This is a genomic window from Moritella sp. (genome assembly GCF_013215705.1).
Taxonomy (GTDB): Bacteria; Pseudomonadota; Gammaproteobacteria; order Enterobacterales; family Moritellaceae; genus Moritella.
Genome location: NZ_JABSQR010000005.1, coordinates 230686 through 288356, shown reverse-complemented (window position 1 = coordinate 288356; position 57671 = coordinate 230686). Strand labels below are relative to the sequence as shown.

44 protein-coding genes, 1 tRNA gene and 2 pseudogenes (2 of these 47 only partly in view) are annotated in these 57671 nt (G+C 40.1%); 23 read left to right on the top strand and 24 right to left on the bottom strand.

What is annotated here, in order from left to right; all coding sequences use genetic code 11:
• From HRT96_RS03165 to gfa, 3 genes are all read left to right on the top strand, one after another.
• Positions 1-1198, top strand: partial view of a CHASE3 domain-containing protein gene (locus HRT96_RS03165; protein ID WP_293152068.1) — the 3' portion only. Its footprint begins 950 nt before the window's first position; only the last 1198 of its 2148 coding nucleotides appear in the window; the start codon falls outside the window, past its left edge; it ends in the stop codon at positions 1196-1198.
• A 298-nt stretch (positions 1199-1496) separates the two neighbouring features.
• Positions 1497-1892, top strand: a complete 396-nt coding sequence (locus HRT96_RS03160) for a hypothetical protein (RefSeq protein ID WP_293152065.1) — start codon at positions 1497-1499, stop codon at positions 1890-1892.
• 12 nt (positions 1893-1904) lie between these two features.
• Positions 1905-2510, top strand: coding sequence for an S-(hydroxymethyl)glutathione synthase (gene gfa, locus HRT96_RS03155; protein WP_293152062.1), 606 nt, complete (start codon positions 1905-1907; stop codon positions 2508-2510).
• Positions 2511-2643: 133 nt separating this feature from the next.
• Here gfa and HRT96_RS03150 read toward each other — a convergent pair.
• Together HRT96_RS03150 and HRT96_RS03145 are read right to left on the bottom strand one after the other, a co-directional pair.
• A pseudogene (locus HRT96_RS03150) lies at positions 2644-2844 on the bottom strand (aminopeptidase P family protein); the annotation flags it as partial.
• Positions 2845-2852: 8 nt separating this feature from the next.
• A pseudogene (locus tag HRT96_RS03145) lies at positions 2853-3805 on the bottom strand (LysR family transcriptional regulator).
• A gap of 112 nt (positions 3806-3917) precedes the next feature.
• Here HRT96_RS03145 and HRT96_RS03140 point away from each other — a divergent pair.
• Together HRT96_RS03140 and HRT96_RS03135 are read left to right on the top strand one after the other, a co-directional pair.
• Positions 3918-4211 carry a putative quinol monooxygenase gene (locus tag HRT96_RS03140; protein WP_293152059.1) on the top strand — a complete coding sequence of 98 codons (294 nt, stop codon included), beginning with the start codon at positions 3918-3920 and terminating at the stop codon, positions 4209-4211.
• A 29-nt stretch (positions 4212-4240) separates the two neighbouring features.
• Positions 4241-4897, top strand: a complete 657-nt coding sequence (locus HRT96_RS03135; RefSeq protein ID WP_293152056.1) for a nitroreductase family protein — start codon at positions 4241-4243, stop codon at positions 4895-4897.
• Between the two features lie 55 nt (positions 4898-4952).
• Here the strand turns inward: HRT96_RS03135 and HRT96_RS03130 are convergent.
• From HRT96_RS03130 to HRT96_RS03105, 6 genes are all read right to left on the bottom strand, one after another.
• Positions 4953-5029, bottom strand: a tRNA-Arg gene (locus HRT96_RS03130).
• A 440-nt stretch (positions 5030-5469) separates the two neighbouring features.
• Positions 5470-6597: an OmpA family protein gene (locus tag HRT96_RS03125; protein WP_293152053.1), complete on the bottom strand. Its 1128-nt coding sequence runs from the start codon at positions 6595-6597 to the stop codon at positions 5470-5472.
• A 305-nt stretch (positions 6598-6902) separates the two neighbouring features.
• Positions 6903-8372, bottom strand: coding sequence for a carbon starvation CstA family protein (locus tag HRT96_RS03120; protein WP_293152050.1), 1470 nt, complete (start codon positions 8370-8372; stop codon positions 6903-6905).
• 219 nt (positions 8373-8591) lie between these two features.
• Positions 8592-10529 (bottom strand): 1,4-alpha-glucan branching protein GlgB, encoded by a 1938-nt coding sequence (gene glgB, locus HRT96_RS03115; protein WP_293152048.1) that lies wholly within the window; start codon positions 10527-10529, stop codon positions 8592-8594.
• A 14-nt stretch (positions 10530-10543) separates the two neighbouring features.
• Positions 10544-12727: a 4-alpha-glucanotransferase gene (gene malQ / locus HRT96_RS03110; RefSeq protein WP_293152045.1), complete on the bottom strand. Its 2184-nt coding sequence runs from the start codon at positions 12725-12727 to the stop codon at positions 10544-10546.
• Positions 12728-12744: 17 nt separating this feature from the next.
• Positions 12745-15201 carry a glycogen/starch/alpha-glucan phosphorylase gene (locus HRT96_RS03105; RefSeq protein WP_293152042.1) on the bottom strand — a complete coding sequence of 819 codons (2457 nt, stop codon included), beginning with the start codon at positions 15199-15201 and terminating at the stop codon, positions 12745-12747.
• 387 nt (positions 15202-15588) lie between these two features.
• Between HRT96_RS03105 and malT the strand changes: the two genes are divergently transcribed.
• The gene (gene malT, locus HRT96_RS03100; protein ID WP_293152039.1) at positions 15589-18300 is read left to right on the top strand and encodes an HTH-type transcriptional regulator MalT; all 2712 of its coding nucleotides are present in this window, start codon (positions 15589-15591) and stop codon (positions 18298-18300) included.
• Positions 18301-18412: 112 nt separating this feature from the next.
• Here the strand turns inward: malT and HRT96_RS03095 are convergent, their stop codons facing one another.
• Positions 18413-19297 (bottom strand): LysR family transcriptional regulator, encoded by an 885-nt coding sequence (locus HRT96_RS03095; protein WP_293152036.1) that lies wholly within the window; start codon positions 19295-19297, stop codon positions 18413-18415.
• A 109-nt stretch (positions 19298-19406) separates the two neighbouring features.
• Here HRT96_RS03095 and HRT96_RS03090 point away from each other — a divergent pair, with 109 nt between their 5' ends.
• On the top strand, positions 19407-19622 hold the full coding sequence (locus tag HRT96_RS03090; protein ID WP_067040537.1) for a DUF2798 domain-containing protein: 216 nt from the start codon (positions 19407-19409) through the stop codon (positions 19620-19622).
• 141 nt (positions 19623-19763) lie between these two features.
• Here the strand turns inward: HRT96_RS03090 and HRT96_RS03085 are convergent, their stop codons facing one another.
• Complete coding sequence (locus HRT96_RS03085; RefSeq protein WP_293152033.1) at positions 19764-20279, bottom strand: ClbS/DfsB family four-helix bundle protein; 516 nt, start codon at positions 20277-20279, stop codon at positions 19764-19766.
• Between the two features lie 632 nt (positions 20280-20911).
• Between HRT96_RS03085 and HRT96_RS03080 the strand changes: the two genes are divergently transcribed.
• The 3 genes from HRT96_RS03080 (at position 20912) to HRT96_RS03070 (ending at position 23462) form a co-directional block, all read left to right on the top strand.
• Positions 20912-21058 carry a hypothetical protein gene (locus tag HRT96_RS03080; RefSeq protein ID WP_293152030.1) on the top strand — a complete coding sequence of 49 codons (147 nt, stop codon included), beginning with the start codon at positions 20912-20914 and terminating at the stop codon, positions 21056-21058.
• Positions 21059-21266: 208 nt separating this feature from the next.
• Positions 21267-22961 carry a hypothetical protein gene (locus HRT96_RS03075; RefSeq protein ID WP_293152028.1) on the top strand — a complete coding sequence of 565 codons (1695 nt, stop codon included), beginning with the start codon at positions 21267-21269 and terminating at the stop codon, positions 22959-22961.
• Positions 22962-23225: 264 nt separating this feature from the next.
• Entirely contained in the window at positions 23226-23462 is a 237-nt protein-coding gene (locus tag HRT96_RS03070; protein ID WP_293152025.1) for a hypothetical protein, read from the top strand.
• A 252-nt stretch (positions 23463-23714) separates the two neighbouring features.
• On the opposite strand, the gene HRT96_RS03065 is transcribed toward HRT96_RS03070, so the two are convergent.
• On the bottom strand, positions 23715-24158 hold the full coding sequence (locus HRT96_RS03065) for a GNAT family N-acetyltransferase (protein ID WP_366051009.1): 444 nt from the start codon (positions 24156-24158) through the stop codon (positions 23715-23717).
• A gap of 135 nt (positions 24159-24293) precedes the next feature.
• Entirely contained in the window at positions 24294-25160 is an 867-nt protein-coding gene (locus tag HRT96_RS03060) for a GyrI-like domain-containing protein (protein ID WP_293152021.1), read from the bottom strand.
• A 510-nt stretch (positions 25161-25670) separates the two neighbouring features.
• Between HRT96_RS03060 and HRT96_RS03055 the strand changes: the two genes are divergently transcribed.
• Positions 25671-26105, top strand: a complete 435-nt coding sequence (locus tag HRT96_RS03055; protein WP_293152018.1) for a tyrosine-type recombinase/integrase — start codon at positions 25671-25673, stop codon at positions 26103-26105.
• 73 nt (positions 26106-26178) lie between these two features.
• A complete protein-coding gene (locus tag HRT96_RS03050) occupies positions 26179-26781 on the top strand; it encodes a LysR substrate-binding domain-containing protein (protein WP_293152015.1) in 603 nt (200 codons plus the stop codon).
• 207 nt (positions 26782-26988) lie between these two features.
• Here the strand turns inward: HRT96_RS03050 and HRT96_RS03045 are convergent, their stop codons facing one another.
• Together HRT96_RS03045 and HRT96_RS03040 are read right to left on the bottom strand one after the other, a co-directional pair.
• Entirely contained in the window at positions 26989-28038 is a 1050-nt protein-coding gene (locus tag HRT96_RS03045) for an alpha/beta hydrolase (protein WP_293152012.1), read from the bottom strand.
• Positions 28039-28206: 168 nt separating this feature from the next.
• A complete protein-coding gene (locus HRT96_RS03040; RefSeq protein WP_293152009.1) occupies positions 28207-29109 on the bottom strand; it encodes a LysR family transcriptional regulator in 903 nt (300 codons plus the stop codon).
• A 138-nt stretch (positions 29110-29247) separates the two neighbouring features.
• Here HRT96_RS03040 and HRT96_RS03035 point away from each other — a divergent pair, with 138 nt between their 5' ends.
• Positions 29248-30618, top strand: a complete 1371-nt coding sequence (locus HRT96_RS03035) for an NAD-dependent succinate-semialdehyde dehydrogenase (RefSeq protein ID WP_293152006.1) — start codon at positions 29248-29250, stop codon at positions 30616-30618.
• Positions 30619-31089: 471 nt separating this feature from the next.
• Here HRT96_RS03035 and HRT96_RS03030 read toward each other — a convergent pair whose 3' ends face one another.
• Positions 31090-31554, bottom strand: a complete 465-nt coding sequence (locus tag HRT96_RS03030) for a hypothetical protein (RefSeq protein WP_293152003.1) — start codon at positions 31552-31554, stop codon at positions 31090-31092.
• A 328-nt stretch (positions 31555-31882) separates the two neighbouring features.
• Between HRT96_RS03030 and HRT96_RS03025 the strand changes: the two genes are divergently transcribed.
• The 4 genes from HRT96_RS03025 to HRT96_RS03010 all read left to right on the top strand — a co-directional run bounded on the left by HRT96_RS03025 (position 31883) and on the right by HRT96_RS03010 (position 34021).
• Positions 31883-32125, top strand: coding sequence for a hypothetical protein (locus tag HRT96_RS03025; protein WP_293152000.1), 243 nt, complete (start codon positions 31883-31885; stop codon positions 32123-32125).
• Entirely contained in the window at positions 32125-32457 is a 333-nt protein-coding gene (locus tag HRT96_RS03020) for a hypothetical protein (RefSeq protein ID WP_293151997.1), read from the top strand. Before HRT96_RS03025 ends, HRT96_RS03020 begins: the two co-directional genes overlap by 1 nt.
• 428 nt (positions 32458-32885) lie before the next feature.
• Positions 32886-33587, top strand: a complete 702-nt coding sequence (locus tag HRT96_RS03015) for a YafY family protein (RefSeq protein ID WP_293151994.1) — start codon at positions 32886-32888, stop codon at positions 33585-33587.
• A gap of 65 nt (positions 33588-33652) precedes the next feature.
• A complete protein-coding gene (locus HRT96_RS03010; protein WP_293151991.1) occupies positions 33653-34021 on the top strand; it encodes a VOC family protein in 369 nt (122 codons plus the stop codon).
• 42 nt (positions 34022-34063) lie between these two features.
• On the opposite strand, the gene mtgA is transcribed toward HRT96_RS03010, so the two are convergent.
• From mtgA to malE, 4 genes are all read right to left on the bottom strand, one after another.
• Positions 34064-34768: a monofunctional biosynthetic peptidoglycan transglycosylase gene (gene mtgA, locus HRT96_RS03005; RefSeq protein WP_293151988.1), complete on the bottom strand. Its 705-nt coding sequence runs from the start codon at positions 34766-34768 to the stop codon at positions 34064-34066.
• Between the two features lie 203 nt (positions 34769-34971).
• Complete coding sequence (gene malG / locus HRT96_RS03000; protein ID WP_293151985.1) at positions 34972-35862, bottom strand: maltose ABC transporter permease MalG; 891 nt, start codon at positions 35860-35862, stop codon at positions 34972-34974.
• A gap of 65 nt (positions 35863-35927) precedes the next feature.
• Positions 35928-37526: a maltose ABC transporter permease MalF gene (malF, locus tag HRT96_RS02995; protein WP_293151982.1), complete on the bottom strand. Its 1599-nt coding sequence runs from the start codon at positions 37524-37526 to the stop codon at positions 35928-35930.
• A gap of 99 nt (positions 37527-37625) precedes the next feature.
• Entirely contained in the window at positions 37626-38801 is a 1176-nt protein-coding gene (gene malE, locus HRT96_RS02990) for a maltose/maltodextrin ABC transporter substrate-binding protein MalE (protein ID WP_293152122.1), read from the bottom strand.
• A gap of 396 nt (positions 38802-39197) precedes the next feature.
• Here malE and malK point away from each other — a divergent pair, with 396 nt between their 5' ends.
• Positions 39198-40307, top strand: a complete 1110-nt coding sequence (gene malK, locus HRT96_RS02985; protein ID WP_293151979.1) for a maltose/maltodextrin ABC transporter ATP-binding protein MalK — start codon at positions 39198-39200, stop codon at positions 40305-40307.
• Between the two features lie 570 nt (positions 40308-40877).
• On the opposite strand, the gene HRT96_RS02980 is transcribed toward malK, so the two are convergent.
• On the bottom strand, positions 40878-43325 hold the full coding sequence (locus tag HRT96_RS02980) for a helicase-related protein (RefSeq protein ID WP_293151977.1): 2448 nt from the start codon (positions 43323-43325) through the stop codon (positions 40878-40880).
• Positions 43326-43657: 332 nt separating this feature from the next.
• Between HRT96_RS02980 and HRT96_RS02975 the strand changes: the two genes are divergently transcribed.
• Positions 43658-44467 carry an alpha/beta fold hydrolase gene (locus tag HRT96_RS02975; protein ID WP_293151974.1) on the top strand — a complete coding sequence of 270 codons (810 nt, stop codon included), beginning with the start codon at positions 43658-43660 and terminating at the stop codon, positions 44465-44467.
• On the top strand, positions 44467-44949 hold the full coding sequence (locus tag HRT96_RS02970) for a GNAT family N-acetyltransferase (RefSeq protein ID WP_293151971.1): 483 nt from the start codon (positions 44467-44469) through the stop codon (positions 44947-44949). The genes HRT96_RS02975 and HRT96_RS02970 overlap by 1 nt, the downstream gene beginning before the upstream one ends.
• Positions 44950-45307: 358 nt before the next feature.
• Here the strand turns inward: HRT96_RS02970 and HRT96_RS02965 are convergent, their stop codons facing one another.
• Positions 45308-49072, bottom strand: a complete 3765-nt coding sequence (locus HRT96_RS02965) for a hypothetical protein (protein ID WP_293151968.1) — start codon at positions 49070-49072, stop codon at positions 45308-45310.
• Positions 49073-49749: 677 nt separating this feature from the next.
• On the opposite strand from HRT96_RS02965, the gene HRT96_RS02960 reads away from it, so the two are divergent.
• Together HRT96_RS02960 and HRT96_RS02955 are read left to right on the top strand one after the other, a co-directional pair.
• A complete protein-coding gene (locus HRT96_RS02960; protein ID WP_293151965.1) occupies positions 49750-50484 on the top strand; it encodes a hypothetical protein in 735 nt (244 codons plus the stop codon).
• A gap of 112 nt (positions 50485-50596) precedes the next feature.
• Positions 50597-51163, top strand: a complete 567-nt coding sequence (locus HRT96_RS02955; RefSeq protein ID WP_293151962.1) for a hypothetical protein — start codon at positions 50597-50599, stop codon at positions 51161-51163.
• 761 nt (positions 51164-51924) lie between these two features.
• Here the strand turns inward: HRT96_RS02955 and HRT96_RS02950 are convergent.
• Together HRT96_RS02950 and HRT96_RS02945 are read right to left on the bottom strand one after the other, a co-directional pair.
• Positions 51925-53235 carry a hypothetical protein gene (locus tag HRT96_RS02950; protein WP_293151959.1) on the bottom strand — a complete coding sequence of 437 codons (1311 nt, stop codon included), beginning with the start codon at positions 53233-53235 and terminating at the stop codon, positions 51925-51927.
• 148 nt (positions 53236-53383) lie between these two features.
• Positions 53384-53596 carry a hypothetical protein gene (locus tag HRT96_RS02945; protein ID WP_293151956.1) on the bottom strand — a complete coding sequence of 71 codons (213 nt, stop codon included), beginning with the start codon at positions 53594-53596 and terminating at the stop codon, positions 53384-53386.
• A 658-nt stretch (positions 53597-54254) separates the two neighbouring features.
• Here HRT96_RS02945 and HRT96_RS02940 point away from each other — a divergent pair.
• Positions 54255-56348 (top strand): methyl-accepting chemotaxis protein, encoded by a 2094-nt coding sequence (locus tag HRT96_RS02940; protein WP_293151953.1) that lies wholly within the window; start codon positions 54255-54257, stop codon positions 56346-56348.
• A 264-nt stretch (positions 56349-56612) separates the two neighbouring features.
• Here the strand turns inward: HRT96_RS02940 and lamB are convergent, their stop codons facing one another.
• Positions 56613-57671, bottom strand: the 3' portion of a protein-coding gene (gene lamB / locus HRT96_RS02935) for a maltoporin LamB (RefSeq protein WP_293151950.1). 219 nt of this gene lie beyond the right edge of the window; the window shows 1059 of its 1278 coding nt (coding positions 220-1278); its start codon lies beyond the right edge, outside the window; the stop codon is at positions 56613-56615.

Genomic DNA, 57671 nt, shown 5'->3' with positions numbered 1-57671 from the left:
ACAAATACAAACCTTTAAGCAACGAGAAACAAGCTTAATGAATGCGAGAATGGTCGAGTTAGAAGAAACTGAATCTGCCGTTATTAACACCACTATTTTAGGCACAATACTCGCCATTATTTCTGGCATTGTCATTGCGGTCTGGCTCACCCGTCATATTATGAATTTACTTGGTGGTGAACCAGCATACATTGCTGAAATAGCCAAGACAGTCGCTAAAGGTGACTTAAGCATCGAATTAAAAAGTGATGGTAATGACCGTGGTATTTTCGCGGAAATGAAAAATATGATCGCTAACCTGAAAGAAAAAGCAGAACTCGCACAAACAATCGCAGCTGGCGAACTCAATAACAAAGTCATATTAGCCTCAGATAAAGATTCGGTAGGCTTAGCATTACAAGAAATGACCGCGAACTTAAATGAAGTATTAGGCCAAACCAAATTAACCAGTATTGAGATATCACAGGGCAGTTACAACGTCTCAGAAACGAGTGCTGCGTTATCTGAAGGAGCATCTGCTCAGGCAGTAAGTCTAGAGAACATCTCCGCATCATTAAACCAATTGAGTACTCAAATCGGCGAAAATGCACAAAGCGCAAATCAAGCACAAGAATTAGCGACGCTTGCCCAAAACTCGGCAGAACAGGGTATCCAAAAAATGGAAACAATGATTGCTGCAATGGCTGAAATATCGCAGGCCAGTGAAAGTATCGCTGACTTCATCAATACGATTGATGACATTGCCGATCAAACCAATTTGCTCGCCTTGAATGCCGCTATCGAAGCCGCTCGAGCTGGTGAACAAGGCCGAGGTTTCGCCGTGGTCGCAGATGAAGTCCGCCAATTAGCAGCCAGAAGTACAACGGCTGCTGAAGAAACCTCAAAACTGATCGCAAGTTCTGTCGAGAAAACCAAAAATGGTAGCTTGATTGCCACCGAAACAGCTGAAAGTTTAAAAAGCATTTTTGAAAGTGTCAGTCAAACTACCGTACTGGTTGAGAAAATCGCACTAGCAAGTAACGAACAAGCCATCGGAGCTGAAGAAATTAACCAAGGCGTTACCGAAGTTGACGGCGTTACCAAACAAAACAATAGCACAGCACAAGAAAGTGCAGCAGCTGCTGAACAATTATCCCAACAAGCTGAATTACTAAAATCCATGTTATCTCGCTTTAAACTCAATGAAACCTACGCATAATCCTTACAAAAAACGTTGAAATGATGGCTCTTGGTATAACCAAGTAGCCATCACAACCCCCTTTGAATTCAATAATAATAACCTTTAATCCAAACTAAAATAACCCATAATAAAACAACAATTAAAAATTAAACAATAATTTAAATGCAGATTATTACCTATAAGTAATAATCTTTTACCGTTTTAGCATATTGTTTTGTTCTCTTCCAAATGTAGAATGCTCGTCATCGCAAACATAAACCACATTAAAAAATTAAATGATTAACACAATGTGATTTGACTAAATAAAGGATATTAGATGTCGACATTAACAACTCAGCCCGGTATTTTTCTTTTAAAATCTGGCTCATTCAAATTAAATGATCTAAGTAAATTACTTGAAGTCGAAGGCCTAAAAAGCCAAATGGCCGAAGTTGCCGTAACCCACAATAGCAATGCATTAACCATTGGTCATTTTGCTATGCAACCGGGTGTTGAGTTCGAGTACGTTTACGACTCAGTTGAATACAAAGTGATTACGAAAGGTAAGATTGTCGTACGTGACAAGCAAGGTAATAAATACGTTGCAGAAGTTGGCGATGTGATCCTTTTTTCTCCCAATGTAACCGTTATTTTTGATGCCGAAAGTGATGGCGAAGCTATCTACACCGCACACAGAAACGCTGACGCATCATTTGCACCTGCATCAAATTAATTGGAATTGAACATGATAAACAAAATTGTAACGACTTATAAAAACGCATTTTGTCCAACAAACAAAATCAAGATCCATCCAGCAATGGATAAAGGGTTTTCCCCAACGGCTAACAGCTTTAATGGTGGTACATTACAGTGTCACTGTAGCCGTGATGCTGTGACAGTAAAGATCGACAGCCAAACTGCACATAACCATGCTTGTGGTTGTTCTAAATGCTGGAAGCCCAAAGGTGCGCTGTTCTCACAAGTAGCCGTTGTGTCAAAAGATAAGTTAAGCGTGACAAACAACCGTTCAAAACTAAAAGTTGTTGATGACACAGCAACCATTCAACGTTTCGCGTGTAATGTCTGTGGTGTACATATGTATGGTCGTATTGAAGATAAAACACATCCATTCTTTGGTCTAGATTTCGTTCACACCGAACTGTCTGCCGATAAAGGTTGGTCTGCACCTGAATTTGCCGCGTTTGTTTCATCGATTATTGAAACAGGTACCGATCCAAAAGACATGACCGCAATCAGATCACGTTTGAATGCGTTAGGTCTTGAATCTTATGATTGCTTATCGCCAACACTGATGGATGTAATTGCAACACACGTTGCTAGCAGCAAATAATTAATACCGTAGAAAACAAACAAGCTCGCGAAATTAGTCTCGCGGGCTTTCATCATTTTAACTTATAACGCTTAATTTATACCGCTTAACTTACAACTCTTACTTTTACAAACTAGACTTCATAACCAAATGGGTCATAATCAGGTCCAAAACCATCGGCCTCCAGTGAGACACGAGCGGCGGCATCAACATCCTGACAAGGCACGTTAATCTGTGCTGCATCAATCAATACCACATCATCTTGTTTCAACAATTGCGGATCTTTCACACCGTGCGGGAACGAACTCGCTTTGCCAAATAATACGATGCAGAAATAAGAACCTTTTGGCGCACCAAACTGAGCTAACTTAATTCAGCTTCACACTTACTGCGTAACAGATCGCGCAACATCAACATCGCTGGGGTTACTTGGGTACGGTTAGGACAAATTAACCATAAATTAACCATAAATTAATCGGAGGGGAATTAAAATCACTCAGTAGTTCAACAACATGACCCGAGCGTAAATCAGCCGCCATATCTAACCGCGACTTCATGGTAATGCCCTTGCCTGCGACGACCCAACGATGCACCACATCCGCATCGTTACTTAATCGATTACCGCTCACTTTCACCTTGTATTTTCCGCTACTTTTTCCAGCGCTTTTAACCGTATTTTTTCCAGTACTTATTCCCGTGCTATCAATAAATGGCCATGTATCATAAACACGCTCACCAAAACGATAGAACAAGCAGTTATGTTGTGATAAATCGTTAGGGTGATGAGGTTCACCATATTGCGCTAAATAGGCGGGTGATGCACAGACCACGCGATCTATTTTCGCAATCAGAAAGGCGACTAACGAGGAATCCTCGGGCTCGCCATAACGCAGTGCCATATCAATTTTGTCATGATAGAAATCCGCCAAATTATCGCCAACATTGAACTGAATAGATAACTCAGGATAAGCATCCATCACCTCATCGAGCCAAGGTAACACTATATTACGCCCTAAATCAGACGAAGCGGATAAACGTATTTCACCGGCAATTTTACCCTGAATTTCGTTTAAAGAAGCTTTGCCTTTCTCTAATGCCGCTAACGCTTCGGTGCAATGCACTAAATAGCGCTCCCCTTCGGCCGTGATACGCAACTTACGTGTCGAGCGAATAAAGAGTTGTACGCCGAGTTGTTTTTCTAGACGTTTTAACGCCGCGCTCGCAGCAGCTGGGCTCATTTCCAACTGCAATGCGGATGCGGTGATATTGCATGTTTGCGCTGTACGCACAAAAAGAGTAAGGTCTTTAATATTCATTATCAAATAGTTTTTGAAACTGTTAGTTGCATTACCATCTTTTTAGAGTAGCAACAATCAAGGATAATGTCCTCACTCACTCAGTGTTCGACCAATAAAAGGTAACGAGAATATGACAAGCACACTCACGATTGTTGCAAACATCGAAGCGAAAGCAGATAAAATTGAGTTCGTAAAAACAGCGCTATTAAAATTGATTGAGCCGACACGACTTGAAGAAGGTTGTATTCAGTACGACTTGCATCAAGACAATAATAACCCGGCATTATTTACTTTCGTTGAAAATTGGGTGAGTCATGAGTTATTACAACAACACCTCAATAGCCCGCATTTAAAAATGTATGTGCAAGCAACCGAAGGGGCTGTCGCGAGTTTCGTAGTAAACGAAATAACTAAAATTGCATAACAAATAAAATTTATCATTAAGGTTCGGCTATGACACATCAAATTATCCAAGATCTCAGCAATCGTTACACCACCAAAAAATTCGATGCTTCAAAAAGAATACCGCAAGACAAACTTGCTGTGATCATGGAAGCAATGCGTTTATCTGCATCATCAATTAACTCTCAACCGTGGAAGTTTATTGTTATCGAAAGTGATGCAGCAAAACAGCGGATGCACAACACCTTTGCCAATAAATTTCAGTTTAACCAGCCGCATATTATGAGTGCGTCACACATTATTATTTTTGCCCATAACCCAGCGTATACCCGTGCAGACTATGAAGCCGTGATTGATAAAGGTATTGCAGATAAACGCACCAAACCAGAAGATAAAGAAAGTGCCTTCGGTGCATTTGCGTTTGTTGAACTAAATACAGATGAAACTGGCGACACAGCAGCATGGACTAAAGCACAAACCTACCTTGCGTTAGGTAATACCATGCATACACTGGCACGTTTAAATATTGACTCTACGCCGATGGAAGGCATTGATAGTGAATTAGTAAGCAAAGAGTTTGCAGTAGAGCTAGATGGTTATGTCAGTGATGTCGCACTGGCAATTGGTTACCGTGATGCAGAAAATGATTACAATATCACGCCACCAAAATCACGCTTAGCAATGGAAGATGTGCTCGTTAAAATATAATCGTTAACGTAAATGACTAAGTGTTATATGTATAAATGCTATGCGGATAAAATGATGGTGTCCCAGAGAAGATTCGAACTTCCGACCTAGCGCTTAGGAGGCGCTTGCTCTATCCAGCTGAGCTACAAGGACATTTCGTAATATGCATTATATATAAAATAAACCAAAATAGAAGTCTGATAGCCTCTTCTAAAACATTAAAACGCTAAATATTATCAATTTACTCAAAGATCACACAACTTCTAATACCGTAATAAGTACAAATTGCACCCATAAAGAATTTAGCGATATTACGCAGACGACTTTGTCGTTATGGGAAAATAGAAAACGAGAACCCTCACTTCTTCGCCGTATCGTCATTGCTCGTATTTTTCGCTGTTGAATAATGGCTTTATTAGCGGCATTCTCTTGACGCTGTTGTTGTGCTTTTTCGTCAGTATTTTGCCCTCTTTTAAACCTTGTTGAATTTAATTTTTTGCACCATCCAACATCTTAATCTGGCTTAACATTAAAATACCGCTAACACTAATTAAAGCGTTAGCGGTATTTTATATCAAGGTAATATTACGGCTTTATTTATAATGAATCTCAGCCATCACTCGGCGGTTAGCTAAGCGTCCTTCTTTTGTACTATTACTAGCAATAGGGTTTTCTTGTCCATAGCCTACTGCAGATACCCGTGAAGCATCAATACTATATTCACGAATGAGAATATCACGTACCGCATCAGCGCGATGTTGCGACAAAACTTTATTATAAGATGCTTTGCCACGACTATCAGAATAACCTTCAATAACTACATTCGCATTCAAAAATTTCGCCATCAAATCGGCGACTTCTTTAATTTCGCTCTTTGCTGCACTCGGAATCTCGGCTGAATTATTCGCAAAATGCACTTCTAATTTAATAGACTTTGGTTGTTCCATTAAGATTTCACAACCATTTTTATCAAGATTCGTCATTGATGTACTATCAGGACATTGATCTAAATAATCTGGTATACCATCGCTATCACGATCTAGTGCACAACCTTTATCGTCAACATAAACACCACTCGGTGTATTTGGGCATTGATCATCCTGATCAAGGATTGCATCGCCATCGACATCCAGTAATACGACCGCTAGTGCTGGTGCTGGCGCTGGAGCAGGAGCAGGAGCAGGAGCAGGTTTACTTTTACCGCCAAATGCATAACTCACACCGGCAGTAATAAGTGAATCCCAGCGTTCATCATCTAAACTATTAATCATTTTAGCTTGTAATCGTGCAGACCATTTATCATTAAAATGATAGCGGCTACCCACACCGACATTAAGCTGTGTTTCCTTCGTATCATTAGCCCCTGAGTCAAACGTACCATGACCAACACCGGCATTGATAAATGGTTGCCAATTACCCACTGCCGGTGTGTAATAAAGTCCGTCAAGCGTATATTGTGAGTTATCGACATCAGCAGAGGAACCATCGATATCTGAATTACCGTAAAGATAACTTATTTCCGCACCAAATTTCGGGCTAATAACGTATTCTCCGCCAATAACCAGTGCAGCACTGTCTTCAATATCTAATTCAGAACCAAACATGTGATAACCGACAGCGGGATTTAAATACATTGTACCCGCTTCTTCAGCCAATGCTGGTTGCAAAAATGCAGCCATACCACACATAGTTAAACATAACTTTCTATTTAAATTTATCATTAACGATCTCCTAATGTTAACAAAATGCTAACCATTTGATATTTAAATTGTACCATTTTACAAAAAACATTTAAAATTAAGATAACAACAAATTAAGTGTTGAAGAATTGTAACGTCCATTAAGGAAATAAATACTACTTAACAATACGTGTTTTTACTCGAAAACATAGATATATGTATGCATCTTAGTCATATAACGCATTAAACAGCACCACATGGACATTGTAATTTGATATTTTCGTTAGTTTTTTGGGTGATTAAAGCTGCACAATGCAGCCTTTTATCGTGAACCTGTGAACGAATGCTTAGTTATTCATCGTAGGTTTACGTCTCGCGTGCATTAATATTAATCCAACGAGACCAAATACACCAACCGCAATACCCACAGGTTGACTCATCTCTTGTGGTAAACCAAGTCCAATACCAGCAGTCACGATATACGACACCGTGATACAGGTGCCTACAACAGCAGGTAGGCTAACAATCCAGTGGAACGCGCCGCGATCAAACAAATACTTGGTTGCTAGCCACAATACACTGGTAGAAAGTAGCATATTTGAGAATGCAAAATAACGCCAAATTAGTGAGAAATCAATTTTAGTCATGAAGTAAGCAATAACGAGGATTGGTACCGCAACTAATAACCGATTACGCATACTTTGTGGGATTTTAAATGCATCAATAATCGTTAAACGCAAAGAACGGAATGCCGTATCACCCGAGGTGATAGGGAAAATCGCCACTGCAATGATCGCCATAATGCCACCAGCAGCGCCAAGATATGTGGTCGCAACTTGATTAACAACCAAACCAGGACCACCAGCATCAAGGACGCTTTTTAGTTCCACATAACCACCAGGGAATGCCGCGATACCCGCTAATGCCCATACACAAGCAACAATACCTTCACACATCATCGCGCCATAATAAACTGGGCGAACATATTTCTCATTAGTTAAACAACGAGCCATAATCGGAGCTTGCGTGGAATGGAAACCACTGATTGCACCACAAGTAATAGTCACAAATAGTAATGGCCAAACAGGTAATCCATCAGGGTTCGGCTCTAACAAATCATTGTTGTAATGACTGTGATCGAAATACGCGAATATATCACCGATTTCAGGTAACTGTGGCGCATTAAATATTAATGCAATAGCCATCGATAATGTCATTACGATCATTAACAAACCAAAAATTGGATACAATTTAGTAATAATCTTATCAATTGGTAACATGGTTGCTAAGAAATAATAAACTAAGATCACTACTACCCAGAACACATTATTAGCTAAGAATGTATCTTCAAAATAAGATAAATTACTTAACAGACCTGCTGGGCTCATAATAAACACGACACCAACAAAGAATAACAGCATCGCAGTAAAAACGAGCATCACACCTTTAAAGTAGACATTAAAATAATGCCCTGCAATTTCCGGTAAACTTTTACCATCTTCTTTAATACTGAGTACACCAGAATAATAATCATGTACTGCACCACCAATAATATTGCCCAATACAATCCACACCAATGCAATAGGGCCATATAACGCGCCTAAAATAGGGCCAAAAATAGGACCGACACCGGCAATATTAAGAAATTGAATAAGGAAGGCTTTAACGGGGTGAACGGGAACATAATCCACGCCATCTGCAAAGCGAGCTTGGGGTGTTTTTGCTAGCGGGTCGATACCCGCTTGGCGTTCTACAAAGGGACTGTAAAACTTGTAAGCTAGCAGCAAGAGTGCAATACAAATAAAGAAAATCAGCATTTCAAAGGTCATCCATGTTGTGTAATTAATTTTTTTTCCGTTAATGTCATCAACTTACACCCACAACATAAGTAATCAACCCTTCATGGGTATTCCCGTGCACTATGTCGTATTTTTACGCTCAACTAAAAATACCATAAACAATAATTATGTTTACGGTATCCATAAAAAACCAGTACAAGACTGGTTTGATTAATTTATTATAGTTAAAACGAGCACTTATTTGGTTATGTTGTGCCAGCGATAAAACACCGTCGACAGCGGCGGCAGCGTTAAGCGCAGTGAATCAGCTAGTCCCTGACTCTGTACTTTCTCACTATCAGCACTACTCACTACCGGATAATGACTACCCGCATAATACTCAGCATCGGTATTTAATAACAGTTCATAACGACCTGCATTCGGAATACCAAGGCGGAAGTTATCCCTTGGTATCGGCGTAAAATTACTGACCACTAAAATACGTTCGCCACTCTCACTAATACGTTCATGGGCTAACACACTTTCGGTGTTGTTATCTTGTAAGCGCCACTCAAAACCCGCGGGATCACAATCAAGTTGGTACAAGGCTGTTTCACTTTGATACAACTGGTTTAAATCAGCGATGAGCTGTTGCACACCAGCATGTTTAGGATCCTGTAATAACGCCCAATCCAATTGGGCATCATGATCCCATTCGCGTGATTGCGCTATCTCAGCCCCCATAAAGTTGAGCTTCTTACCCGGCTGACCATACATATACCCCATGTAAGCCCGTAAATTAGCAAATTTCTGCCATGTATCACCGGGCATTTTACCCAATAATGAGCCTTTGCCATAAACCACTTCATCATGGGATAAGGCTAATACATAGTTTTCACTAAATGCATAAACTAACGGGAACGTGATGGTATCGTGATGGTATTTACGGTTAATCGGCTCTTCCTGCATGTAGTTTAAGCTATCGTGCATCCAGCCCATGTTCCATTTAAAACCAAAGCCTAAGCCGCCTAAGAAAGTCGGTTTCGATACCCCCGGGTAGGCTGTCGACTCTTCTGCAATCGTCATGGCATTAGGGAAGTGGTTATAAATCTCTTCATTCATCCACTTTAATACCTTGATGGTATCGTAGTTATGATTGCCGCCATCGCAGTTCGGGATCCACTCGCCATCATTACGCGAATAATCCAGATATAACATAGATGCAACAGCATCAACGCGGATACCATCGACATGAAACTGCTCGAACCAATACAAGCTATTCGACACTAAAAATCGCTGTACATGATCTTTACCACAATCATAAATATAACTGTGCCAGTCTTGATGCCAACCACGTTTTGGGTTGGGATCATTAAACAACGGCGTGCCATCGAAATTGGCTAAACCGTGATCATCCGCAGGAAAATGCGCAGGTACCCAATCGATGATGACACCAATACCCGCTTGGTGACACTGATCAACAAAAAACTTAAAGTCATCAGGGTGACCAAAGCGACTGGTCGGTGCAAACAGTCCAATCGGTTGATAACCCCAAGAACCATAGAACGGATGTTCTGAAATTGGCATCAATTCAACATGGGTATAATGCATTTTTTGTAGATACGGGATCAGCTTTGCTGCTAATTGGCGATAATTTAAAAATGCATCATTTTCATCACGCAGCCAAGACCCGACATGCAGTTCATAAAATGATAATGCTTGTTTGTGCTTTTCGGTAACAACACGTTGTTGCCAGCTATCATCTTGCCATTGATAGCTGTCTTGCTGATACACCAAAGAGGCAAATGAAGGGTACTGCTCGGCATGTGCCCCCCATGGATCGGCTTTATGTGGCAGGCTCTTACCATTACTATCCACAATGGCAAACTTATACCGCTCACCGACGTTTAAGTCAGCAATAAATACCCCCCACAAGCCAGCGTCAAATTGGCGCAAAGCATGGTCGTTAGTATTCCAGTCATTAAAGTCACCAATCACGCAGACTTTACTGGCATGCGGGGCAAAAATTAAAAAACGGACACCGACGATTTGTTTGCCTGCATGAGTGAAACTGACGCATTGCGCCCCCATCTCGGTATGCATTAATTTTGGCGTGTGTAATGTTTCCATACTTGGCATCAAGCCTGGATACGCTTCAAGGTTGTGGATCACAGCCACATTAGCAACCAACTTCATTGAAATTCCTTTATTCAATACTCACGGCTGGCTTTCGCGCGGGCCGCAGTCAACTCTGCAGTTAAATAGTTAACGTTCGGGCAGCTGAACATGTCATCCAATGTTACTGATAGTTTACGCCGCCAATTCGGGTATTCATCTACTGTTCCTGGTACGTTAACAGGCTTATCCATGGCTAGCCAGTCTTCGAGCTGTAAACTCAACAAGCTACTTGAGCCTGCCGCTAAATGTAATTGTAAACTGTTACTCAGTGCTTGGTCCATCGGCACATAGTCGGCATTACGACCCACCGATTCCGCCAGTTTACCGTGCCACGATACACTATTGAGGATTGCTTGTTTCGACTTGCAGCGATCATCAAACAAACCATTCAGCTGTGCTTGATCTGGATACAATCCAATCGTTTGACCTAATTTAAGATCTTCACAATGCCAGAAACCACGCAATGTCGGCATATCATGGGTACACAGTGTGGCCATTGATTGCGGTTGATAATGTGCCGGAGAGAAGTAGCCACCATCTTCTGCCGTTTCAAAAAAGAATACTTTGTAAGAATGAATACCTGCGTCACTTAACAAGCTCACGATCTCATCAGGCACGGTGCCAAGATCCTCTCCAATCACCGCGCACTGATGACGCTGACTTTCTAACGCCAAAATAGCTAACATATCCTGCACCGGATAATACATATAAGCGCCAGATGTGGCATTTCCACCTTTTGGTATCCACCACAGACGTAACAGTCCTAATACATGATCGATACGCAAAGCACCACAATGCTGCATGTTGGCACGTAATAGTTGAATAAAGGCATCATAACCCGTGGCTTTTAATTGCGCGGGATTAAGCGGCGGTAAGCCCCAATTCTGTCCTAAAGGCCCTAATACATCAGGTGGCGCGCCAATGCTAACATCTTGACATAAGGTGCCGTCATCAGCCCATACTTCAGCACCACTATCGGCAACGCCAACCGCAAGATCACGATAAATCCCCATATTCATGCCTTGTGCTAAAGCAAACTTTTGCACATCGGCAATCTGCTCATCTGCAATCCACTGCAAGTACATATAGCGCTGAATGGCAGGCTGGTTTTGTTTAATAAAGGTTTGTACTGCATCGCTGTTGATATCACGCAATTCAACAGGGAATACTTGCCAACCCCACACACTTTCATCTTTATCATGTAGCTGTTGATGCAGCGCATCGAAGCTTGCTTGATGCAATAAGCTATTGCCACCTTTCGCCACAAATGCAGCGAAATTTTGTGCTCGCGGGCTGTTTGTCGCTAAATGACGTTGTTGAAACTCGCTAAATAACAACGGTAACACGCTCATTTTTAAACGAGATACTTCACTGTAATCGACCCACTCAGTAGCACGAACAGCATGTAAAGATTGCTGGAACTCATGACTGCCCACACGCTCTTGCGCAGCTGAGCACAAGGCAAATTCAGGTACCGCAGACACATCTATGTATAACAGATTTAACCAGCGACGCGATGACGGGCTGTATGGGCTCGCACCTTCAGGATTAGCTGGAAATAAAGAATGAATTGGATTTAAGCCAACAAAATCACCACCACGTGTGGCAATATCGGCCACCAGCTGTTTCAGGTCGCCAAAATCACCGATACCCCAGTTATGCTCGGTTTTCAGAGTATACAACTGCACACTTGGACCCCAAGACTTGTTGCCTTGTTCAATCGACGGCTGTTTGTAACACGCTTTGGGTGCAACGATAAGTGTCATTTCGTAAGGCGATTTACGACGACGGCGTAATACCTGCAATTTGTGATAACCCAAAGCCAGATCATTGGGTAAAGAAAAAGTAAGCACCCCGCCGTCACCACGCGTATCGGTGACAATTTGCGATTGCAGATAACCCTCAACAACCTCACCTTGTTCCGTTTCTAGCTGCCAGCTAAAATCACTGACTCTGGCACTTAGCCCCAAATTCAGTTCAATATGAATGGGGTCACCTTTTTTAACCACTTTCACCGCGGCTAGAATTGGCGTTTTATGTTTTTTATCCGCCGACGCCAGCAGCGTTTGTTCAGATTCAGTGTCATAACCCAGCGCAGCTAATAGGCGCGTTAACGTATCATCGGAAACCACTTCATTGTTACCCCAAGCATTGGTATAGCTATCAGCGATACCCGCTTGTTTAGCAACTTGTTTCAGCACATTAATTTGTTCCATTTATCCTCCATGAATACTTAACGGCTAACCGCGTTTAGTTGCCAAATGTTGTTAGCATAATCACGAATACTACGATCAGAGCTGAACTTACCATTACGTGCGGTATTTAAAATTGCCATTTTTGCCCAGCCCTGTTGGTCACCATATTGCTTATCAATACGTGCTTGCGCTCGCACATAATCCGCAAAGTCAGCCAGTACCAAGTACGGATCACCGCCTTCTAACAAACTATGACGTGTCGTATTCAGTAACCCTGGTTGACCGGGCGTAAACTCATCACCCGCCAGCAGCTCCAGCGACGCACGCAGTAATCTGTCTGAGTTATAATAATCGTAAGGGTTATAACCTTGCGCCTGCAGTGCTTGCACTTCATCCACATTAAGACCAAAGATAAAGATGTTATCGTCACCGACTTCTTCACGGATCTCAACATTGGCACCATCCATCGTGCCAACAGTCAATGCACCATTCAGTGCCATCTTCATATTACCGGTTCCCGACGCTTCTTTACCCGCCGTTGAGATCTGTTCAGACACATCCGCAGCCGGGATAATTATCTCAGCGAGACTGACTCGATAGTCAGGCATAAATACCACTTTCAAGGTATCACCGATCCGCGGATCATTGTTAATCTTTTCTGCTACCTTGTTAATTGCAAAGATAATTTCTTTAGCTAGCTCATATCCTGGAGCGGCTTTTGAAGCAAAAATAAACACTCTTGGCTGCATGTTGAAATCAGCGTCATTAATTAAACGGTGATACAGCGACAAGATATGTAATAAATTAAGGTGTTGACGTTTATATTCATGCAGACGTTTAATCTGCACATCAAAAATAGCATCAGGATTAAGGGTTATATCCATATGCTCAGCAACCCAATCTGCTAGACGTTGTTTATTGGCTTTTTTAACGCGCATAAAATCTGTTTGAAATTGACGATCATCTGCAAATGCTTCTAACTGTTTTAGTTGGTCTAGATCTTTGATCCAACCACTACCAATTTTACTGCTAATTAAATCGGACAGTAGTGGGTTACAGAACTTCAGCCAGCGACGTGGCGTGACACCATTGGTGACGTTATGTAATCGCCCCGGGAACAACTCATTAAACTCTGGGAATAGATCACGCTTCACAAGGTCAGAATGCATCGCCGCAACACCGTTTACCGCATACGTACTGACAACACATAAATTGGCCATACGCACACGACGCTCGTCGCCTTCTTGGATAATTGACAACTTACGTAATTTCTCAATATCGTTTGGCCACTTGTCTGCTACCAGCCCCATTAGGCGTAAATTAATATCAAAGATGATCTCCATGTGGCGCGGTAATAACGTCTTCATCAACTGCTCACCCCATGTTTCTAATGCTTCAGGTAGTAAGGTATGGTTGGTATAAGCAAATGTTTTTGAGCTGATCGCCCAGGCGTCATCCCAACTTAAGTGATGCTCATCAAGTAAGATGCGTAATAACTCAGGAATGGCAATCGTTGGGTGGGTATCATTAAGTTGAATAGACTCTAACTTAGCTAAATCAGTGATTGCATGACCTGCGGCTTTATGACGACGTAAAATATCCGCAACAGAACAAGCACAGTGGAAGTACTGCTGCATCAAACGCAGTTCTTTGCCTTTGTCATGATTATCATTTGGGTATAATACTTTGGTCAGGTTACCCGCCTGGATATGACTGGCTTGTGCAGCAACATAATTACCTTCGTCAAAATGCTCTAGGCTAAACGGCGCTAGCGCACGACATTCCCATAAACGCAGCGGATACACAGAGTTATTATTATAACCAACAATCGGTAAATCCCACGCCATGCCTTCTACTTGTAAACCCGGCAACCAACGACGTTGATTTAGGCCGTCATTATCTGTGTACTCTTCTACCTTGCCGTAAAAACCAACTTTTTGCGCCAGCTCTGGACGAATCACTTCCCACGGGTAACCCGTTTCATCGCGCCATACATCGGGAGCTTCTTGCTGACGACCGCCATTAAAACTTTGTTTAAACAGGCCATATTCATAATGTAAGCCATAACCTACCGCAGGATATTCTTCCGCTGCCAGTGAATCCATAAAACAAGCGGCCAGACGACCTAAACCACCATTACCTAATGCCGGATCACGCTCTTCTTCTAATAAATCAGTGAGGTTTTGACCAAACTCAGCCATGGCTACTGTCACTTCTTCATACAAACCCATGCTAATGAGGTTATTACCAGTAAGACGACCAATCAGAAACTCTAATGATAAGTAGTTAACGCTGCGGGCATTTTTTATTTTCGGATCTTGCTCTGTCGCCAGTAAATTCATGGTTGTGGTTTCTGCTAGCGCATATTCCATCGCTAAGCGCCACGTGTGAGCATCAGCTTGCGCTGGTAAGGTGACTAATTTTGTTACTAAGTATTTATTAACTGCGGCCTGGAATGCAGTTTTATTAAAGCGTTTATTTACTGTCGATTTCATCTTACATCCTAATCTTTATGCTGTATTCGGTTTTGAGACTAAACCAAAAATTCAATGTGATAAATCTTGCCCTAATCCGTAAACGCCAACATCCTCCTACGCCGACAAATTAAAGGAGGAGTAGCGTAGGCGTAGACGTGTCGACTTCTAGGCTGGCGTGATAGAGTTCGCAGTTTATGGGGGAGGATGTGCGTATTTAAGTGATATGAAGCGTATTATTCGCTTACCTGAATGTAACAAAGTGAAACAAACAACGGGCTTATCACCGTTTTTCCAATCATATTTAGGTATCATTTAGTTTTCACTTAGTTATTGTTTAAATAATAACTAAGCAAAAAGCAGCAAGACGCGACCTCGCCTTTATACTCTGACAAATAAGAACAGCTTATGTGGATTACATCAAAATTAAATCGCCCGACTCGCTTACACAATTCAATTTCCCGCACGCGGATTTTAGGTCATCTCCAAGATGCGGCGTTTAATAAATTAGTGTTATTTCGGTCACCCGCAGGTTATGGCAAAACCACCATGGCAGCGCAATGGCTCAAAGACCACAGCCAGGTAGGTTGGTTTAATATCGATGAAACCGATAACGATACGTTTCGCTTTGTGAACTATTTTATTCAAGCGATTAACAAAGTCACCGAGCAAGCCTGTATCAATTCGCAAGCACTGGCCGAGCGTCGCCAATATAGCTCGTTACCCAATTTATTTAGTGAGTTGTTTGCCGAATTAGCTAACTATCAAAGTGAATTTTATCTGGTGTTAGATGACTATCACTGTATTAATAATGACGAGATCCATGAAGGGTTACGTTTCTTTCTTAAATACATGCCAGCGAACTGCACGTTAGTCGTCACCAGCCGTACTTTACCGCCACTCAATACCGCTAACTTACGTATTCGTGATCTACTTATTGAACTCGACAGTGAATTGTTAGCGTTTGATGACCAAGAAATAGCGCAATTTTTTGAACAGCGCATTGGCTGTAGTATGAGCGATGCCGAGATCCAAACATTACAACAAAAAATCGAAGGCTGGCCATCGGCATTACAATTAATCGCCTTGCAAGTAAAACAGAAAAAGCACAGTGTCGCAGAATCGACAGAGTGGATCTCACAGATCAAGCAATCTCATCTTTGGGATTATTTGGCCGAAGAAGTGTTTGATTTGTTAGATAAACCATTACAAGTATTTTTAATGCAATGCTCGGTGTTTACCATTTTCAATACCAGCTTGATCACCGAGTTTTTTGATAATGAAGCAGCCAATAATTTATTAGAATCATTAGATAAACACGGGTTATTCTTGCATTCACTCGAAGGTGAACAACACTGGTATCGATTCCACAATCTGTTTGCTGATTTTTTGAAACACCAACGCCATACCAAGCTTGCGCAGTCGAGTAAGCAATTACACAAAGATGCTGCGCGCGCTTGGTTAAAACATGATAATCCCCAACAAGCCTTGTTCCATGCCCAACGAGCCAAAGACAATACGTTAACCGCCGATATCTTATTAGCACATGGCTGGCGCATGTTTAATCAGGGTGAACTAGCCAATTTAGAAACCACTATTAGTCTGTTGCAACCTGATACCTTATACCAAAACCCTCACCTACCGTTATTACGCGCTTGGTTAGCCCAAAGCCAACACAGTTATGATCAAGTTGGTGATTTACTGGCGCAAGCATTAATCGAATTAAAACAGCGTAATATCGAGTTAACCTTAGCCGAGCAAGGTGAGTTTAATGCCCTGCGTGCGCAAGTAGCAATTAACCAAAACAATCCAGAACTGGCCTTACAACTGGCTGAAAATGCCTTAGAACAGTTAGATCCCGGTAATTATCGCAGTCGAATTGTCGCCACGTCGGTTATTGGTGAAGTGAACCATGTACTCGGTCATTTAGACCGTGCACTGGCCATGATGCAACAAGCTGAACGCATGGCGCGTCAATACCATGTTTACCCACAAGCACTTTGGGCCCTGCTACAACAAAGTGAGATATTGATTGCCCAAGGTCATATTCAATCGGCGTTCGAATTACTCGACAGTGCCGACCAACTGGCGGATAAACAGCACTTACAACAGCTGCCGTTATATGAGTTTTTACAACGGATCCGCAGCCAGATCTATTGGCGTTGGAATCACCTGGATCTTGCCGAGGAATTCGCCCATAAAGGCTTAAATGTACTGCCGGAATATTGCCAATCTAAATATTTACAATCGTATGCCATCTTAGCGCGGGTACATATTGCCCGTGGCGAACTGGATAAAGCCGGTCGTTATATAGATCTGTGTGGAGAGCTTATCGAGCAATCAGATTATCATGCCGACTGGGTAGCCAATGCTAACTTTTCGCAATTGTTATACTGGCAAGCGAAAGGCAACAATACGGCGATTGAACACTGGTTAGCACAAAGCCAACCGGTGGCAGATAATGCCTGTAATCACTTTACCCAGAGTCACGGGCGAAATCTGGCGCGGGCTTATATATTGACAGAAAACTATACGCAGGCACTGCAGATCTTAACCCATTTACAACAAGCAGCGACAAGCCATCAACTGGTCTTCGAACAGCAAAAAAATGCCACGCTGGAAGCCGTACTCTACGGCCAATCAGGTGAGCAAGCCCAAGCATTAGACAAGTTAAAAACCGCACTGACATTGGCCAATACCACCAGCTCAATTTGTGATTTTTTAATTGACGCCAAAGTGATTGCTGAATTGCTTAACAGCTTATTAAAACAAGGCGATATGGCGGAGTTAGAACGTTATCGTGCTGAAAAGCTACTTGCTGAAATGTCGATAAAACGTCACAACCGCGCGATTTATTTTGATAAAGACTTTGTGCATAAACTGTTGAACAACCAAGATATACCAGAGTTAATTCGTACCAGCCCCCTGACCCACCGAGAATGGCAAGTACTGGGCTTAATTTACTCGCGCTACAGCAATGAACAGATCTCGATAGAGTTAGATGTCGCATCAACAACCATCAAAACCCATATTCGTAATCTGTATCAAAAGTTGAATATTGCTAATCGTAGAGAGGCGATTGAAACCGCAGAGAACTTATTAAAGATGATTGGCTATTAATCACAACTCACTTATATGCTAGCGGTTAATACCGTTAGCATTCTATGGTAATCGGACTATTTTTATATTTTACAGGCTAACGACACCCAGTAACGCCGACCATAAGCCCATATTAGAAATCAACGTTCTGTTTCAAGTAATCAATTAACTTCGAGGCTCTGGAACTCAATAGCTGTCGTCTATACCAAACGGCATAAACATCTCTATTTGCACCTTGCCAATTTGGTAAAACCCGAACCAATTGCTGACTTTTAAGTTCATCTTTTATCTCAGTTGATGGTAGCAACGTGATGCCTAACCCACTCATTGAAAACTGCTTTGCAATCTGTAGATCGTTAACCACTATTCTTCTTTTTCTAGGTTTGAAGACTATTCGATTGTTCGTGTTAGCACATTCAAATAGCGCCCATGAAGCAGTCAAAGGGTTGCTAAAAATGATGTCTGCGTCTTCAAGATCTTGAAGCTGTTCTAGCATGCCTTGGGATTCTATATACAAAGGACTCGCAACAAGCATAGTTTCTATTTTACCCAACTTAATCGAGGTAAGATCTGAATCTTTTTGTTTACCTACTCGAATAGCAAAATCAGCATTGGAAGAATAGAATTCGGTAAGGGTATTACTTAATTCCAACTCCAAATCTATTGCAGGGTTTTGATGTAAATAACAAGACATATATCTTTGTAAGCAACTTGCAACCAAATTGGTTGGAGCAAGTACTTTTATGTGGCCTTTATCTCCTGATATATCGTTTTGAATTTCATTGATAATCGAATCAACCGAGTTTACATGGAAGTATGCGCTGTCAAAAAGTTTATGCCCTTCTCTGGTCATTTCAAAATTGTGACTACTTCTATTCAATAGCTTACAACCAAACTCAACTTCTAATGCTTTTATACGTCTACTCACGGTAGATGACGGGATTTTCAAACTTTCACTTGCTGATTTTAGGCTACCAGCTTCCACAACCGCTATAAATAACGAAATATCATCAAACATACTCAATTCCATATATGGGTTTCATGAACCCAAATTAAGGTCTAGATATCATTATCGCTACAAAATATAGTACTTGTCATCAATCATTAACATCTTCGAGGTATTTAGTATGAAACAACGTATTTTGTTTACTGTAATAATGTCATTTTTCCTTTCTTCATTAATGACATTGTGGGTCACCTATATCAATCTAGGGAATACACCAGAATTTTTAAACATGTGGGGAACTGCATTTTTGTTAGCGTGGCCTGCTGCAGGTGTTATTTCATTTATTGTTTCACCTTTAGCACAACGTATTACACATAGAGTTTTAGGATTGGGCTAGAAAGAATGTGGACAAAGTGAAGGTCTAACTTCTGCCATTTCACATTAGCACTGAGATCACAAATCCAAATCACTGTACCACTCAATTCAACACCCTAATAGGTGTCGGCTGCGCGACACCTATTCTTATTATGTGAACTGCTTAATTGATTCCATTAACCTTTTTAAAACGTCTTACTTTTGTTCTCATATTTTTCATCGGTGATGACGTATTAAATTGGATCATGCGCCCTAACGTCCACTGTTCATACCAAAACGTTTCATAAAGAGTATCATTATCAAGTGTATTAATTAGCACTAAGATTTCTTCAGTTGTTGATTTAAACTCAAGCTGTAAATCAACAAAATCCCAATATTTATAATAAGATTGAAAGCTTTGAGCTAACTCACCTAATTGATTCCATTTATAGCCGGTTTCAGGAAAGTTTACAGGCTTTCCCTCTGACTTTAGCCTATACCATTTAAGAACAAGTTTGCCCCACCCAATTAAATACGAAAGAGTATCGCAAACACTGACATCTGTGTTTTTAACGTTACCCTCAATCCCCAATTCCCGAGATAAGTCAGATGGAATTGATTGATAATCAATTGATAACTTAGATGAAATAGAACGAATAGCTTCAACTAACTCACCTTTATTTTGTGGGACTGAGGACATTTTAGGCTCCATTCACATAGACATAATGACTCCCACAAGGTGCTAGCCTCCAACTTCGTGGGTTAGTTTTTAAAACCAGAGCCATAATATATTCATCACAAATATAAAATGGAGACTAGCCTGAGTAAACATAACATAGTTTTTATTGAGGTCGCTTATATTGAAGATGTACGGGTCGTCAAACCAATTCACTTAGGTAACAATCCATAAACTACACAATCAGTTACAAAGTTGGTGCGTCGGTTCGAATCAAAATACCCACATGCAACGCTACACTTCGTTTATAAAGCCAGCCAATTCTGAACATAATGGGTTAATGACTTAAACCGAACTGAGACTAATCACCCTAAACCATACCTAGCACCAAATTCAGTGTAATGCACCGTTATTTGTTTAATATCAACATATTAAACGAATAAAATCTGAGCGCACACCAGTCCCCCAACCAACCTAACAGGTCACAAAAAAACAAAAATGTAACATGTGAGTTTTTATACTGCATCATTATGTGACATGAGTCTAAAAAAACATTCAATAAGTGCGATAACATTCAAATTAAATAACATTAGGTTAACATTATTAATTGTCAATACCAGTTACTTTGTCACAACATATAATGCTTGGAGGATCAGGTGCACACTATATTTACGCTACTAATATCTGCATTTAGTTTTAACAGTTTTGCCCTCGATAGCACTTATTTACAAAGTTATGGTGTGAAAGACAGTTTCGAATCAAGTTATGCCGACAGAACAAAACAAGGGGCTGACCCTTTCTGATTTTCTGACAACCCAATATTCAAGCAATTAATGGTCGATAAAAACAGCGTAACTTCAACGATGTTCATATCTTTGGGTTCGGATGTGGAATTTGTGCAAGAAAAACGTCATTACTCATATTGTGCTGCGCAATACCAAATTAATACTCAAGTTAGGGTCAAATCTGAACCCCTATAAATTTAATAAATGAACACGAAGGATTTACTATATGTTTAATAAAGGCTTTACAGTTTTAGCTTTAACTATTTTATTTTCAACTGTCGCTGTTGCAGCTAGTTACATACCGACAATTGCAACTAGTCATATACCGCCTGCTGTCGATATAGTCACAAGCACAACTCATCACTTTAATTTTAGCGATAAAAAAGAAGTATCTGCGGTTTTTTCGGTAAAACCTAAGGGATTAACATTATTATCCGCTGTTGTTCAGAGTGAGTCAGTGGACGACCCTGGTCAAGTTAAAGAGTACAGACTTGATAATATGACATTTTCTATCGCTGATGATGAATATGTCTTTAAGAATACAACACCACAAAAAGTGAGTCAGATCACGGTAAATTATAATGATGGTATAACGAATGATAACGTTGCGTTATTAAGATTTGATACCGTTGTTGAACCCTTTAGCTCGGTTGTATTTGAACTACCAGGGTTAGCACTCAGCAATATTAGTCATAATGACCAGATGAAGCTATTTTTACCTCAAGTCATCTTTCCACCCAAGGATAAGTCTTGTGATAGGGTGCCAAGATATTGTTACCTACCACCTAATCCAAAACAAAAAACAATATATAATACACACATAGTGATGTTGCACAATGCATTGAATACCGTCGCATTTCCCCCATTTATAACAAGAATAATAAATACTTATTGCCCGTTTTTTAAGGAGTGTAAAAAGTATGGTACTCAACCCTTGTCATATGCATCACGTAATATGCTTGCATTAGGCGCTGAGGGTCATACGTTTAACATACGGGTATTGGCGGGCGATTATTTTTCAGCTGGCAGAGGTGGTGGTGATAGACCTTGGATTAATAATAAAAAAGCAGCGAACACCTCAGGTAAAGCGGCTGTTTATAAAGGTTATATTACAGAAGGTTCATGGAATTATAGACCCTATCATCAAAGAACCTATAATACGTTCTTTCATGAAACAAATCATGCTTTTGGTTTTTCCCATGATTCAGCAATGACTTATGGATTCGGTGTTCCGTATAGCCAAGTCTTTATTACTGAAAATTTTTCAGAAATAGACCGAACAACGATCGGTGAAGTAAACGTACCGTCTGTATTTGTGACAACTGAGCTTAACGCAAAAAATGAAATGACATTGGCATTTTATTATTTACCTGATGAAAAGGAATATGAACAAGTTTCACTTACGATGTTGGGACAATCACTTAATAGCGGTAGTGTTGTTTATAAACTCGATCGTAATAACAAGCCTGTTGATAATACCTTAGTGTTGCATTTTGATACATTACCCACTGCAACGACATATATTCGTACCCATAATACCGATACAAAATATTTATCGACCATCAAACTCTCTCCAAGTGAGTTAGTGCCTGTTGTTACCTATAATATAGAAGGCAATGACTATGGTATTCTCGACGATAAAGAGTTACTTAATAAAGATTATAATGGTAGACAGATCCGAAATCTTTGTACAAATATGGATGGGTTACTTGCAACGAAAGATGAATATCAACGTCTTTGGAACGATTTAAAAGAGAATGATAAATTGAATCTATTACAGGAACGCGTATTTTTATCGAGAGATGAACCATCGAATAATACAATATGGAAATTAGAGTTTAATGACGATGCAATGTTAGCAAGTCAGCATGCTATAAATGATAAACTAGGCACTGATAAGTCGCTGGTTTGTGTTAAATAATAATTGACCTATTGCGTATTTTAATAACGATGTTACGTGAAATCTAAATAAGACTGTAGTTCGCTACGTAAACCTAGCGAACTAATTAATTCAATATCCATTCAACTATTCTACGCTATACGCTATATTGTCATAAAGAGTAACAATGGGAATGGCGGTAAAGATAGATTAGTTCCGCTGCCAAAACGTACGCTACATGCTCTGCGTTGCCACTGGCAAACCCACCATCACGCGCGACTTATTTCCCCTGGACTCGGTAATGGCATGAATTCGCCGATGGATAAAGGCGGCATTCAAAAAGCCATCAAACAAGTATTGCGTGATTATGGATGTTCACACGGTAATGCCAAGCGGTTACGTGTGCGTATCCAAGCAATATTGCCGCATCTGTTCAATTGGAAAATACCATTACTCGCCGCAACAACATCAAGCAAAGCAATCCGCATTTGTCCTTGCTGTCAGCATGAAATGAAGTGCGTTGGTATCACGCGAACGACCTAGCCGAAAGGCTAAACATAATAAGGATAATGGTGTTAACACTTAAGATTGGAGATGCGATAGTTATGGTGAAAATAGGTTAATTCATTGATAAATAACAGCCCTGTTATTTATCTCAATTTCGCTCGTCTTGGATTTAGCCCCAAGGCAACGTACCCACCAAGATCAAACTCGTAATTTACTATATAAAGAAGGGCTTGGGCTTGTCCAACACTCGAATAAGGTGCCGGCTGCGCGACACCTTATTCTTATATGTTAGAGCGACTTATCAAAGTACAGTACATTACGTTTATTTTCTTTTTCAGTAGTAAATAATTGATAACCTAATTTTTTATAAACATGAATTGCTCTGTAATTATTATCATAAACATCTAGCCAAATACGTTTAATACCCATGATAGAAATACAATATTCTTCTAGTTTGGCTAGGGCACGCTGTCCAATACCTAAGCTCTCTTTACTAATTAGTATGCGCTTAAGTTGTATTGATTTTTTTTGTGCGCTTTTTACTAGAATGAAATAACCTAAAATAATATTCGATGAATTGATAATACATAGATAGGTAGTATTTATCTCTGTAAATTCACTTTCATAATCAGCCATAGACTTTACATTAAGGAACGGCTTTGAATGATCTTGGCTCCCGAATTCGGATATTATTGCTAGGTCCTCTATTTCGGTCTCTCTAAGCTCGATCAATTTAACACCTCATTTCGCATGGCGCTCTAACGCCCCTATAAGCTGTGAGCAATGCTGGCGCAATTTGTTGCGCCTTTTATTTTGCAACCAATGTGACAGCGTTGCGAATCTGATTTTATGGGCTTGTTATGTGCGTTACTTAATTGGCAAATAAATATCTGTAATTACTTCATTTTCTGAAGATTCAGGAAAGAAGCAAACCCTTTCTAAGAATATTGGAAAGTCTCTCAATTCATAATGCGACTCTTCAAGCCATTTAGAATAAAGAAAATTTATCAGCACACTAAGGTAATCATCACTACCAATATGACGAATAACAGCACACCTTCCTTTAGGAATAACTTTGTTAACAATACCTCCAGGACTCTCTTCTACTTCGCTCTCAATAGAACAGCAAAGATCTAACCTATATTCATCTGGAGCGGTAATATTTGGATCATCATATAATAAATTGAATGTTTTACTCTTGCTAGGTGGAAAACGATTTTCTTTTCTCCATTCAATAAACTTCTTTATAGTATTACCAAGTAAATCTGGCGCCCCTCTGTGCTCCATTGTAGCGACCAGTGTTTCAGGAAATACTACGATTTCTACGTTTATATTAACTTTATCAGTCATGATCTTTGTCCTCAGTTTCAGAATTGGTTCATATTTAGAATGCCAAGGAGTCCAATCAGGAGCCAGACTAAAGCCAGATGGACTTTGATTGAATATTTTTTTGAAAGCCCTACAAAACCCTTCATGACTTTCATAACCGCATGCCAGTGCAACATCAACAACCTTTGTTTCACTTCGATAAGCTAGTTGATATGCAGCCCTTTTAAGCCGAAGTAATTTAACAAGTGACATCACCGACATACCAAAGAAGGCTGAGCACTGTCTGTGAAAGTGATACTTTGACAGATATGCTAATTGGCAAAGTTTTTCAATATCAAGATCTGTATCAAGGTTAGCTTCCACATAACTAAATACTTCCATAAATCTGTTTTGATATTTTATCATTTCAATACTCCCCTTCTCCTCAGCCACTAGATAATAATACCTATCAATTTAATTATCTTGACCAAAGTTGCTGAATACTGAAAGCATATAACACCCTAATAATGGGCAAATTGCAGTTGGTTAAAATAAGCGACGAAGGAGCAAAAACCAACTGTAATTTGTCCTGTTAATTAGCTTGTTGAACGAAGCCGCTGCGCGGCGGAGTAATTAACCCACCAGTCATACTTAGCAATAGCATCACCATTAGGGTGGTGACATTGGAAAATTCAGTATGAACATCTCACACCAGCAACGATTTAATTATCTTTATGAACAACACCTTATCAATTTAAGGCTACAAGGTAAACGCACTCATGGAGTACCGTTAAAATAGACCGTAATGGCTTGCAATTTGTCTACTGCTATACGCTATATTGTCATAAAGAGTAACAATGGGAATGGCTCAGTATCGTCAAACCTCCACAAGTTAAACGTCTGCCCGATATCTTGACCCCAGCGCAAATAAGTAAAATGATAAGTGCGACGAAGAAACAGCGCTATCAAGTGTTCTTTCTCACCCTATACAGCATGGGGCTGCGATTAAGCGAAGGCTTAAACCTAACTATTCACGATATTGATAGCCAAACCATGCAGGTTCATATCCGTGAAGCGAAAGGCGGTAAAGATAGATTAGTACCGCTGCCAAAACGTACGCTACATGCTCTGCGTTGCCACTGGCAAACCCACCATCACGCGCGATTTATTTTCCCTGGACTCGGTAATGGCATGAATTCGCCGATGGATAAAGGCGGATTGGATTTACGCTCACTGCAAGTGTTACTCGGTCATGCCAGCCTCAATACTACCGCTAGATATACTCAACTCACGCAATTGAAACAACGTGATGCGGCTGTTGCCATTAATCAGCTTGCTGACAAGTTAGCGTTAGATTGGAGTTTGAAATGAGTGCCGTCATTGCCAACATGATGACAGCTTGCCACTTTCCTGCGGCCATCGACATTCTGGCTCATCTTGCAACATGTGCTTCCCAAAGGATTACACCCAATTCAGTTTATTACCCAAGTTTATAAGTCATATTAGCAAGGTAGCGCCCAACATTCGGATCACAGTGACACCGTCTGAAGATAAAGTTCCGACGGCAAAGCTGCTCAGTGGCGAACTCGATTTTGTGCTGGGTTTTAGTCATGAAATTGAGAAATCATCCACCATAGAACGCCAAACGTGGCTACAGGACAGTTATTGCACCATAGCGAGAAAGAATCATCCGCAACTAACAGATGGCTTAACATTAGATAAGTTTTTGAGTCTATCGCACGTTAGAGTATCCCCTTGGGGTGAAAAACAGGGTATTGTTGATAGGCAGTTAGCAAAGCAAGGGCTTAACCGTCATGTTGCTTTGCAATTACCCAGTGTTATGGCAGCACCCTATACCATAGAAAACTCAGATTACCTGCTAACGTTTCCACGTCTAATTGCAGAACATGTCGCCAAAATGATCGACATTGACATCTACACTCCACCGATTCCCATACCTGACTATCAACTTAATGTATATTGGCACAAGCTAAACAATTGCAAAGCAAGCCACCAATGGTTAAGCCAACTTATTAGTCAGCTATAGCATGAGTTGCATAGGATTTTGTATTCACCGAAATGCCGCATGTTGTGGTACTTTTTCATAAACAAATCGATGACAAAACGATAAGTTCACAGCGACTGAGTTATTGTACTAACCGAGATAAACCGCTTAGCTTGTGGCCAAAAAAGCCATCGGCCAACTGTTATTTAAACGTAGTCAGTCACGATGGCGTTGTCGTTCAGGTACTAATTAGCGTAGTGTTTTTGAGAAAAACTCATCAAGCTTAGTAACCGCTTGGTTTACGTATTTTTCTTGGTCATAAAGGTCGAAGTGTTGCGCACCGTCAATTTTAAATAGTTGTGCATCTTTACCAGCTTCAACACCGCGCTTTACAGCAACTTCACTAAAGTAAGCTGAAAGAGCTTCTGTACCAACAATAGCTAGAAATGGCGTGTCACCAATTAATTTCATATTTTCTGATGGGTTATAGGCATAACGAGTATCTAATGACATCGCAGCGCGAAGTGGCGTGTAGTTCACCGCTGCCGCACCACGCTCAGGGTTACGGTAATAGTCAGCTGCTCGAACCCAAAACTCGTTCATTGTTTTCGCCTTTTCAGCTGACGGAATACCATCAACTAAAACAACTTCACCTGTTTCATAGTATTTTTGACGTGCATCGCTCGCCATTTTAATTTGCTGACGGTATTGCTCAATTGGGTCACCAGTCAGTTGATCCATGTACTGCGTTGCACCACCCATGCCGTAATCAGTAAAGTCAACAAAACCACTTACTATTGCCACTGAATCTAAACGAGTGTCTTGTGTTGCCACTTGTATACTGTAACCCGCGCCAGAACAAATACCGAGTTCACCCACTCGCTCTGGATTTACACCCGGGAAGTTACTTAAGAAAGTGATGGCATTCTTGATGTCTTCAACTTTCATTGGCGCATTTTCCATACCGCGAGGGTAACCACCACTTTCACCATATGTGCGGTGGTCGAATGCTAAGGTAATGTAACCTTCCTTCGCCATTTTCTCGGCATAGATACCAGCAGTCTGCTCTTTAACACCGCTTGCAGGTGTAATAACAACAATCGCAGGATAGCTCTTATTTGCATCGTAATGAGGAGGTAAGAATACGTTACCTGCTACACGTACATTTTCACTTAAAAAAGATACTTTGTTTTGACCTTGTTGATATTCAGCACCTAGGAAAGTATCTGCCATTACAGGGGTTGCGCTAAGCATCGCTGCTGCCACTAAAGATAGGCTAATTGATTTTAACTTTTTCATTTTATTCTCCATTAAATTTAGACCGTTTTGAAAACAAGACTAATTATATGGAGAAGTTCATTGTTGATATATGGGTAGTAATGCAAATCTGTGTTGACTATAGCTCAACAATAAATTTAAGTGTGAGTATTCAATGTGTGCTACTTAGGACAAACCTTATGAAGTTGATCAATATAAGTCGGCTTCAAAGCGCTGCTTGATAAAGTCGATAAATGTTCTAAGACGCTTAGGTTGATACTTATCTCTATGATATACGGCTGAGAATAAAACGGAGGGTATATGCCATTGAGGTAGTATCTCGACTAGTTTTTCATCACGTATCGCATCACTACAATACATGCGAGGTACTCGGATGATACCGTTCCCTATTAGCGCATTGATAATAAGTGCATGGCCGTTCTTTGTCACTAAATGCCCTTCGACGGTAACATCGAGCTTTTCATTTTGATCTTCAACAGATTGGAAGCTCCAACGTTTAACAGAACCAGTAAGACATCGATGCTCACTCAGCTCTTTAGGATGCTCAGGGCTGCCGTATTGCTTAATATAGTTTGGGCTTGCCAGAGTGATGATCTTTATATCCATTAATTTCTTGGCAATAAAACCAGAGTCTTCCAACGGCCCCATGCGAAAAGCAATATCAAAATCGTCTTGGATCAAATCTATCCTGTTGCTACTAAAGTCTAGGTGAATTTGGATTTGTGGGTACTCGAGCATAAAGTCAGCAACGTACTGAGATATGATGCTTTCACCAATGTAGCCGCCCACACAGTTAATCCTGATTAATCCACGCACCTCTTCGGTATCATCTACCGCTGTTATCAACGCTTGATCTATCCGATTAATGGCTTGTTCGCACTCTTGATAAAAACGCTCACCAGCTTGGGTTAACTTCAAACTACGGGTGGTGCGTGTAAGCAGTGTCACTCCCATTTGTTTCTCAAGTGAACTGGTTTGCCGGGACACATGAGATCGAGAAACTGACAGGGCTTCAGCGGCTTTAGTGAAATTACCTAATTTAGCAATAAGAACAAAGGAGCGAATATCCGCTAGATTGACGTTGTTTATCATTGATGATCCTCTAGTTTCATTTGTCGTCATACTGCAACAGTAAATCAACTATAACGCTATATATCAACAAAAGAGCTTGTTTTATTATAATCGCATTGAAATACATCGTGAATATCAAACACATTTGGAGAATATAACATGGCAATTCAAACGCTAAATCCTTACACCAACGAACTTGAAAAATCTTTTGATACTATCTCTGACGTAGAGATTAAACTTGCGATCAATGGCTCTCATTCTGCGTTTCTAGATTGGCGAAATACCGCTGTCGAGCAACGGGCTCAATTGTTACTAAACGTTGCTGATTTACTGGAAAAAAATGCAAGTCACTATGCAGCACTAATGACCAAAGAAATGGGTAAACTGTTTCGTGAAGGCATTGAGTGGGAAATCCCTAACTGTGTAGATATGTGCCGCTACTATGCCCAACATGCTGCTGAGTTCTTAAAACCTCAAGCAATCGAGCATGTACAAGCTGGCCAAGCACATATTGAGAGCTTACCTATGGGGGTTATTTTCGGGATCATGCCGTGGAACTTCCCATTCTATCAAGTAATTCGCTTTGCGGTTCCAAACCTGATGGCCGGTAATACAGTGCTATTTAAACACGCATCTAATGTCCCACAGTGTGCCATTGCACTTGCTGAACTCTTTGAAGAAGCAGGTTTTCCAAAAGGTGTGATCACCAACCTATTAATGTCAGCATCTCAGTCTGAGCTGGTTATTAGCGATAAACGTGTTCAAGGTGTATCACTGACAGGCAGTGAACGCGCAGGCTCTGCGGTAGCGGCACTAGCAGGTAAATACCTTAAGAAAGTCGTGATGGAATTAGGTGGTAACGACCCATTTATTGTTCTGGCTGATGCCGATGTTGAGAAAGCGGCAGACATCGCTTTAATTGCTAAAATGTTCAATTCTGGCGAGGTATGTACCGGGGCTAAGCGATTTATCATTGCTGAAGAAGTTTACGATGAATTTATGTCATTATTTACTCAGAAAATGGCGTCGATGACAGCCGGCGATCCAATGGATATGACCACAGAGTACGCACCGCTTGTTAGTGAAAAAGAGTGCCAATCATTACTCGAACAGGTTCAAAATGCGATAACAGAAGGTGCAACGTTAGTGCTTGGTGGAGAGCGTGAGCCATTAGTGGGCGCATGGCTGAAACCGACAATACTGACTGACGTTACTGAAGAGATGAGCATCTTTGATCGTGAGCTGTTTGGGCCGATTGCTGTTGTCTACAAAGTTGCCTCTGAAGAAGAAGCTATCGCGCTAGCAAACAACAGCTCTTACGGGCTGAGCTCTGCAATCATCTCTCGTGATGAAGACAAAGCCCGCGCTATCGCTTCACAACTCGAAAGCGGCGTGTCATTTATCAATAGCCACACTATTTCAGAGCCTTGCTTACCGTTTGGTGGCGTGAAGAATTCTGGGTTTGGGCGAGAGCTAGGTCGAGCGGGAATGGATGAGTTTGTAAATAAAAAACTTGTCCGTACCCTTTAATTCTACATTGAAGACGCCTTATTGGTCATGCCGATAATTGAAGGCAATATGATCGGTTGACAGATCCTTTTGAGATGTCAAATCCAAGTGTATTTACCGCACTTGGATTTTTTATGGATGTTTCTCAAGCTCTAAACGTGATTAATGATTGGAAGCCTAGCAACCTAGAGACGTTAGCGGATTGACTCCCGATTCATCTGATTGATGAGGCTTATTCTTAAGTTAACTGTAGTGGTTCATTGAAATTGCCCCCTAGTCGAAGGCTTTTTAGATCTTGGGATAAAATCGTCCATGAACAGCCTATCGAACATAAAGATGATAACGCGAAAACGGGGAATAGACCCAAGTGTTAACCCACCCTATACCTAGTGCACCACGTTATTTCATATTTAACATTAACCCCAGAAGCGATACTTCTATTGGTGCGAACACTGAATTTACAGCCCTCAGTTTCGTACTAAGAACATGAAATTAATCATCCTTTTGTTGTTCATCATAAACGAAATCAATCACCTCTAACAACCAATCAGGTGTAAGTTCACCAAACTTGAAAGTTCTCCAATGCTTACCTTTAATCAAAAATGATACAGCAGGGAAAACATCACCTATTGGATACTTTTTAGTTCTTAGATACTCAGATTCTTCATTGTTATAAACGATATAAATACTTAACAGCCCAGACCTTGCATCAACTAACTCTTGAATAGTTTCTGTCTCTAGCCAATCACAGAGGTTACAGTCAGTATTTTTGTCTGTAGGTGATACTTTATTTGTAAAAATAAGCAGTGTTACTTTATCAGTGTTTTTTTGTGCGGAACGAAAAACTTCATAATCATTGTTATCATTCAGCTCAGTGAACTGATCCGAAACATCTGCAAAACTTATACTTGGCAGTAATGTTAAGAGTGAAACGAATAGAATGGTAATAAATTTCATTTATATTTCCTTATTTAATATTTTAGTTAGAATATTAATTAAATCATATAAGGTACAAATTTACTGTCACACTAAAAGATAGCTTTTGAAAAGTTGATGCTGGTTAAAATTAAAATCAAATAAATGCCGGCAATACCTCACATTGAGTACTAAATGTGAGGGCTCAATGTAAAAATCGTAGATATATAACCTATTAAAGGGGCCGAGGGTACGACAGAACCTTTTTACTTTTAAATAAAATCGTCCATACACGGGCTGTTTAATATAAAGATGATAATGCGCAGCACTAAACCAGGGCTGTAAACGGCGGGCTAACTAAGAGGTAGTTATGACTATTTTATTTGAAGAAATTAGAAACAAATCAAAATTAGAATTATCTAATGAAAATATAGAACATCGAAAAGAACAATTGAGCAAGGTTACATTCCGTAATTTTGCTGACCAAATTGAGGCTCTTGAACTGGCTAACGAATTAACGAACCAGCAAAATATCTTAGATCCCACCTTAACTTATTTGGCGAATCAGTCTTATCAAAGTCCGTTTTTCGTTGCTTATGTTTTTGGATCATGATGAATAAAAGTAAGATTATAATTTTCATCCTGGTAATAATTTCTGTTTATTATTATTCAAAAAGCAATGACTCGGACTTACTTGAACGTAATGCTCTATATTCAATGATGCTAGTTGCAAATGCTGAAAACATAGTTGATCAATCAATCATTTTTAGTATGCCTGGTAACGGTATGACTATGACTGTAAATGATATAGTTACAGAAGACGGTGAAAGTATTGCTTACGGAAAAATAGAATATCCAAAGAATAAAATATGTAAAAATTTATCATGGAAATTTTCCGGCTACGGTGAGAGTTATCAGCTCATTAATGCTAGCAACTGTTATTGATTAATTAAATTTAGCCTTCTAATCGAGGGCTTTTTAGATCTAGGGGTTTAACAGTCAAATGTAGGTCAAAAGAGTGTTATGTCCCTGCTGTAGGTCCCTGTTAGGTCACGATGATCGGGTCATTTCACCACTTAGACAAAATTTCCTCTCTAATGCTTGTTTCTAATGCTTTTGTAATATGGGATGCAAGTCGCTACAAGGACAAAAGCGCGTTGCAGTTGTTATATAGCAAATCGATATGCGCAGGTTATGACAGAGTAAGGACTCGAGGGCAGTTTCGGCTTAGGGCGATCATCCTAAGCCATTGATGGACATAAGTGGCTTAGAGCTTCAAAGAATAGGGTTGCATTACTTAAAATGTATCTTAAGCTGTAGACCGCTACCCATACAGTAACCTCCCTATTTATTTTAATGGATGGATTCATTTCATGTCTAGAAGCCAACGACTCTTTGACTTACTCCAATTATTACGCAGTCATAAATACCCGGTCTCAGCAGCACACTTAGCTCAAGAATTGAGTGTAAGTGTTCGTACTCTCTATCGTGATATAGCAACACTACAAGCACAAGGTGCAGAGATTGAAGGCGAAGCAGGACTTGGTTACATATTGAAACCGACGTTTACGCTACCTCCACTAATGTTTTCAACAGAAGAGTTAGAGGCTCTCCTGTTAGGTGCAGATTGGATTAGCAAACAGGCTAATGGTGAGTTTAGTAATGCCGCAAAAAACGCTATCGCTAAAATTTCATCAGTATTACCAGAAAATCACAGTGTGAAGCGAAGCGAGGATATCATGCGAGTGGCTTCTATCATTGAAGTACCAGAATTAACGACAGAACTATCTTATATTAGAGATGCCATCAAACATCAGTATAAAGCTGAGATTGACTATCAAGATTCTCAAGGGAATCCTAGCTCGCGGATAATATGGCCTATTCTGATAGGGTTATTCCAGTACCATTATGTTCTAGTGGCTTGGTGTGAGACAAGAGATACATTTCGTAATTTTAGGCTCGATAGAATAGAGCAGTGGCAGTCCCTTGACCAAAAGTACCAGCCTGATCGTCGTAATTTACTGAAAAAATGGCAACAAATAGAAGGGATTAGTGAGAAAAAAATTCGCTACTGACAAAAACTGTCACTCACATCCGTTACATTGCTAATTCAATCAGTTGTACTTTTTTAGGAACTTATATGTTTAAAATTGATTCGTTTGTTCTTTATGTCGAAAATATTGAAATCAGCAAAAACTTTTACTCCAATATTTTTGGATGTGACGGTGAGGTTTTATCACCAACATTTATCTCTTTCCCATTAGGCGATGGGGTTAGCATTGAGTTAAAAAAACTCGCTCAAGTTTCCCCGAAAGCTCATATTACTGGTGGCGGTACAGAACTATCCTTAATGGTAGATAATTCAAAAGTATTACATCATCTTTACGAACAATGGGAAAACAAAGGGGTTAAATTCGTTCAAACTCCGGTAGAGCTGATTTTTGGCATTACATTTGTTGCGATTGATCCTGATGGACACCGCATTCGAGTCTTTACTCAGAATAAATAAAGAACGATACAGCCTGTTCACAATTCAGGATATTGGCTTTTGTTATAAATTTTTTAGGTAAGCTACTCCGCCTAATGATCGCACCGCGTTTTGTATTTGTGCCGCGCGGTTTAACACATAAGAAGAAGGGGCGGTAGCAGACATTCGCTTTGGGTTGGGTAATACAGCAGCTAACAAAGCGGCTTGATAAGCACCTATGTGGGCGGGTGACCGGGAGAATAATTCTCGACTCGCCGCTCCTACCCCATATACTCCAGGTGCAAATTCAACCACGTTAAGATAAATCTCTAAAATTCTGCGTTTCGGCAGAAACACCTCTATCAAGATCGTGAAGTATGCTTCTAACCCTTTTCTGAGTAAGCTTCGTCCGGGCCACAAATAAAGGTTTTTAACCAATTGTTGGCTAATAGTGCTCGCTCCTCGCGTTTGTTTACGGTTTTCTGTTAATGCTTTATAAAGAGAGTCAAAATCAAAACCAAAATGGTCTGGAAATTTCTGATCTTCCGATGCAATGATCGCCATTGGCAGCGTTTTAGCCATGTTTTCGTAGGGCTCCCAATCTAAAAGGATTATTTTTTTATCGGCAAAGCTCTCTTGAATAATAAAGGTGGTAGTAAAAGGATCCAACCAACGCAAAGGTAGGGTCAGCATGATACTCGCCATAAACAAGCTGGAGAAAGTAATCACTGCATAACCTAATATGCGCTTTGTTAAACTCTTCTGATGAGCCGTTTTGTTTTTTTTCATTGTTAATAATCTAAGACAAAATTAGTTTATTATAGCAACATTATTTATGTTGAATGATTAAATCAGTGAGGTTGAAGGGGAACTGAAAAATATAGCGCAAAAAAACCAGCGGACAGTACTTCTATATCGAATACAGAGTTCATCATCCACTGGCTTTAGTTATCACTGTCATTATATCAGTATCATAACAAGGTTGGCTAACCCTACCCTTTCACACCACCTGACGTTAAACCGCCGACTAACCAGCGTTGTGCAAGTAAGAATACCGCCGTGATTGGTAATGCCGACAACACAGCTGCTGCGGCAAAGTCACCCCACAGATAATTTTGTGGATACAAATACTGTTGCATGCCTACTGCTAAGGTATAGTTATTCACGTCAGACAATAATAGCGAGGCTACTGGTACTTCTGTTACCGCTGCAATAAATGCCAAGATAAAGACCACAGCTAAAATAGGCACTGACAAGGGTAACAATACCAAACGAAATGCTTGCCAAGGCGTCGCGCCATCCAATGCAGCCGCTTCTTCTAATGAACCATCTATCGATTCAAAGTAACCTTTAATCGTCCATACATGCAGAGCAATACCGCCCAGATAAGCAAAGATCAAACCGCCGTGGGTATTCAGCCCTAAGAACGGCACATACTGGCCTAACTTATCAAACAAGGCATACAAAGCCACCAGCGCTAATACTGCAGGGAACATCTGGAAGATCATCATCGCTTTTAAAATGGTGTCTTTACCACCAAAACGTAAACGTGCAAATGCATACGCAGACGTGGTCGACAACGCTACTATCATTACCGACGATATTGCCGCTACTTTCACCGAGTTCCACAACCACAACAACACCGGGAATGGCGGCGGGGTAATACTGCCATCCGCATTCGTTACCGAGAAACCTAACGCTAAACGCCAGTGATCTAATGTCGGTGATGTCGGAATAATGCCACCCGTCGCAAAGTTACCTTCACGTAACGAAATGGCCACGACCATAACCAATGGGAAAATAATCACCACCAGCAGCGCACACAGTGCCAAGTGAGCAGCCCACACCCGATATTTTAATGATTTTCCTTGTACCATAGCCATACTGTTACTCCTCGATTTACTTTAGCTAATTGTTGTAGGTTATTGCTGTCAGTTACGGTTGTCGCTTATTTTTCTGACAACTTGGTGAAACGTAAGTTAAAGAGCGCTAAACCACCCACTAACAAGAAGATAAGCGTAGTAATTGCACTGGCTAAACCAAAGTCTTGGCCACCGGCACCTTCAAAAGCAATACGATAGGTATAGTTGACTAACAAGTCGGTATAACCCGCCGGTTCACTGGTGCCAATCATGTTTGGTCCGCCCTGCGTTAACAGCTGGATCAATACAAAGTTGTTAAAGTTAAACGAGAAGCTGGCAATCATTAACGGCATTAATGGTTTCATCATCATCGGGAACGTAATGTTCTTAAAGTTTTGTAACGGCCCAGCGCCATCCAGTGCCGATGCTTCGTATAAATCATCCGGTATTGATTTCAACATGCCCATGCTTAAGATCATCATGTACGGAAAACCGAGCCAAATATTAACCATTAATACCATGGCTTTCGCTGAAATAGGATCCGAGAACCAACTTGGCGACAGACCGAACATGGCTTCTAACACCATATTAATTTCACCGAAGCTTTGGTTGAATAAGCCTTTGAAGATCAAGATAGAAATAAATGACGGCACGGCGTAAGGTAAAATTAACAGCATGCGGTAAATAGCGCGGCCGCGTAACGCTTCCCACTGCACGATACTCGCCAGTACCAACCCGATGATCACAGTCGCAACCACAGATAAGCCAGAGAAAATTATCGTCCAAAAGAAAATACTAATGAAGGGTTCTTTAATACCATCATCTTGCCAAATACGCTCAAAGTTTGCGGTACCAATCACCACCGTAAAACCAGGCGATATCGGATCGCCAATATAGTTACCTTCGGCATCAATGGTTTGGTAAAAACCGGTTTCCATGTTGGGAATAAGTACCGTTTTATCTTGGTTATTAATTAACGTAGTACCGTCTTTTTCAACAGTGTAAAGCGGCTGTACGGCGGCAAATTTACGTAACCCGCTCATGCGAATTTCATGACCATCAGGTAATACCAAGTCCACGGTATTTAACGTCGCACGGTTTTTAATAATTTCTTTTATTTTCGCTTTGCTGCCAATAACGTCATCCGCCGCGGTTAGCACTAAACGTCGGTGTTCTGGCTGAGTTAAATTAATTTCATCGGTGACGAATAATTGCGTACCGTCTTTAATCGCAAGGCGGTAACCATTTTCACTGCGATACAAATCGAATTTATAACTGTCACCACTTTGATAGGTACTATCTAGCAACACCGATTGGGCGCGTTCAAACGACAACTGGTTTTTGGCACTGTAATTGGTAAACGCGATACCCACCGTATACACCAGCGGGAAAATAATGAATAAGATCATACCCGCGACACCCGGATAAATATAACGGTGCGCGTAGGTCTTTTTACTACCAAAAATATACAAAGCTAACGAGGTTAAAATCAACGTTAATACCGCAAATGACGTCTCACCCCGTGAGTACATCAATACCGACGCATAACCATTCATTAACCCAATCAGTGTGAGGGTGCACCATTTAATAAAAGACGGAGAAATAAATCTAGAATTGACTTGGTCGGGAATCTGTTGAGAGTCTGGTGTATCACCCAGAATTTCAGCTACTTTAACAGTCTGCATGGAAGAACCTACCTCATAAACAACAAGAGGAGAGATAACCTCCCCTCATATCTTATTACTAACTATTAATAAAACAGAAAGTACTAAAACGGATAAACGTTATTTCGTCATCTGTTTTTCTGCATCACTTAATGCCGCATCAATCGATTGACGACCATCAACAATATTAATGATGGCATTTTTAGTCGCGCCCCAGAATGCATTCATTTGTGGGATGTTCGGCATGATCTCACCATTCATCGCATTATCCATCGTCGCTGCAATACGGCTATCACTCGCCAGTTGTTGTTGGAATGATGTCAGCGCAACAGCGCCCAATGGTTTGTCGTTATTTACTTTAGCCAAACCTGCATTGGTCAATAAATAGTTTTCGATAAATTCAACAGCTAAATCTTTATTGGGTGACGCAGTACTGATACCCGCGGTTAATATCCCGACAAACGGTTTCGAATGCTGGCCATTAAATTTCGGTAACTCAACGACGCCATAATTAATCTCAGACTTGTCTATATTGCCCCATGCCCACGGACCATTGATCGTCATCGCCACATTACCTTTGATAAACTCAGATTCTGATACCGAGTAATCCATATCCGGTGAAATGACGTTATCGGCCAATAGCTTTTTCATTAACTGCATACTGCTTTTAACGCCCGCATTATTTACACCCGCATCTTTCACATCATACCCGTTAGCATTGGCTTTAAAGGCATAACCACCGTCAGCCGCCATTAACGGCCACGTGAAGTACGGTTCTTTTAAGTTCCACATAATCGCAGACTTACCTTGGGTTTTAAGCTGCTTGTCTAATGCTGCAATATCTTCCCAGTTCTTTGGTGGCGTTTTAATTAAGTCTTTATTATAGATAAGTGAGAGTGATTCAACCGCAACTGGATAGCCGATGTATTTGCCTTTGTATTTAACCGCATCCCACGTAAAATCAATCATGCTGTTTTTTAACTCTTTAGATGGTTTAATCTCGGCTAATAAACCAGCTTGAGCATAACCACCAAAACGGTCATGCGCCCAAAATATGATATCTGGACCATCACCTGTAGCAGCGACTTGTGGGAACTTGTCTTGTAAGCTATCTGGATGTGCAACAGTTACCTTAATGCCGGTATCAGCTTCAAACAGCTTACCGACTTCAGCAAGACCGTTATAACCTTTATCACCGTTAATCCAAATCGTTAACTGGCCTTCTTCAATAGCAGCAAAGGCAGAAAAAGAGTTCATTGCAGTTAGTAGTGCTACCGCCGTTAAGGTTTTTCTCATCACTTATATCCTTATTAAATTAGCGTTCAAACTTACCAGACAAGTTGTCTGCGTTGGAGGCTATGGTCATACAAAAAACCATTGCCTACATCATCCTTTATCCTACGCCTAGCGCCCGCAAAGCCAAAAGCGTGAACTTGAACAATATATTTTACTTAGTTGATTAATAAAGGCGATAAAAATGCGATGGCTCGCACACTAATCAGTGATTAAATACCTATTTAGAGCGATAATAAAGCAACAATAAATAAAATGTGATCTATGCACTCCTCCCATCTTCTCCACCCTAATATTTTTTGCCAAGGATGATGCAGAGCAAGGGCATATAAAACACACTATCAACATCGAAGAATGCTGTGTAAGATATTCTAATTAGTCATAAAAAGGACTCGCGAGATGGCAAGTGTCACGTTAAACAATGTATGTAAAGCCTATGATGATGTACTTATTTCTAACAACATAAATCTCGAAATAAATGATGGTGAATTTGTAGTTTTCGTTGGTCCATCAGGTTGCGGTAAGTCGACCTTGCTACGTTGTATTGCCGGGCTTGAAGATATCACCTCGGGAGATTTATTTATTGGCGGTAAACGCATGAACGATGTCGAGCCATCAAAACGAGGGGTCGGTATGGTATTCCAATCTTATGCCCTTTACCCTCACTTAGATTTAACCGATAACATGTCATTTGGCTTAAAATTAGCAAAAGCAGATAAGCAGCTAATCAAAGATCGCGTTAAACATGCCGCTGACATTCTGCAACTAACACCATTATTAGATCGTAAACCGAAGTCTTTATCCGGTGGCCAACGTCAACGCGTCGCGATTGGCCGAACCCTGGTATCACAACCAAAAGTATTTTTATTAGATGAACCGCTGTCAAATTTAGATGCAGCACTGCGGGTAAAAATGCGCATTGAATTAGCCAAACTACACAAACAATTGGGCTGTACGATGATCTACGTGACCCATGATCAAGTTGAAGCGATGACGATGGCGGATAAGATCGTGGTACTCGACGGTGGTGATGTAGCCCAATTCGGCGCACCGTTAGATATTTATCACTACCCTAAAAATATTTTTGTGGCCGGTTTTATTGGGTCACCAAAAATGAACTTCATTAACGTGCATATCCAAGCGGTAGAAGCCGAACGTGTTGAAGTGCTGTTACCCAATTGCCAGAGTGTTTGGATCCCTGTTGACGGAAAAACGGTGAATGCCGGTGATGAAATGACGTTAGGTATTCGCCCAGAACATTTAGTACCAACTGAACACGCCGATATCGTCATTGCGGGTGAAACCATTGTGGTAGAAAAACTGGGGAATGAAACACAAGTCTATTTGCACATTGAAGGCTGTGACGAAGATGTGATTTATCGCGTCGCTGATACCCTGTCGATAGATGCAGGTGAAAAGCTAGATATTGGTATTCCAGCGCACCGCTGCCACTTGTTCCATAAAGATGGTTTAGCTTGCCAGCGTTTTCATAAAGAAACGACGCGCTAATTAGAACATGGACAGTCCATATCCATTGGGCTACGTAGTGTAGTGGCTAAATAATATTGGCCACTGATTTGTAATGTTGTAAGACGCTTTGTGCTAGACGTGCTTCAGTATCATCAGTCCAAAACGGCACCAATCACTATCTGCTTTACAATCACTTCAACTCGATTCTGCCCCAAAGTGGCTTAGAGTACTGCTCACCCACAATATATTCATACCGGTTTACCATACTTTTATCATGTAAAACTTACCAACTGAGTTGATCATATGTATGCATCAAGAAAACTGTTCGATAGGGTTATTTTATACAGTGTTATTGGTATTTCGGTGAACGCAGTCTCAATTTGTCAAAAGGCAGTCAAAAAACCAACCACAAGAGTCAGCATGAAACTTAGTATTATTTGTAAACGCGGATTAACCGTATTCAGATCTATCATTAAACATCCCTGCTTATTGACCTAATTATCTAAGTAAAGCAGGGATATAAAGAAGTGAGTCAAATATTAAAGGGATAGCTAATTTAGCCGTATTTTAATACTTCATATTGAGGTGCTAATGGCCTCAGCAGCAATGCTATCTCACATCGACAACTTTACTTGCTCGTTGATAACGTATTTTCCAGCCATTGAACTTCGGCAGCTCCCAGCGTTTGGGTTCTGTTTTTCGTTGTCCTCTGAGGTAGTGTAATTTTATTTGTTTGCTGTTAACAAGGTATTCGACCTGTAATTCTATATCCGCCAATTTAATGGCTTGTGGATGACGTTGATCAAAATCGGCTCTTTCCCATTCTGGTATACCTTCAAAGCTGATGTCTTGAGCTTCAATTAACGTCAAATCAGCCAGCGTTTCAACCCCTAAATCAACCAGTGAATCATGGATAAAATCGGCAGGCGTAGGGAGCGCATCAATAACTTTTTTGTTCTGTGGTGAGCTATTCAACATGAGATAGAGCTGATAGGCCTTTATATCCATTTCAAGTCGGTCATGCAGGCCTTTTAATAAACGATTATCTCCAATCAACGTGGTTAAAATCGGGATAATTTGATCTGTAGGTGGACTTGCAAGCTGTGACTCTATGGTTCGTCCGGCGTAGATACGCTTGTTCTCGACGAGGATCTTGTTGTTTTTAATACGTGGTTGCGTGCACTCAATGTTGCCGAATCCCAGTTTGGTGAGTGTCGCAAGTGGCATAGGCATGATGCAAGTAGCTAGCGTCTTGGTTTCTTTAGTACCGCGCCCAGGAATGGCGTGGGTATTTAAAATCAGCGCCGCTTGGTTACTATTATTGTCTGGTGCATCGCCCAGTCGAGAATTTTTGGCAGGGATGACCTCGATATAACCGTTGGCTAACACACCCCGTTTCTTTTCTCGCTTTACAAAACACAGATCATGCTGTGCGTTGGCGATTGCAGCGCACAACTCCAGCCGATTATAAGCAACCAGTCCTGAGTTCGCTGTTTTCAAACCAACAACAGTCTTCAAGTCAAATGCCTGTTTGATTTGCGCTGCGTTTTGTCTGGCTTCGGCAATGGCGCTGTTGTTGAGTATGACGAGCTCCCGTTCGATTAGCTGTTCACAAGACTTGGGTCTAACACAGGCAATCAATAACTCCGCATCGCATAAACTCGGTAACAAGGTATTTAATTCTTCAATTTGTTGGGCGTTGTTACTGAGTTGATAGAGTGATTGATTAACACATAATGCCGCAGCTAAGTCGATCATCGCCAGCTGTAATGCTGGTGTTGGCATCGATAAGATCAGGTGCGCAAGGTGACTATCCAAAGGCAGCGGATAGATACGCTTGCCATGTGCTGTAGCTAGGTTTTTTGGGTCTATCGCATTAATGCGCTGCAGATTGGTCAATGCCAGTTGTAATGAGGAATTAGGCAAGGGATTGATAAAATCCAATTGGGTAATATCTTCCTGCGCGCAGGCACTCGATAGCACCATTTCGGTTAAATCTTCACGTAGTATCTGGGCCGGTGTTTCTGCTTTGAGTGGGGCAAACTCACCAAAGAGTTGAATACACAGGCCATCCATGACACGACCAGCACGCCCCTGGCGTTGTATCGCACTCGATCTGGCTATGGGTTCAAGGCTTAATACCGTTCTACCACCGCGCAGGTGAGTACGCCTTTCTAATCCTGAGTCGATGACACAACTAATATTGGGAATGGTGAGACTCGTTTCTGCCACGTTAGTCGCGAGAATGATGCGCCGTTGCGGTTGACGGTTTAACGCTTGTCGTTGCACCGTTTGATCGCTACCAGCGTGTAAAGGCAATATGAGCGTGCTGTTGCAGGCTTCATCTCGCGCTAAGCTTTGGGCTATTTGTTGGATTTCTTTTTTGCCGGGTAAAAAAACCAGAATATCACCCTGATTGTATTGCGCTAAGCTCAAGGCTAAATGCAGCGCTTGTTTAACGCGTAGATCTAATTTGTCGCTGTGCGGCATTAATCGCATATCCGTGGCCACATAGCGAGATTCAATTGGAAAACAGCGCCCCTGAGCCGTGATTTCTTGTGCGCCAGTATAACTGGCTAAACTTGCACTGTTTAAGGTTGCCGATGTTAATATAAGGCGATGGCTTTTTCGCTTATTGAGTATCGCGAGCAATAAATCGGTATCCCAGCGACGCTCGTGAAACTCATCGAGCATCACCACATCAAAGTGCGCCAACTGATCTTCAAATAACCAGCGCAGCGCTACACCCGGCGTAACGAATACCACGTTAGTTTGTGGCGTGTATTGGTTATCAAACCGAATGGCATACCCTATTTTTTTACCCACGGGGCTAGCTGATTGTGATGCAAGGTATTGTGCAAGGGCAAGGCAAGCAATACGTCTTGGTTCGATGACCAATACACGCCCTAATGACTGTGCCCAAAGTGGCAGGTGCGTTGATTTACCACTACCGGTATCCGCGCTGATGATGATGTCACTGTGTTGTAATGTGTCGATGACCTGAGTTTTTATCGCATTTATCGGAAGTTGTCGCTGCATATCTGAAGATGTGGTCATAGGTATTTTATTTAGCACATAAGAATATGCTGCGAATTATAATATTAATGACAATAAATAGATAACTTTAACTTCACTGCTCTTTTTTCACAGTTCACTCCATCAGGAGTCAAAAAGAGTTTTATTTATGTTCCAAAATTTGATATTCATTTTGTTATGAATGTGGACTGGTTGACACTCCGCACACCTTAGATATATATCATTTAAATAAAAGATTTATGTATGTTCATCGTAATAAAAAGGGTGTTACGTTAGGCATAGGCTAACCGGACAGGATGTTAATAGTTATGATTACAAAACACAGTGTAATATGTTCAGACAAGACCCCTATTGTGACGACTTTATATGATTCAGTCACCCCAAAAGGCACCATAATTATCGCTAGCGCTATTGGGGTAAAACAAGACTATTACGCCCGTTTGGCGGTGTTCTTATCCGAAAATAGTTTTAATGTTATCACTTTTGATTATCGCGCAACGGGTGAAAGCCAAAGTGAAAAAAATGGCGTTGCTTTATGTTCGCAATTATCCGATTGGGGAGAAAAGGATATAGAAGCCGTCATTGAATTTTCAGAAGGTAGAGGTTTACCTGTATACTTTATCGGTCACAGTATCGGCGGGCAAATATTAGGGTTATCTAAGTCTGCAGTCAATCTTAAGAAAATCATTTTTATTGCGTCATCAGCACCTTACTGGCGTCGTTGGGCTTTTCCTGACAATATCAAAATACTGCTTACTGTAAATGTTGTGTTTCCCTTCATATCGTATATAAGATCCGATTTCCCGACCAAATCACTGGGACTCGGAAACCAAAATATTCCATCAACATTCATACGCCAATGGGCAAAGTGGATGTCAGCGTCAGATTACCTTTTCAGTGAAAAATTCAACCTCAATCTTTCTGGCTACCAAGAAATTACGCAAGATGTACTCTCTATTGGTTTTACTGATGACAACCTTGCCCCAGAAAACAATATACGAGAGCTACTCAGTTTTTTTCCAAACTCGAATTCAGATGTGAAATTAATTGATCCAAAAGAAGTCAACGCATCAAAAATTGGCCATGTCGGTTTTTTCAACGACAAATTTAAACATAATTTGTGGGAAGATATTCTACTGTGGTTAAAACAGGAGAATAACTAGTGTGTTATAAAATTCAAGAAATCAAACCATTAGACGACACAGCAATTGGCAACATCATTAAAAAAGTGGGTGAAGAGTACGGCGCCATTGGTGATGGTTTTGGTCCTTCTGATGCTGAAGTCAACGCCATGAGTCAGCACTATGCCGATGAAAATGCGAGCCGTTATTTTATTGCGACTATAAAGGGAAATATCGTTGGAGGCTGTGGTATCGCGGCGTTTAATGGCAGTAATGACATCTGTGAATTACGTAAATTATTTCTTTTACCAGAAAGTCGCGGGCTCGGACTGGGTAAAAAACTGACCGAAGATTGCCTCAAATATGCTCAAAATAAAGGCTATACAAAATGCTATTTGGATACATTAAAAAGCATGCAATCGGCCATTTCACTCTATGAAAATCTCGGATTTAAACATCTCGATAAGTCATTAGCAGGCACTATTCACAATGGTTGTGACGTTTGGATGTTAAAAGCACTTTAAGACCGCAGGTTTGAGCACCTGCTGCTCTACGGTGAGCAGTACATACATGGGCGAAAGAATGATGCCATTCATCAGTCGAATTAACAAATCACCCCCTTATGATTTAAACTGATATGCATCATTGAGACAAGTGTCGTTATTCTGTTCTTGCGGATATTTATATCTTAGTTTGATTATCGATTAGAATGATAGGCCTGAGCCGTTTTTGCCCCAAAGTGGCTTAGCGCATTTACTCAGTAATATTCTATTTATATCAATTCCCATAGATTTACTAATGTTAGGAATCGACTTTCCTATCACATGATTTACAGAAATGAATCGAAAATAGTGGCCAGATTACTGACCACTTCTGGTTTACTTATAAAAGTTTTGTTAACATTTTTTGTGGCTTGAAGGTGTAACTGACTTTCACAGAAATTCTTCCATTTCCTTTATCATCGTATTCGTTGATTAAGTCCCGATCTTTAAGAGTTGATAGAAAATCAATAACTTCAGAAGGCATATCGGTCTGGAGAATTGCCGTCTTTTTATTAATGAATATTTTTTTCAATTCTTTTTCATCTAGATGATTCAGTAATTTTTGCAATTCTTCTTTTTTACCGTGCCCATAACCAACATATCGAGTCAGTAATGCTAGTTTTAGCTTGTCACTATTCGATGAAGATAAAACACTATTCAAGACACCTTGGGGCAAATCAATACCATCCAGAATAGATAATTCGGTGTGGTTGATCAGTTTATTTAAAAGGTCAGCACTAAATGCATCGCTGAATTTATTTTCGGTAATGGCCTTTTGGAATAGTTGTGAAAAGAGTTCGTTGTCATCTGCCTTTCTAAAATAGAAATGTAGATCTGTCTCTAATTCTTCTTGATATTTTTTAAACCAGAACAATAGGAATTCAGTGCAATCGGAGGTAGTCGTTAGGTGAGTAAGAAGATGAAGATAGGCATCTTTTTCAAGCGGTAATTTACCGTTATCGATTAATCGTTTTAAATTTAGAACCGAAATATTATCATCAAATAATGCATAGGGGATATTTAAAAGCTTGGTAATGAGCTGATAAGTAACATCTTGCAATTTATCATCGCACACGATCTTGAGGTAAACTTCTTCCGTCACTTCAGGTGACGCCAGAGAACTATCCGAGGTAGATAACACCTCTGCATGCAGGATTAAATAATCACGCAAGACATTATGATCGCAGTTACTGATTACGTATTTTGACAAAGATGACCAGTTGGGAATAATTCTGTCATGTTGGTATAGGAGATCATGCAAGGTCAATAAGTTACAATCTATTTCAACTTCAACATTGTCAGAAACAGCATTATGATCTTTAAAGTTAAAGGTCATGTGACTAACGATGTCAGCCTTGAGGCATATATCAACATCACTATTATTGAGCATCGTAAGGACGCTCTCGCTGTCATCATCTGATGAGATAAAAATATCCTTCACAAATTTGTTAATGTTTACTTCTACGTAGTTAAGTATTGTTTCTAATTTGTACTCTTGAAGTAAAGACCAAGGACGATTTTTGACGTCTTGAGATGAAATTTCTGTTTGAGCAATTTTGGCGGAGACGATATTACTGAAAGTTGTTTTCTCAATTATATACATATTGTTGTCAGCAAGATAATTAGCCGCCGCTTTCTCGGCATCGTTTGTGGCTTCAGCAACACGATCGTATAAAACATCAAGAACCTTTGCATTATCCATAAAGGGCTTCACTTGCGATGTTTGCAGTTCATTAATGAGCTTCCAGCCACAATTCTCAATGTATTGCTTAAACTTCTCTTTATTTTGAGTTTGCTGTAAATCTGCTTGGGTCATTAGAGACGTAATAATACGTGTTTGTATAGAAACCGATTCACAGTTAGTTAAAACATCAAGGAGCCTGTCTTGTGTTGCACCACGCTGTGATGCACCGGAAATAAAACGATCAAAATTATCTGGATCTTCAAATTTGTTCGATAAGATGCTGATAAATGATAAAATATCACTCGTGCTTCGGGTGAATAAATGGTTGATAACATCAGTTAGAACGGTTTCATTATTATGGATAAGGTAAGAAATAACTTGGTGGTGAAGAGCCCCATCTCGGTGAATATAATTATTCTCAATGAGATCTCTAGTCACCCCAGCGATATTTTGAAGCACAAAGTTATTGTTAACTTGAGTGTGGCTTGCGTGAATACCAACGGATTTGATGTACTCGTAATCTTCTTCGGTGAGTGAGCCCTTATAAAAAATGGACCGATACATCATGAAGTCCTGCATCAAGTAGTCATTTGTAATTAAGTAGTACAGGGCATCAAGACCACCGTATTTAAGACTGGCCAGCACCGTATTTTCTTGTTCTGTAGACAAGATATTCGTATCTTTTATATCTTTGATGTAATCCGTGGCTAATACGTCAAACTTTTCTCTGCCATTTAATTTCGTTAATTCGGCTAGCGAAATCGCATTACGCTTACTGATCTCCTCTCGAACATGTGCTATTTCTTGTTGAGTTTGACTTAATACCTTTTCTTTACTTTCTCTAACCAGCTCAACTCGTTTATTATATTCGTCCATGATCTGATTTATGTCATTAACATTCAACTTAACTAGATTATTTTGGCTATTATGTCCGAAATACATTTTATTTGAGTTTGAACAAAATTCGATGAAGGATTCTTCATTGCTCACCAAGCTATCTGCTGTTATTGCCTCCCTGCTATGTCCTAGTGTGTAAAAATTATAGTGAGGGCGTATTGATTTAGGAATAAAACGGCACAGTAATTCATTTCGCAGATCTGCTGGAGTGGAATGTAATTCGTCTCGAATTCTCTCTAGCTTATTTTCAAGATCGCTTAGTTGGGTTTCTAGTTGTCCGAAGTACACTATATGTAACTTACGCACTCGAAAATCATGCATATAGGAATACAGAATACCTAGCTTTTTGTCGACCAAGTTATAATCGAGTGCGAATAGATTTTTATAAAAAATCAAGGCGAAAAGTTTGTCTTTGTTAGAATATCCGCCTACGATGGGCATGAATAAATTATATTCGTTAACAATATTTTGGAGCGTTCGCATATCCGGTATATAAAGAGACGCCCCACGTAAACACTGCTGGTGTGCATCTGGGAAATTAGCGATTTTTGACTTAAGAATACTGTAAGCATTGCGCATATCCATCACGGGGACTATCGGAATAATGTAATCGAAAAATTTGGTTTTTACATCCGCACCATGAAAAATGTCATCTTTAACAGCATAAATAAAGCGAATAGGTTTTTCATTTAGACGGCTGTTATTAATTATTTTGTTTAATTCTCTCAACTTTATAAAAATCTCAGACGAATTTAATCTGTCAAGGTCTTCAAATACAACTGTTTGGTATTTTGAGCGAGCAAAAAAATACACGATTTCATCCAAGCAATTATTAAGCAATGATGATGATTCTTGTCCTTGCGTTTCAGCTGTAGCTGAAAGAAATGTTATTTTACTAAGCTTTAATTTCCGATCAAAAAAACCGATTCGTGATGCAGAACGAGTGATGCGATAAAGTGAGCAAACAAATAATACTAGCGTTGTCAAAATGAAAGATATAGAGTGTTCTTTCAGCGTTGTCCCCCAAACAGTTGGAAATTGAAAATACTCAATTACCTTCGCGTTGAATATCAGAGCTAGTAACATTAGCACTGGCAGTATGGTCAAGAGCAAAGAATAAAATGTGTCTTTTACGTATTTATCATTTCTATTTTGGATGCGTTCTATTCGAGAGTCTGGTAGAGTTTTACGATCAACTTTATAAAGTATTTGTTGCAGAATGCTTAGTTCTACCTCTCTCATGTTATCTGGCTTCTCTTTCTCGGTTTTTGCTATATCAAACCCTGCCAAGGAGACGTTAATATAATCTTCTTTGTTACGCTTAGAGTGATAAGATTGTATGACAGTACTTTTTCCTGCACCGTAAGGTCCAGTTACAGCGATATTTCTTACATCATTATCAGAGAATGCAAAGTCAAACGAAGAAAAGTATGGTTCCATACTTTTACCATCTTTTATCATAGGTGTCAGGGAGCAGTATTTAATATCTATTTTTGAATCAGAAGTGGGTTCGATTTGAGTCATTGCTATATATCTTAAAATAGTATGGCGAAAGGAAAAGTAATCAACGGTACTATGGCACGTTTTAAAAGTAAGGTAAATATCTGTATTAACTAAAAAAAATAGAAATAAAGAATCGTTACTAGTTTAATTTTATAAGCCAGATCTTAGTCCTGCTTGTCTAGTGAATCTGTATAGTCGGCCACTATAACTCATTATGCCCATCTCTGAGTCAGCGAGATCTTAGCTAACTCATCTTTGCCCTTTCCTTGTTAGATCTTCTACTCATTCATATTTTGTTCATGACAATTCCCCATACATTTGTTTATGTTTAAACCTTCGCAACTTTAATTTTACTGAGTATATTTGTGCTTAATAGAAGCGGTGCGATTGATGATTTTATACAGTGTTATTGGTATTTTGGTTAAAGCAGTCTCAGATTCATAAAAGACAATCACGTTTATCTTGCCAGTGAAAATTAATACCAATACAATCAGCTGCATAGCTAGTCTTACTTATCACTTATAAGACTAACAAAATAATTTTCAAGACGTTTCGATTTGTTAGACATCGATAATAAAATGATTCCAGATATAATGTTATTTTCAATGTGTTAACAGCTCGTCGAGATGGTGAATGATTTTCCCTACTATACAAACGTTATATTTATTCAGTTCAGTATCGGCATCCAAAGGAGTTATGTGAATATTTTCTGTAAGGTTATCAATAAAGAAGCCAAAGAAGAAAAATCCGAAAGTTGTGAGTCAAAGAAAATAGAAAATAGTATTTCTGATCAGGATTTGCAAAGGCTATACGCTGTTGAGTTTAAAAGTCAGTCTTATTCATCTTTCTATAACACCACAATGGAGAAAGATAAAAGTATTTTAACTCTTTCGGTGGCAGGGATAGGCTTTTTAATAACTTTGTTAAAGCTATCTGACAGCCTAGAATATTACGATATGATATTTTTTTCTGTCGCTATATTAGGTTTTTTAATTTCAATTTTTTGTATTATTTCACTATTTGGAAAAAATGCAGATTTTATAGTGGACTTGGCGCAAGAAAAAGATGTAAAAGTAAAGCAACATGTTTTAAAGCAATTGGATTCATGGGCTATAAGAACATTCTATCTAGCAATTATAATGTCGGTATGCTTAGGTGTATCGACTTCATCTACACTTTTTGTACAAGGCGAAAAAGAAATGACTAAAGACATAAATATCAATAATACACTTGAAACAAGTGCTATACCAACAAATGAGAGTTTTACCCAAGCTGTTGATTTAACAAAAAGCTATCAACAAGCTACTAGCTTAAGTGATAGCTTTCAGGGCGCAGCAAGTTTGCAATCAAGTACTCATTCACAGGCCGCAGCGCAAAGTAACAATACTGGTGCAGCTGCTATGATGCCAAATACAAACAGTGAAAAAGAATAAATATTTTTAATGCGGACACGTAAAGTTGACTCGGTTTCGCTGCGCAACACATTTTAGCCAACCCCTACTTAGCCGCTTTAAATGCAGTTGGTAGCATCAGGAGTGTTTAAGCGTGAGAGTATTAGAAGCATATGAAACATCTGTTGGTTACAGTTGGACACTAACATCTCGCTTGGCCGATATGTTAGAAAAGTCTAAATTAATCTATGGCGAAAGAGATAAGAGTTTTACTGTCTTAGGAATAGAGTTTGAAGAAAATGGACCTCAAGTCTGGTATCCTTTTTCAAGTGAATATATAGCAATACAGTTAAGCAATCATTCAAAGGATGACATGATTTGTGGCTGTTACGAATTAGCTCATGAATCTGTGCATTTGCTGTCACCTCTTGGCAAACGAGGAGCTAATGTGTTGGAGGAAGGACTGGCAACAAAATTTGCTATTGATTATGTGCATCAGGAATTTAACCATATTCAGAATGTTTCAGTAAAAAGCTATCAATTGGCTCATGATCTTGTGTGTGAGTTACTCAAGCTTGATGAATTTGCAATTAAGAAGTTGCGAGTTGATGAACCTGTTATTTCAGAATTCACTCCTAATTTATTATTAAAGCACTACCCAACCCTTGATGTGGCAGTAGCAAATGAGCTTTGTAATACATTTGATCGAAATGCTACATAATTAGGCATTTAAACGGAACAAAAACAGTTGGCTGTTTCGCTTTGCTACACAATTATAGCCAACAATATTTGTCCGCTTAAGCGGGCATTAATCTCAGCTTCACCATACTTTCTGTAATCTGAACTGTCCTGTTTAAAGCTCAAGCTCTAAGCCAGTTTTGTCCAAGAATGAGTTAGCTTGCCTTGCTAACTCAAAATTGCCCCGTTATGGCTTAGAGTTATTACGCTGCCATAATATGTGCATATCGATTTTCCATATATTTTCGCATGTGAGGGATTGGAGTGATTTTCCATATCACAACTGCACACGCGATTTTGCCCCTGTAGCGACTTGTATCCCATATTACAAAAGCATTAGAAACAAGCTTTCCAATCAAAATTAACGTGAAAGTGAGATTCACCATAACAGTGCATATTAGACGTCAACTACTTTGGCCGACCGGACAAGTTAATTGTCGCCTAATACAGTGCAAAATGATCCATCTAGAATTACGGGTTGAAATTGGTTTTAAAGAGGTAAAATAAGCGTTAAATAGAACTTTTTGCCTGAGTAGTGAAATGACTGGGACCTACAGTGGGGGTCTATGTTGTTGTACATAATCGTCTTTATGTTCAATTGGCCGTACAGGGTCTATTTTAGCCCTAGATCTAAAAAGCCTCCAATTAGGAGGCTTGCTTCAATGAACCACTACAGTTTTCAACCAAAATTTAATCTGACAGACAGCGCATAAAAAATGGATAACGGTCAGATTTGGCCTAAAATTAGTGTTTAACATCTGCTTGTGTAGAACCTAACCACGCAATTTTACCCGGTTTGTAACTTAATTGGTGTGCGACCACCTGTTGGGGGGATGAATCGCTTACTTCCAGTATTAACTGATTAATCGTATCGGTAACAAATATGTTTCCATTACGTTTGTCTTTAATTATTTGTACGGGGAGGTCATCCCCAGTAATTTCACCGAATTCTGGAACGGATTCCCACAGAGCTATGCTATAGCTTAATTCAAAACTATTGCTAGCATCAAAAATTCGCATTTCACCCTGAGATGTCACGACAATAAACCCGTCTTCTGTTGCAGTGAAACCTAATATACTATCATCTGAATTTTCTTTCCAAGATAACTCAACAAGTTCGTTATCTTGTAAAAAAAACATCTGATACTCATCTGTTATTGCTAATATTGTATTGGCGTGTCTTAATCCAACAAGATGCTTAATCCTCGAACCTACCTCAAATTCAGCTGGGTAATTTAACTTGCGACTGCTAACGTCCCATTGATCTTCATTGCTCTGTTCAATAGCCACGATACCATCACCGCATGCAAAAAATACTTGGCTTTCTATTTGAGCGCTGCCGTTCAAATCAGGACACGTTTCAGGAAAAACACCTTGGCCATGAAAATGAGTACCATGACGTTCCATCCATAAAACGCTATCAGGGAGGTTACCTTCTACCTGACCCCAAACAATACCAGTGAAGAGCATATTTCCTAATATTTGAGACGTTCCACGCATCGAATAACCAAATGTATGTTGTGCAATAATGTCTCCGGCACCAATGGAAGCGTCATTTAAAATTCGAAACTCGGCTCCTTCCCCACTGTCTCCATTTCCGTCAAAAAATACGGATACCTCCCCATTAGACAAATCATAATTAGTAGGCTTAATACCGCTATACTGGACTGACAAGAGATTAGGAGCTTCAGTCGTGATATGCACATGATCCCCATGGTTTTTTGAAATTACACCACTGTCGATTATTTCAATTAGATTTTCCTCTCTTTGAAAAGCAAGTACATATCGACCTAACGGGCTGGTTCTTAGCGCCGATGGTACATTTTGTAAAGCCATTTGACCAAGTGGGTCCATATTTTCTGCATTGACTATATAGACCATATTCTTTTCGGCCTCTTGTATTGCTAAACGAGAAAAATCACTAATGGATAATTCTGCTTTGGTTGTAGAGGTTGTTGTTGCAGATGAATTTTCGTTGTTACATCCAGATAAAATGAGAGCAGACATTATGAGAGAGAGCATTGTTAGTTTCACTGCCATCGAAGAAGATTGCATTGGTGTTCCTTGTCTTTGTAAGATGATTTTACTGATCTACCAGGTAAGTGTTATGTTATAACATAACATAACGTGACGTGACACATTTTATTGCCTAAATAGATTGAATCTTTACCTCTAACTAGGAGCCGTTCGCTAAATCATCGGTCTAAGGGACACATCCTAAGATAGTGGCATTACCGCAGAAATCAAATTGAATGCCTTTTGGCGAATCACAGCTATGTTTTTCCAGAAGTTGGCGACTTATCTGTAGCCAATCTGAAAGATCTTGTTCCATGCTCTGTGTGAAAGGGGTTGGTGCTGACCCCTTCGGGGTTTTAACAAACAAAGGATCATCAAACCAATCACGTGATCTTTTCATATTTCTGACCGTGAGAATGTTTGGGTATCAATAGTATTAGAGCAAGGCTAAGAGCTTGACTCATGGATACACCAAAGCCAATGGGAAAACCCGCACATATCAGTACAACACTGAGCAAATACAATTGATTATAAAAATTAGAGATAAGTGTGAATGTTATGACCACAGCAGATAGTGCAAGCAATATTTGTGATGCCAGTAGTAGGGTACGTTCTTTAAATATAGATAAAGATCGATGGCAGTGGGATAAAGTAGTACAAGCGTACCATGATGGAAACCAAAGCGTTTAATAACACGCTAAGAAGCAAACATTTTTAATTTTCAACAAATAAAAGTCATAAATCAAAAAATGATGATCTAAGTCAATGATTCATGTGAAAAATTAAAATCATATTTTCAATCTGTTAAATTTCTTTGACTAAAATAATTATTCACCTACCTACAAGCTTATGATGCCAATCTAAAATGGTTTTTTAGTTTAATAGAGTACAGGAGTCAGTGAAAATCTCTAATTTGCACAGTTAAACTATGCAATTACACTGTTGATTGATAAATAACCATGTCCATAAAATACTTAATTGGGTGGGGAATAATGTAGGTATAATCATTTTATTACAATAAATCACAAAGCACCTTTCGTAAATAATTAAGGGAAAACATGTTTAAAAGTATACGAACGCGTATTGCAATTTGCGCTGGATTAACAATGGTCTTTACCTTATTAATAGCGATGGGAATGACAACCAGCGCCTTTACTAAAGTCAACCAAGAGATAACAGAAAAAGTTAAAATACAATTAACGAATGCTACCACTTTGAATTTGCGTTCGACCGCAGCTAATCAAGCTAAAACTATCGAGAATCAACTATTCCCAGTTTTAGCAAACCTTATTCAAATACGTTCCATCATTGAACTAAGCGCACAGACCCAAGCAGATGCAGAGACAATCGTTACGCAGTTCATTGCCTCACTTAAAGCACAAGACAAAGCTGTTTTTGCTGGATACATGGTATGGGAAGAAAAAACATGGCCACAAGAATCAGAATCGAACGCGGCAAAAGCATTCAATACTAAAGGCTATTTAGCGCCATTTTTTTCACCAAACTCAAATAACAGCTTTGATATTGTCGCAATGGATAGTTTTAACAATACAACTCTGAACGCAAATGGCGAACGAACCGATGATTGGCACTTAATTCCTTATGAAACCGGACAAACTTTCGTAATGGAACCATATATGTATCCAGTTCGAGGCCAAAAGGAGTTGATCACAACAATTAGCCAACCATTAAAGCTGAGCGGTAAAATCATTGGTTCACTTGGCTTCGACCTCTCTTTGGCTGAACTGCAAGGCCAGAGTGAACAATTAGCTAAAAAGCTCTTTGATGGGAAAGGTAATATCATTATTTCCTCATGGAAAGGGGCTTTACTAGCCAATAGTAAAGATAGCAGCAATGTAGGTCAAAAAGTACCTTCAGCTTTGTTATCACAGTGGCAAAAGATTCAAGGCTTAGCGAATCTGAATGATATTGGTATGATCACTATTGGTAATGATGAGTACGCGATCACTTCTATCGATACTACAGGTGCGCCTTGGATTGTAATGGTATCGGTTCCAACCAACGAACTCACTCAAAGTGTGGCTAAATTTGAGCATTGGAGTCATGAACAAAATTCAAAAGCACTCAATCAAGGTATTTTGGCCGGCGTAATTGCTGTTATTATTGGTATTGCTGCAATGAGTTTTATTGCAAATTCACTTGGTAAAGTACTGATAAACTTAGTCGAACGCTTTAAAGATGCAGCCCAAGGCGATGGCGATTTAACTTACCGTATAGAAGTAAAAGGTAAAGATGAAAGTGCACAACTGGCGCACTGGTTTAATACCTTTTTAGCGCGAATGCAAGAGATGCTACGTGCTGTAATGAAAAGCGCAAACCAAGTTGAACAAGGGGCTGGTGCAGGGTTACAGGGGGCAGCCAGTTCCAAAGAGCAACTCGACATTCAAGTCAATGAGGTCAATTCCTTAGCAACAGCAATAAATGAAATGAGTGCAACAGCTAAAGAAGTAGCGAATTCGGCGGTGCAAGCTGCCACTGCAGCAAGCCAAGTTCAAATTAATAGTATAAGCGGCATTAACCGGATGGATAATGCTGTATCCGCTGTAGACAATTTGACGGTTCAAATCAACAACGCTCAACATCAAACTCAAAGCTTAGTTGAATCGAGTACCTCAATACAAGGGATACTCGGAGAGATAAGTAGTATTGCTGAACAAACTAATCTACTTGCTTTAAATGCAGCGATTGAAGCGGCACGAGCTGGTGAAGCAGGACGTGGGTTTGCTGTAGTGGCAGATGAAGTTCGTAACCTTGCAACCCGCACGCAAACTTCAACTAAAGAAATTGGTGCAATGCTTGCGAGACTAGAGCAAGAAACACAATCAATTGTGATATTAATGCAGCAGAGCCAACGACAAGCAGTAGAAACTAAACAAGAAACACAAGCTGCACAACAAGCATTTGAGGAAATAAACCAAGCAATTGAAGTTATTAATGATATGAATAATCAAATCGCATCTGCGGCAGAAGAGCAAAGCTGCGTATCTGAAGAAATTAATCGTAATGTTGTACGCATTAATGATACCGCAATGGAAGTAATGGAAGGTATGAGTGCTTCGGTAATAATCAGTAACGAGTTAACTGACAGTGCTACAAATCTACGTGGAGAATTAAGTAATTTCAAAATCTAGAACTTAACTCAATCTAGTTCAAAGCAGCACTGAATTACATGTGCTGTTTTTGTATTTGACAGCCATCCGTGTAATTCGGCATATTTAAGTTTATATAAATTAACGAGCCATAACGCGACCCTTCATATACTAAATTCGATACCATAAAAATGCCTAACAGCTTTCACGGTTAGGCATTTTTATTGTTCGGGGTTTTTGCTGCAAACAAAAATGACTCCCCTTTAACTATCTTGCTTGCTACTTATGCACGCTGTACACAAGGTATTAGAACCAAGCTTCAACTTGCATACCTATAGTATAGTCGCTATCACCTTTACTTGAGCCCAGAGTTGTACCTTCGTCATCAGTTAAATATGACGCAAATACGCGTAGTTCAGGTCGCGCCCAAAAGCTATCGCCCATTGACCATGCTTGAGCAATAGTCACTTTGCTGCCGCCTTTATCTTCTGCACCTTTAGATTCAGAGAACACACCTAGTTCCAAAATGGTTTTCATGTTCTGGTTCCATTTGTACATCGGACGAACCACGGCACTGAACAACTCATGTTCTTCTTTTGCTAAACCTACATCAGCAGAATTTGCATACATTAATTGATGACCAACTTCGATGTTATCACCAAAGCTCACCACACCCCAGTTAATGACACGATAACCCGTAGCATCATTCTGTTCACCAGAACGGTCAAACCATGCTCCGGCACCTAGCGCAGCCATTTGCGTACCGTAAGAACTAGTACCATATTGCAATATGGTTTGGTTAAACCCGTTGCTTAAGCCCTGCTGTAAAATAGCGGTTAACATCACACCATCATCCGCTTTAACTGTTTGATTTTCTTTTTCATTAGCAACGTTATATACCGCAGCAACGTCTAACGTCGCATTATTCCATAGGTTGATACCCGCATAACGAGCATCAAAGATATGGCCATTTACCGACTCTGACTTTTTACCAACCACGCCCCATGTAGGTGCTGTAACACCGTCTGGATTAGGGATGTAACCATATTCATCTTCATCAGTGTTTTGACTGCCATCATCTAACATCCACGCTAGTGATAATTTACCAGGGCCAACACTTAAGTTTTCAATACCACCACCAGCACCACCAGATGTATTTAAGAAGTAGAAATCGGTAATATGAATATCTTTACGTTGGTAATAACGTTTACCCGCCCACATTGTGGCTTCTTTATCACTAGCAATCAGACCCGTGGCTTGCACGTTAAATTGCGCAACGTTAAAGTCACCATCTTCCCAACCATTATTACCTGAGTTGCCTTGCGCTATCATCGCGTCAACAACCCATTTTTGATCTTCCATACC

Bases quoted from the DNA above. Each gene is read 5' to 3' on its own strand.
- HRT96_RS03160 (WP_293152065.1), top strand. From the start codon at position 1,497: ATGTCGACATTAACAACTCAGCCCGGTATTTTTCTTTTAAAATCTGGC.
- gfa (WP_293152062.1), top strand. From the start codon at position 1,905: ATGATAAACAAAATTGTAACGACTTATAAAAACGCATTTTGTCCAACA.
- HRT96_RS03140 (WP_293152059.1), top strand. From the start codon at position 3,918: ATGACAAGCACACTCACGATTGTTGCAAACATCGAAGCGAAAGCAGAT.
- HRT96_RS03135 (WP_293152056.1), top strand. From the start codon at position 4,241: ATGACACATCAAATTATCCAAGATCTCAGCAATCGTTACACCACCAAA.
- HRT96_RS03125 (WP_293152053.1), bottom strand. From the start codon at position 6,597: ATGATAAATTTAAATAGAAAGTTATGTTTAACTATGTGTGGTATGGCT.
- HRT96_RS03120 (WP_293152050.1), bottom strand. From the start codon at position 8,372: ATGCTGATTTTCTTTATTTGTATTGCACTCTTGCTGCTAGCTTACAAG.
- glgB (WP_293152048.1), bottom strand. From the start codon at position 10,529: ATGAAGTTGGTTGCTAATGTGGCTGTGATCCACAACCTTGAAGCGTAT.
- malQ (WP_293152045.1), bottom strand. From the start codon at position 12,727: ATGGAACAAATTAATGTGCTGAAACAAGTTGCTAAACAAGCGGGTATC.
- HRT96_RS03105 (WP_293152042.1), bottom strand. From the start codon at position 15,201: ATGAAATCGACAGTAAATAAACGCTTTAATAAAACTGCATTCCAGGCC.
- malT (WP_293152039.1), top strand. From the start codon at position 15,589: ATGTGGATTACATCAAAATTAAATCGCCCGACTCGCTTACACAATTCA.
- HRT96_RS03095 (WP_293152036.1), bottom strand. From the start codon at position 19,297: ATGTTTGATGATATTTCGTTATTTATAGCGGTTGTGGAAGCTGGTAGC.
- HRT96_RS03090 (WP_067040537.1), top strand. From the start codon at position 19,407: ATGAAACAACGTATTTTGTTTACTGTAATAATGTCATTTTTCCTTTCT.
- HRT96_RS03085 (WP_293152033.1), bottom strand. From the start codon at position 20,279: ATGTCCTCAGTCCCACAAAATAAAGGTGAGTTAGTTGAAGCTATTCGT.
- HRT96_RS03075 (WP_293152028.1), top strand. From the start codon at position 21,267: ATGTTTAATAAAGGCTTTACAGTTTTAGCTTTAACTATTTTATTTTCA.
- HRT96_RS03070 (WP_293152025.1), top strand. From the start codon at position 23,226: ATGAATTCGCCGATGGATAAAGGCGGCATTCAAAAAGCCATCAAACAA.
- HRT96_RS03060 (WP_293152021.1), bottom strand. From the start codon at position 25,160: ATGATAAAATATCAAAACAGATTTATGGAAGTATTTAGTTATGTGGAA.
- HRT96_RS03055 (WP_293152018.1), top strand. From the start codon at position 25,671: ATGATAAGTGCGACGAAGAAACAGCGCTATCAAGTGTTCTTTCTCACC.
- HRT96_RS03050 (WP_293152015.1), top strand. From the start codon at position 26,179: ATGTGCTTCCCAAAGGATTACACCCAATTCAGTTTATTACCCAAGTTT.
- HRT96_RS03045 (WP_293152012.1), bottom strand. From the start codon at position 28,038: ATGAAAAAGTTAAAATCAATTAGCCTATCTTTAGTGGCAGCAGCGATG.
- HRT96_RS03040 (WP_293152009.1), bottom strand. From the start codon at position 29,109: ATGATAAACAACGTCAATCTAGCGGATATTCGCTCCTTTGTTCTTATT.
- HRT96_RS03035 (WP_293152006.1), top strand. From the start codon at position 29,248: ATGGCAATTCAAACGCTAAATCCTTACACCAACGAACTTGAAAAATCT.
- HRT96_RS03030 (WP_293152003.1), bottom strand. From the start codon at position 31,554: ATGAAATTTATTACCATTCTATTCGTTTCACTCTTAACATTACTGCCA.
- HRT96_RS03025 (WP_293152000.1), top strand. From the start codon at position 31,883: ATGACTATTTTATTTGAAGAAATTAGAAACAAATCAAAATTAGAATTA.
- HRT96_RS03020 (WP_293151997.1), top strand. From the start codon at position 32,125: ATGAATAAAAGTAAGATTATAATTTTCATCCTGGTAATAATTTCTGTT.
- HRT96_RS03015 (WP_293151994.1), top strand. From the start codon at position 32,886: ATGTCTAGAAGCCAACGACTCTTTGACTTACTCCAATTATTACGCAGT.
- HRT96_RS03010 (WP_293151991.1), top strand. From the start codon at position 33,653: ATGTTTAAAATTGATTCGTTTGTTCTTTATGTCGAAAATATTGAAATC.
- mtgA (WP_293151988.1), bottom strand. From the start codon at position 34,768: ATGAAAAAAAACAAAACGGCTCATCAGAAGAGTTTAACAAAGCGCATA.
- malG (WP_293151985.1), bottom strand. From the start codon at position 35,862: ATGGCTATGGTACAAGGAAAATCATTAAAATATCGGGTGTGGGCTGCT.
- malF (WP_293151982.1), bottom strand. From the start codon at position 37,526: ATGCAGACTGTTAAAGTAGCTGAAATTCTGGGTGATACACCAGACTCT.
- malE (WP_293152122.1), bottom strand. From the start codon at position 38,801: ATGAGAAAAACCTTAACGGCGGTAGCACTACTAACTGCAATGAACTCT.
- malK (WP_293151979.1), top strand. From the start codon at position 39,198: ATGGCAAGTGTCACGTTAAACAATGTATGTAAAGCCTATGATGATGTA.
- HRT96_RS02980 (WP_293151977.1), bottom strand. From the start codon at position 43,325: ATGACCACATCTTCAGATATGCAGCGACAACTTCCGATAAATGCGATA.
- HRT96_RS02965 (WP_293151968.1), bottom strand. From the start codon at position 49,072: ATGACTCAAATCGAACCCACTTCTGATTCAAAAATAGATATTAAATAC.
- HRT96_RS02950 (WP_293151959.1), bottom strand. From the start codon at position 53,235: ATGCAATCTTCTTCGATGGCAGTGAAACTAACAATGCTCTCTCTCATA.
- HRT96_RS02945 (WP_293151956.1), bottom strand. From the start codon at position 53,596: ATGAAAAGATCACGTGATTGGTTTGATGATCCTTTGTTTGTTAAAACC.
- HRT96_RS02940 (WP_293151953.1), top strand. From the start codon at position 54,255: ATGTTTAAAAGTATACGAACGCGTATTGCAATTTGCGCTGGATTAACA.